44 protein-coding genes and 2 tRNA genes (2 of these 46 only partly in view) are annotated in these 57,671 nt (G+C 66.3%); 19 read left to right on the top strand and 27 right to left on the bottom strand.

The features are described from left to right. From DL240_RS19695 to DL240_RS14245, 3 genes are all read right to left on the bottom strand, one after another. Positions 1-1,690 carry the 5' portion of a DNRLRE domain-containing protein gene (locus DL240_RS19695; protein ID WP_146618312.1) on the bottom strand. Its footprint begins 707 nt before the window's first position, so 1,690 of the gene's 2,397 nt are visible here — the first part of the coding sequence; its start codon is at positions 1,688-1,690; its stop codon lies off the left edge, out of view. A gap of 81 nt (positions 1,691-1,771) precedes the next feature. Continuing rightward, the gene (locus DL240_RS14250) at positions 1,772-4,051 is read right to left on the bottom strand and encodes a DNRLRE domain-containing protein (RefSeq protein ID WP_111730571.1); all 2,280 of its coding nucleotides are present in this window, start codon (positions 4,049-4,051) and stop codon (positions 1,772-1,774) included. A 351-nt stretch (positions 4,052-4,402) separates the two neighbouring features. Continuing rightward, complete coding sequence (locus tag DL240_RS14245) at positions 4,403-6,085, bottom strand: CBM96 family carbohydrate-binding protein (RefSeq protein WP_111730570.1); 1,683 nt, start codon at positions 6,083-6,085, stop codon at positions 4,403-4,405. Between the two features lie 324 nt (positions 6,086-6,409). Here DL240_RS14245 and DL240_RS14240 point away from each other — a divergent pair, with 324 nt between their 5' ends. Continuing rightward, positions 6,410-7,285 (top strand): hypothetical protein, encoded by an 876-nt coding sequence (locus DL240_RS14240; RefSeq protein ID WP_111730569.1) that lies wholly within the window; start codon positions 6,410-6,412, stop codon positions 7,283-7,285. A 186-nt stretch (positions 7,286-7,471) separates the two neighbouring features. Beyond that, positions 7,472-8,446: a hypothetical protein gene (locus DL240_RS20285; protein ID WP_199589820.1), complete on the top strand. Its 975-nt coding sequence runs from the start codon at positions 7,472-7,474 to the stop codon at positions 8,444-8,446. A gap of 2 nt (positions 8,447-8,448) precedes the next feature. Here DL240_RS20285 and DL240_RS14230 read toward each other — a convergent pair whose 3' ends face one another. From DL240_RS14230 to DL240_RS14210, 5 genes are all read right to left on the bottom strand, one after another. After that, complete coding sequence (locus DL240_RS14230) at positions 8,449-8,925, bottom strand: hypothetical protein (RefSeq protein WP_146618310.1); 477 nt, start codon at positions 8,923-8,925, stop codon at positions 8,449-8,451. A 164-nt stretch (positions 8,926-9,089) separates the two neighbouring features. Continuing rightward, positions 9,090-10,904 (bottom strand): ABC transporter ATP-binding protein, encoded by a 1,815-nt coding sequence (locus DL240_RS14225; protein WP_111730567.1) that lies wholly within the window; start codon positions 10,902-10,904, stop codon positions 9,090-9,092. 68 nt (positions 10,905-10,972) lie between these two features. Further along, entirely contained in the window at positions 10,973-11,944 is a 972-nt protein-coding gene (locus DL240_RS14220; protein ID WP_111730566.1) for a homoserine kinase, read from the bottom strand. A 156-nt stretch (positions 11,945-12,100) separates the two neighbouring features. Next, positions 12,101-13,657 (bottom strand): hypothetical protein, encoded by a 1,557-nt coding sequence (locus DL240_RS14215; RefSeq protein ID WP_111730565.1) that lies wholly within the window; start codon positions 13,655-13,657, stop codon positions 12,101-12,103. Between the two features lie 6 nt (positions 13,658-13,663). Further along, a complete protein-coding gene (locus DL240_RS14210) occupies positions 13,664-14,857 on the bottom strand; it encodes a hypothetical protein (protein ID WP_111730564.1) in 1,194 nt (397 codons plus the stop codon). 431 nt (positions 14,858-15,288) lie between these two features. Between DL240_RS14210 and DL240_RS14205 the strand changes: the two genes are divergently transcribed. From DL240_RS14205 to DL240_RS14195, 3 genes are all read left to right on the top strand, one after another. Next, positions 15,289-16,686: a hypothetical protein gene (locus tag DL240_RS14205; protein WP_111730563.1), complete on the top strand. Its 1,398-nt coding sequence runs from the start codon at positions 15,289-15,291 to the stop codon at positions 16,684-16,686. A 91-nt stretch (positions 16,687-16,777) separates the two neighbouring features. Further along, positions 16,778-17,548 carry a peptide-methionine (R)-S-oxide reductase MsrB gene (gene msrB / locus DL240_RS20960; protein ID WP_233497071.1) on the top strand — a complete coding sequence of 257 codons (771 nt, stop codon included), beginning with the start codon at positions 16,778-16,780 and terminating at the stop codon, positions 17,546-17,548. A gap of 221 nt (positions 17,549-17,769) precedes the next feature. Continuing rightward, on the top strand, positions 17,770-19,509 hold the full coding sequence (locus tag DL240_RS14195; protein WP_158542585.1) for an Ig-like domain-containing protein: 1,740 nt from the start codon (positions 17,770-17,772) through the stop codon (positions 19,507-19,509). A 177-nt stretch (positions 19,510-19,686) separates the two neighbouring features. Here the strand turns inward: DL240_RS14195 and DL240_RS14190 are convergent, their stop codons facing one another. The 3 genes from DL240_RS14190 to DL240_RS20040 form a co-directional block, all read right to left on the bottom strand. Further along, positions 19,687-20,655 (bottom strand): NHL repeat-containing protein, encoded by a 969-nt coding sequence (locus DL240_RS14190; protein WP_146618309.1) that lies wholly within the window; start codon positions 20,653-20,655, stop codon positions 19,687-19,689. A 116-nt stretch (positions 20,656-20,771) separates the two neighbouring features. Continuing rightward, positions 20,772-21,710, bottom strand: coding sequence for an EamA family transporter (locus DL240_RS14185; RefSeq protein WP_111730559.1), 939 nt, complete (start codon positions 21,708-21,710; stop codon positions 20,772-20,774). Positions 21,711-21,830: 120 nt separating this feature from the next. Next, complete coding sequence (locus DL240_RS20040; RefSeq protein ID WP_158542584.1) at positions 21,831-22,298, bottom strand: regulatory protein RecX; 468 nt, start codon at positions 22,296-22,298, stop codon at positions 21,831-21,833. Between the two features lie 154 nt (positions 22,299-22,452). Here DL240_RS20040 and DL240_RS20035 point away from each other — a divergent pair, with 154 nt between their 5' ends. Genes DL240_RS20035 through DL240_RS14170 form a run of 3 tightly spaced genes read left to right on the top strand, consistent with a single transcriptional unit; the run spans position 22,453 to position 24,455 of the window. Further along, positions 22,453-22,710 (top strand): hypothetical protein, encoded by a 258-nt coding sequence (locus tag DL240_RS20035; protein WP_158542583.1) that lies wholly within the window; start codon positions 22,453-22,455, stop codon positions 22,708-22,710. 30 nt (positions 22,711-22,740) lie between these two features. Then, positions 22,741-23,484 (top strand): glycosyltransferase family 2 protein, encoded by a 744-nt coding sequence (locus tag DL240_RS14175; RefSeq protein ID WP_111730557.1) that lies wholly within the window; start codon positions 22,741-22,743, stop codon positions 23,482-23,484. Next, entirely contained in the window at positions 23,481-24,455 is a 975-nt protein-coding gene (locus DL240_RS14170; protein ID WP_111730556.1) for a polysaccharide deacetylase family protein, read from the top strand. The genes DL240_RS14175 and DL240_RS14170 overlap by 4 nt, the downstream gene beginning before the upstream one ends. Positions 24,456-24,477: 22 nt before the next feature. On the opposite strand, the gene DL240_RS14165 is transcribed toward DL240_RS14170, so the two are convergent. From DL240_RS14165 to DL240_RS14150, 4 genes are all read right to left on the bottom strand, one after another. Continuing rightward, positions 24,478-24,780 carry a putative signal transducing protein gene (locus tag DL240_RS14165; protein ID WP_111730555.1) on the bottom strand — a complete coding sequence of 101 codons (303 nt, stop codon included), beginning with the start codon at positions 24,778-24,780 and terminating at the stop codon, positions 24,478-24,480. A gap of 122 nt (positions 24,781-24,902) precedes the next feature. Further along, positions 24,903-25,619, bottom strand: coding sequence for a hypothetical protein (locus tag DL240_RS14160; RefSeq protein WP_111730554.1), 717 nt, complete (start codon positions 25,617-25,619; stop codon positions 24,903-24,905). Between the two features lie 250 nt (positions 25,620-25,869). Next, a tRNA-Arg gene (locus DL240_RS14155) sits at positions 25,870-25,943 on the bottom strand. A 55-nt stretch (positions 25,944-25,998) separates the two neighbouring features. Further along, a tRNA-Pro gene (locus DL240_RS14150) sits at positions 25,999-26,072 on the bottom strand. Positions 26,073-26,413: 341 nt separating this feature from the next. Here DL240_RS14150 and DL240_RS20280 point away from each other — a divergent pair. Further along, a complete protein-coding gene (locus DL240_RS20280) occupies positions 26,414-27,004 on the top strand; it encodes a hypothetical protein (RefSeq protein WP_111730553.1) in 591 nt (196 codons plus the stop codon). A 55-nt stretch (positions 27,005-27,059) separates the two neighbouring features. On the opposite strand, the gene DL240_RS14140 is transcribed toward DL240_RS20280, so the two are convergent. After that, positions 27,060-28,148, bottom strand: a complete 1,089-nt coding sequence (locus DL240_RS14140) for a nucleotidyltransferase family protein (RefSeq protein ID WP_111730552.1) — start codon at positions 28,146-28,148, stop codon at positions 27,060-27,062. A gap of 136 nt (positions 28,149-28,284) precedes the next feature. On the opposite strand from DL240_RS14140, the gene DL240_RS14135 reads away from it, so the two are divergent. From DL240_RS14135 to DL240_RS14110, 6 genes are all read left to right on the top strand, one after another. Next, positions 28,285-29,442, top strand: coding sequence for a glycosyltransferase family 4 protein (locus tag DL240_RS14135; RefSeq protein ID WP_111730551.1), 1,158 nt, complete (start codon positions 28,285-28,287; stop codon positions 29,440-29,442). A gap of 2 nt (positions 29,443-29,444) precedes the next feature. Then, on the top strand, positions 29,445-30,752 hold the full coding sequence (locus tag DL240_RS14130) for an oligosaccharide flippase family protein (protein ID WP_158542582.1): 1,308 nt from the start codon (positions 29,445-29,447) through the stop codon (positions 30,750-30,752). A gap of 230 nt (positions 30,753-30,982) precedes the next feature. Next, the gene (locus tag DL240_RS14125; RefSeq protein ID WP_111730549.1) at positions 30,983-32,137 is read left to right on the top strand and encodes a DUF7151 family protein; all 1,155 of its coding nucleotides are present in this window, start codon (positions 30,983-30,985) and stop codon (positions 32,135-32,137) included. Between the two features lie 316 nt (positions 32,138-32,453). Next, the gene (locus tag DL240_RS14120; RefSeq protein WP_111730548.1) at positions 32,454-33,998 is read left to right on the top strand and encodes a vWA domain-containing protein; all 1,545 of its coding nucleotides are present in this window, start codon (positions 32,454-32,456) and stop codon (positions 33,996-33,998) included. 103 nt (positions 33,999-34,101) lie between these two features. Beyond that, the gene (locus DL240_RS14115; protein WP_146618307.1) at positions 34,102-34,788 is read left to right on the top strand and encodes a hypothetical protein; all 687 of its coding nucleotides are present in this window, start codon (positions 34,102-34,104) and stop codon (positions 34,786-34,788) included. Between the two features lie 52 nt (positions 34,789-34,840). Beyond that, entirely contained in the window at positions 34,841-36,517 is a 1,677-nt protein-coding gene (locus DL240_RS14110) for a vWA domain-containing protein (RefSeq protein WP_158542581.1), read from the top strand. Here the strand turns inward: DL240_RS14110 and DL240_RS14105 are convergent. After that, positions 36,511-37,269: an AgmX/PglI C-terminal domain-containing protein gene (locus tag DL240_RS14105; RefSeq protein ID WP_111730545.1), complete on the bottom strand. Its 759-nt coding sequence runs from the start codon at positions 37,267-37,269 to the stop codon at positions 36,511-36,513. The two genes, DL240_RS14110 and DL240_RS14105, sit on opposite strands and share 7 nt — an antisense overlap. Positions 37,270-37,360: 91 nt before the next feature. Here DL240_RS14105 and DL240_RS14100 point away from each other — a divergent pair, with 91 nt between their 5' ends. Then, on the top strand, positions 37,361-39,307 hold the full coding sequence (locus tag DL240_RS14100; protein WP_111730544.1) for a serine/threonine-protein kinase: 1,947 nt from the start codon (positions 37,361-37,363) through the stop codon (positions 39,305-39,307). 32 nt (positions 39,308-39,339) lie between these two features. Here the strand turns inward: DL240_RS14100 and DL240_RS14095 are convergent, their stop codons facing one another. After that, positions 39,340-40,023: a deoxynucleoside kinase gene (locus tag DL240_RS14095; protein ID WP_111730543.1), complete on the bottom strand. Its 684-nt coding sequence runs from the start codon at positions 40,021-40,023 to the stop codon at positions 39,340-39,342. A gap of 79 nt (positions 40,024-40,102) precedes the next feature. Here DL240_RS14095 and DL240_RS14090 point away from each other — a divergent pair, with 79 nt between their 5' ends. Then, positions 40,103-40,756: an MBL fold metallo-hydrolase gene (locus tag DL240_RS14090; protein WP_111730542.1), complete on the top strand. Its 654-nt coding sequence runs from the start codon at positions 40,103-40,105 to the stop codon at positions 40,754-40,756. A gap of 41 nt (positions 40,757-40,797) precedes the next feature. On the opposite strand, the gene DL240_RS14085 is transcribed toward DL240_RS14090, so the two are convergent. The 4 genes from DL240_RS14085 to DL240_RS14070 form a co-directional block, all read right to left on the bottom strand. Further along, positions 40,798-42,567: a dynamin family protein gene (locus tag DL240_RS14085; protein WP_158542580.1), complete on the bottom strand. Its 1,770-nt coding sequence runs from the start codon at positions 42,565-42,567 to the stop codon at positions 40,798-40,800. Positions 42,568-42,975: 408 nt separating this feature from the next. After that, a complete protein-coding gene (locus DL240_RS14080; protein ID WP_111730540.1) occupies positions 42,976-43,869 on the bottom strand; it encodes a M48 family metallopeptidase in 894 nt (297 codons plus the stop codon). A gap of 193 nt (positions 43,870-44,062) precedes the next feature. After that, positions 44,063-45,841, bottom strand: a complete 1,779-nt coding sequence (locus DL240_RS14075) for an FHA domain-containing protein (RefSeq protein ID WP_146618305.1) — start codon at positions 45,839-45,841, stop codon at positions 44,063-44,065. Positions 45,842-45,940: 99 nt separating this feature from the next. Further along, complete coding sequence (locus tag DL240_RS14070; protein ID WP_111730538.1) at positions 45,941-46,786, bottom strand: hypothetical protein; 846 nt, start codon at positions 46,784-46,786, stop codon at positions 45,941-45,943. 184 nt (positions 46,787-46,970) lie between these two features. Here DL240_RS14070 and DL240_RS14065 point away from each other — a divergent pair, with 184 nt between their 5' ends. Next, entirely contained in the window at positions 46,971-47,915 is a 945-nt protein-coding gene (locus tag DL240_RS14065; protein WP_111730537.1) for a hypothetical protein, read from the top strand. A 208-nt stretch (positions 47,916-48,123) separates the two neighbouring features. Then, positions 48,124-52,593 carry a glutamate synthase large subunit gene (gene gltB / locus DL240_RS14060; protein WP_158542579.1) on the top strand — a complete coding sequence of 1,490 codons (4,470 nt, stop codon included), beginning with the start codon at positions 48,124-48,126 and terminating at the stop codon, positions 52,591-52,593. Between the two features lie 127 nt (positions 52,594-52,720). On the opposite strand, the gene DL240_RS14055 is transcribed toward gltB, so the two are convergent. From DL240_RS14055 to DL240_RS14035, 5 genes are all read right to left on the bottom strand, one after another. Beyond that, positions 52,721-54,016, bottom strand: a complete 1,296-nt coding sequence (locus tag DL240_RS14055) for a hypothetical protein (RefSeq protein WP_111730535.1) — start codon at positions 54,014-54,016, stop codon at positions 52,721-52,723. A gap of 789 nt (positions 54,017-54,805) precedes the next feature. Then, positions 54,806-55,357: a hypothetical protein gene (locus DL240_RS14050; RefSeq protein ID WP_111730534.1), complete on the bottom strand. Its 552-nt coding sequence runs from the start codon at positions 55,355-55,357 to the stop codon at positions 54,806-54,808. Between the two features lie 49 nt (positions 55,358-55,406). Then, positions 55,407-56,552 (bottom strand): methyl-accepting chemotaxis protein, encoded by a 1,146-nt coding sequence (locus DL240_RS14045; RefSeq protein ID WP_146618304.1) that lies wholly within the window; start codon positions 56,550-56,552, stop codon positions 55,407-55,409. A 3-nt stretch (positions 56,553-56,555) separates the two neighbouring features. Next, positions 56,556-57,206, bottom strand: a complete 651-nt coding sequence (locus DL240_RS14040; protein ID WP_111730532.1) for a potassium channel family protein — start codon at positions 57,204-57,206, stop codon at positions 56,556-56,558. Positions 57,207-57,236: 30 nt separating this feature from the next. Next, positions 57,237-57,671, bottom strand: partial view of a TrkH family potassium uptake protein gene (locus DL240_RS14035; protein ID WP_146618303.1) — the final stretch only. The gene runs 1,632 nt beyond the window's last position; 435 of the gene's 2,067 nt are visible here — the last part of the coding sequence; its start codon lies off the right edge, out of view; its stop codon occupies positions 57,237-57,239.

Below are 57,671 nucleotides of genomic sequence, written 5' to 3'. Positions count from 1 at the left end.
AAAGGGGGTAATATGACTCCGATCGCGCGTCCAACCAGGTGATCGAGGCCAGGTCCAGTGGCGATTCGGTATAGGGGAGCTGCACGTCCACCACTCCCCCGTCACGTACGTTGTCGAAGGCGTAGAAGTAGAATGCTGCGTCATGAATGGTGGCGTTGCTCGGGAGCGCGCTCAGATCAAATTGCAACAGGCTCCTATGAATGCCGCGCTGCACAAAAGGATAGAGCCCCGAGCTAAAGTCGAAGACATAACCCGACGGGTTGGCCGTGAGGAACTCACGGTTGAAGTTCTGGTCGGGAGCATCGTTGGTGACAAAGACATCGTGTAAGAGCGGTGCCTCGTAATCGTACGTGCACGTTTCGATGGCCAGGCGACACAGGGGCAACTCGCCGGAGCGAAGCACGCACCGATGAAGGGTGGGATCGCCGCAGCCCCCGTTATCGTCGGCGCAGAGGTCGACGTCGGCACATTCGCCCACCCCGACCTCGGTGTTGGTGCAGGTGAAGAACTCCGGGGCACCGCAGCCACCGTTGTCGCTGAGGCAGGGGTTGATCGTGGTGCACTCCGCAACGAGGTGGCCGCCCTCGGCGTCCTCGATGGCGTCGCATTGCACGAGGGCCGGGTCGCCGCAGCCGCCGTTGTCGGTGAGGCAGGGGTTGATCGCGCTGCACTCCGCGACGAGGTGGCCGCCCTCGGCGTCCTCGATGGCGTCGCATTGGAAATACTCGGCGGCGCCGCAGCCCCCGTTGTCGCTGAGGCAGGGGTCGATCGCGCTGCACTCCGCGACGAGGTGGCCGCCCTCGGCATCCTCGATGGCGTCGCACTGGAAATACTCCGGCACACCGCAGCCGCCGTTGTCGCTGAGGCAGGGGTCGATCGCGCTGCACTCCGCCAGCAGACCGCCGCTCTCGACGTCTTCGATGGCGTCACACTGGAAATACTCCGCCTCCCCGCAGCCGCCGTTCTCGCTGAGGCAGGGGTCGATCACGCTGCACTCCGCGATGAGACGGCCGCTCTCAGCATCTTCCATCGCGTCACATTGGAAAAACTCGGCGTCGCCGCAGCCGCCGTTCTCGCTGAGGCAGGGGTCGATCGCGCTGCACTCCGCCTCACCCACGGCGGTGTGGGTGCAGGCAAAGAACGCTGCGTCGCCGCAGCCGCCGTTATCTTCCAGGCAAGGGTTGATCGTCGTGCACTCCGCCACAAGTTCGCCGCCCTCGCCGCCCTCGATGGCGTCGCATTGCACGAGCTCCGGATCGCCGCAGCCGCCGTTGTCGGTGAGGCAGGGGTTCGTCTCGACGATGGTGCAGTCGAGGCCGTCGCCCTCAAAGCCGGGGTTGCAGGCGCAGGAGGGACCGCCTTCGGCTTCCAGGTCGCAGGTGGCGTCGGCGTGGCAGCCGGGCTCACAGGTGGCGGGGGCACAGCCCGGTCCAAAGCCCTCATCGCAGTAATCGTCGGGCAGGCAGTGGCCCTCGGTGCAGACGAGGTCGCCGTCGCAGGTGTCTTCGCAGGTGGCGGCGCAGACCTGCGTGTCGGCCAGACAGAGCCCGGAGTCGCAGTCCTCATCGGAGGTGCAGCTTGTGGGCTCCTGGTGATCGTCGGTAAGGGGACCATCGCCATCGGCGTTGCAGGCAGCAACAAGAACGACCATACAGAATACAAGGCCAACACGGCCCATCCATGAGAACATCGCGGGACTCCTGAAGTCGCGCGCCCCTGCCTGACAGGCAGGGGCGCGCGGGCATTTTTTTGTGGGAAGGTGCGCTACGCCTTACTCGTAGACGATCGTCAGGCGAGGAACCTGCAGGGTGCTCGAAGCCGCCCTGCCGCCAAAGACGGCGGAGCCCTGGAGGGCGCTGACGCGCAGGTCCACGGTCTCACCGGCCTCATAGCGCTCCAGAACGTGGGCAAAGAGCGCATCGCTCTCCCACGTCATCACTTCCTGGGAGCCGTCTGCCAGCGTGGCGCTGAGCAGGGGCACGCCGCTGGTGGCCGGGCGCGTGTTGTAGGTGACGGTGTCGGGGTCCCAGGACTCGGTGATCGCGTCGACCATCACACTGGTTTCACCCTGCACGGAGTCGGTGGCCAGCTTCAGGCGGACATCGACAATGCGCGCGTCATCGGGCACCGCCCAGAAGTCAAAGCGCAGGTAGAGCTCGTCGCCCTCACTGGCATCCACCACGTGATAATCCGGCACGTTCATGACCGTGTCGGGCTGGCTCGCGCTTACCGAGACGTCTCTTCGAGGCATGTTGCTCTGCTCAATACACATCTGGACCTGCAGCTCCAGACGCGGGTGGTAGGCTTCTTCAGGATGCTCGCTGGAGAAAAACATCGTGGTGGCCCCCCTGGAGGTCAACGCCAGTTTCAGCGCTCCCTGCTCGATGGCCCGTTGTGATGCGCCGGCGAGTGCCAGCCTCTCGAAGATGTTTTCTAAGATCACCCCGTCCGTGAACCCGGCCACCGATGTGCGGCCCAGATTCTCGTAGCTTAGATATAACGAGTTCTGCCAGGTAAACGAACCCACATCACGCGTCGATGTGGAGACACCCATCTCCAGAAACCCGGGGTCGCCCACGTTGCCAAAGACGTAGAGGTAGAGCGCTGCGTTATGAATGGTGGCGCCGGGCGAGAGCGAGCTCAGATCAAACTGCAAAAAGCTCCGATGGCTGCTGCTCATGTCATGGGGATAAGGTTCAAAGTCAAGTTGAGCACTCGAGTCCCTGGGGTTGATCGCCAGGAACTCAAGGTCAAAGGTCTCGTCTGGAAGGCTGCTTCTGACAAAGACATCGTGCGTAAGCGGTGGCTGATAATCGAACGTGCACGACGCGAGAGCCAGGCGGCAGAGGGGCAGCTCACCGGCGCGAGGAATGCAGGCATAGAACGCGGGATCGCCGCAGCCCCCGTTGTCGTTGGCGCAGAAATCCATGTCGGCGCATTCGCCCACCCCGACCTCGGTGTTGGTGCAGGTGAAAAAGGCCGGGTCGCCGCAGCCGCCGTTATCTTCGAGGCAGGGGTTGATCGTGGTGCACTCCGCGACAAGGTGGCCGCCCTCGGCGTCCTCGATGGCGTCGCATTGAACGAGGAGCGGGTCGCCGCAGCCGCCGTTGTCGGTGAGGCAGGGGTCGATCGCGCTGCACTCGGCGACGAGGTATCCGCCCTCGGCGTCCTCGATGGCGTCGCACTGGAAATACTCCGGCACACCGCAGCCGCCGTTCTCGCTGAGGCAGGGGTCGATCGCGCTGCACTCCGCCAGCAGACCGCCGCTCTCGATGTCTTCGATGGCGTCACACTGGAAATACTCCGGCACACCGCAGCCGCCGTTGTCGGTGAGGCAGGGGTCAATCACGCTGCACTCCGCGATGAGACGGCCGCTCTCCCCCTCTTCCATCGCGTCGCATTGGAAAAATTCGGCGGCGCCGCAGCCGCCGTTGTCGGTGAGGCAGGGATCGATCGCGCTGCACTCCGCCTCACCCACGGCGGTGTGGGTGCAGGCGAAGAACGCCGCGTCGCCGCAGCCGCCGTTGTCGGTGAGGCAGGGGTTGATCGTCGTGCACTCGGCCGCGAGTTCGCCGCCCTCGCCATCCTCGATGGCGTCGCATTGCACGAGCTCCGGATCGCCGCAGCCGCCGTTATCCTCCAGGCAGGGGTTGTCCTCGACGATGGTGCAGTCGAGGCCGTCGCCCTCAAAGCCGGGGTTGCAGGCGCAGGAGGGGCCGCCCTCGGCTTCCAGGTTGCAGGTGGCGTCGGCGTGGCAGCCGGGCTCACAGGTGGCGGGGGCACAGCCCGGTCCAAAGCCCTCATCGCAGTAGTCTGGAGGCAGGCAGTGGCCCTCGGTGCAGACGAGGTCGTCCTGGCAGGTGTCTTCGCAGGTGGCGGCGCAGACCTGCGTGTCGGCCAGACAGAGACCGGAGTCGCAGTCCTCATCGGAGGTGCAGCTTGTGGGCTCCTGGTGATCGTCGGTGAGGGGAGCATCGCCATCGGCGTTGCAGGCAGCAACAAGACCGACCATACAGAACACAAGGCCAACACGGCCCATCCATGAGAACATCAAGGGACTCCTGAAGTCGTGCGCAACGAGCTGGCGTAGGGGTGGCGGCCACCGCGCGATTGCGCCGTGAGCAGCCCCCATCGACAGCCGCTCACGGCGTCGTAGTGGGGATGTACATGTAGGATAAAGGTTCGCACCTTCGAGGTAGGCAACCAAATGCCTTAGCCCCCTCGCCAGTGCAAGCCCTCTTTTGAATTTATGTTGTTTTTTGTGAAGCGATGCTGCCTGCACGATCCTCGCGGCGACTCGCAACAGGTATTCCCTGCCGTGGCGAGGCCCGCTTGCGCGCACAAAAAAAGCCCGCGGGCCACAGGGGCGCGCGGGCGTTGGTGTGTGAAGGGGCGTTGAGCCTTACTCGTAGATCAAGGTGAGGCGAGGACGCCACGCTTCCTCGAAGAAGTTACGGCCGGCAAAGATCGCCGCGTCGTCGGTGGCCGAGATGCGCAGCGAGACGGAGCGCTCGCTCTCAAAGCGCGCTATTACCGCCTCGAAGAGCTCGGTGGTATCCAGCGTCACCGGCTCCACGGCGCCAGTTCCATCGGAAAAGTCCAGCGTAAAGCTCGCCAGCGGGTCGCCGGTGGCCTCGGGACGGGTGAGATAGGTGACGGTCGACTCCCCCCAGACCTCGGTGTTGAGCAGCTCGACTGTAAAGCGCCCCTCCCCGCCGTAGTCGATCACCTCGAGGGCTACCAGATCGAGCTGGGCCCCGATAATCCGGGCGCCCACCGGCACCTGGCTCATATCAAAGCGCACATAGAACTCACTGCGATCGCGATCGGCCACCAGCCCATCGCCCTCTCCCAGTGCGCTCTCGGGCTCGCGGTTGTTCACCGTGGCGTTGGCGTCGGCCCCGAGCTCCATGTGATTGCACTCGCGCAGGGTCACCAGAAGTTTCGGCGCCTTTTCGCCCCCCTCGTGCTCCATGGCGTAATGGAGAAGGCCGATCCCCGAGGTCTCCAGCATCAGCGACCAAACGCTCTGGCCTTCGAGCAGGCTATCGTACAAGGTCTGAGTCATCCTGTGGCCTTCGAACCCGAGGATGTCCCGTACCGACAGAGGCTCAAAGAGCGAATGCACAGGTTGACGCCGAAGCGACTCCAGGCGCGGGGGCTGGTTTTCGAAGTTCAGCGCCGGGGCGCTCCAGTCGTTGGCCACCAGATGAAGTTCCGCCCTTCCGAGGCCAAAATGCGGCGTCGCGGCCATCACGCGGGTCTCCAGGCGAGCGCGAACGACCGGAAAGGTTGGGAGCTCGGAGAGGTCGAACTTCAGGTAGGTCTGATGAAGGTCCTCCAAAAGATGCGTTGCGAGTTCGGAGATGATTTCGAAGGCCGCTCCCTCCGGATGTGTCACCAGATAGGGCTGATCCGCAAAGGAGCGGGTAGGCTCCCTCATGCTCACATAGGTATCTTCGACGAGGGGCACCTCGTAGACCACATCGCAGGAAGCCATAAGGCGACAGATCGGCGGCTCGCCGCTAAGCGGCACGCAGATGTAGCGCTCCGGGTCGCCGCAGCCCCCGTTATCCTCGGCGCAGAGGTCCACGTCGGCGCACGTCCTCTCCCCGTCCCCGGTGTGGGTGCAGGTGAAGAACTCCGGGTCGCCGCAGCCCCCGTTGTCGGTGAGGCAGGGGTCTTCGACGATCGCCTGGCACTGCTCACCATCGCCCTCAAAGCCCTCTTCACACAGGCATTGGGGCCCGCCGGTGGCTTCCAGGTCGCAGCGCGCGCCCGGGCCGCAGGTCGGATCGCAGCCCGGAGGCTCACAGCCCGGGCCGGCCCCCTCCCGGCAGTAATCGGGCGGCACGCAGCTCCCCTCAAAGCAGACCTGCCCCGGGTCCTGGCAACGCTCTTCGCAACGGGCCGCGCAGACCTGCGTGTCGACCAGACAGTGCCCCGAGGCGCAGCTCGCATCGCGCTCACAGCCCTCCCCGGCCGAGAGCAACACGGCTGCGGGCGCGCTGTCGTTCAAATTGCAGGCCAGAAGCCCGGGTGCCAAAAGCACCAGGAGTCGAACCCATGACGCGACCCTGAACATGCAGAACCTCCCAGGTCGAGGCGCTCCGTTGGCGCCACCTGATTATGAAGTGGAGTAACGGATGTAGCGAATTGAGAACCGACGCACAAGTCAGCCCCTGGCGGCATGGCGCTTGTTCGCTCACCAAGGCGTGCTAGAGTCGTGGCGCCTGATACCAACGCGCGCCCCGCAAAAGACCGGCTGACGACGTGCCAGAAGGACTCACGTCTCTGAGCCACGCGCTTTGTCGGTCTTGCTCTACACCTGACCCACGCACCCAGGACATGGACCTGGCTGCTCGCGAGATTCCCCCTTAAGCCCCTCGCCACGCTGATAGGACGTTGTATGAGACACCTTCCCCTGCTGCTCATCGCTCTGCTGACCTGCGCCGCCTGCGGCGTCGACGACCCCTCGCTGGACTGCGGCGTGGATGATTCTCGTGAGATTTGCCAGGTCGACGCCGGCGATGACCTCGACGCCGGCGATCAACCCGACGCCGACGCCGACGAGCAGCCCGACGCCGATGCCGACGACCAGCCCGATGCCGACGAACAGCCCGACGCCGACGCCGATGAGCAGCCCGACGCCGACGCCGACGAACAGCCCGATGCCGATGCCGACGACCAGCCCGATGCCGACGCCGACGAACAACCCGATGCCGACGCCGACGACCAGCCCGATGCTGATCTGACGCCGGGCACGGTGACCATTGAACTCGACTGGACGGCATCAACTCCGGAGACGCTCGCCTACTCCGATCTCGATCTCTACTACTGCCCGGAAGGCGTCAGCTCGCTTGAAGATGAGCGCTGCGTCTACTGGAACAACGACATCCAGGAGTGGGGCCCGGGCACCGACAACATCGCGACGTGGTGGAACGACGCGATGGATATTGGCGAGGTGGAAGATATTGAGCATGAGGCCCCGGCCAACGGGCGCTATCACCTGGGGGTGCAGGCCTACTGGGATCGTTTGGAGACCAGCGACCCGGTCGGCACCATTGAAGCCCGGGTGCGCATCAAGGTCGATGGCACGCTGGTGTACACCGGCAACCGCACCTTCGATGTGAGCGAGTCGATGTGGTACCTGGGCACCCTCTCCTGGCCGGAGCTGGCCGCCGGCGGAGGTGCAGGCGTTGACGAGGCCGGCCCCTGCGAGGCCTCCGGGGCCAATAGCTGCGTCGGCGATGGCCTCTACGAAGTGATGTACTACCTGAACTAAGCGCCTTGTAGCGCTCCCCAAAAGCTGCGCGGCGGCCTCTCCCCGAGCCCTCGGAGGAGAGGGCCGCCGCGTGCGCTTTAGAAAACATAATTTGACAATCCTCTGCGCTGACAGGAGGCTGGTAGATCTCTAACGATTTACCCACCCTACGCGACGAAGCGTCGCGATGACCTGTGGAGCGACCAGGTGAAAATTCAACCCCATGTGCTGCCTGCTTTCTTGATGCTGACGCTGATGGGCTGCTCAGACAGCGTGATGCAACCCGATCCCTGCGACGACCCCTTTTCGGCGCAGTGCAGCGAGACACCACTGCGTGACACCCGCGGCCCGGGCGACGATGAGCCCGACGCCGGAGAAGAAGGCCATCAGGACACCGAGCTCCCCGATAGCGGCACTGACCCTGACGTCGGCACGGGTCCTGATACCGGCACGGATCCTGATACGGGCACCGACCCCGATACGGGCTCTGAGCCTGACGCGGGCACCGACCCCGATACCGGCACGGATCCCGATACGGGCACGGATCCCGATACGGGCACGGATCCTGATACCGGCACGGATCCCGATACCGGCACCGACCCCGATACCGGCACCGACCCCGATACCGGCACCGACCCCGATACCGGCACCGATCCCGATACGGGCACCGATCCCGATGTGGGGCCGGGCCCGGCGCGGGTCACGATCAAGCTGGTGTGGGATGATGGTGGAGACGTGTGGGCCTACCCGGACCTGGATCTCTACTACTGCCCGACATCTGCGCAGACGATGACCGGGGCGGGCTGCGTGTACTTCAATCACAGTCAGGCCAACTGGGGCGCCGATGGCGAGGTCACGCTTCTCGACGCCTACAACCCTTATGAGGTGGAGCAGCTGGGCCACGACAACCCGGGCGTGGGGCGCTACCACGTGGGGGTGCGCCCCACCGACCTGGACCTGGCCTACAACGTGGGAGCTACGCTGGTGATCGAGGTCAACGGCGTGGAGCGTTTCCGCGACTCACAATACTTCGATTACGAGGATGGCATGTGGTACGCGGCCATCATCGAGTGGCCCCTGGCCTTTGACTCCAGCCTGGGCGTGGTGCCGGGACCTCCCTGCACCTCGGGCTGCGATCCCTTTGGGGTCTATCCCTATCTGGCGGTGCCTCTGGAGCCCTGAGCCTAGCGATGCCGCCGGCGCCCGAGCAGCCCGGCGGCATGCAGGAGCATAAAGCCAATGAGCACCACCGAGATCGCCCAGGGGCTCCCCTGGGCGCCGCCACTCTGGCAGCCGGCCACGCTGGCATCCGAGCTCGGGGTGGCCGCCCCGTTGAGGCCGGAGCCGCGCTCTGCGGGCGATTCCCCGGGGGGGCCGCCTCCTTGAGCGGGAGGGGCGCTCGGGGTGGGTGGCGCTGCGTCGGGCGAGGGGGGGCTGGTGTCGGCGTCCATGCCGCCATCGAGCTCTTCGAGGTCCTCAAGGTCCTCGTCACCAACGTCGCCTTCATCGTCGTCGGTGCGCTGCCCGAAGAGCTTCTCGCTCTCATCCCAGGCGTCGGGATCGTCTTCGGGAGAGATCAGCATCTGAGAGCGGGCCGGAGCGCTGAGCAGCAGCGTCAGCGCGACGATCAGCGCGCGCAACCCCAAGTGTACCGATGTCATCGCAAGCCCCCCATTGAGCGTTGTGGCGTGTGGATGAAGTCGTCGTGTTCCGCCTCCAGGCGCCCCTCTTCATGAGGGGCGTCTCTCTGAAGTTAAACACGCGCGATGCGACGCGGCAGGCGGACGTGCCCAGAGGGGGCCTGGGCCTGAGCCGGCCGCCCGGGCTACTCGGCGGCGGCCAGGGCGCCCCCGGTCTGGATGGCCCAGAGCGAGGCGTATTCGCCGCCCCGCGCCACGAGCTCCTCATGCGTGCCCGACTCGATGATGCGGCCGCGGTCCATGACGATGATGCGGTCGGCCGCCCGGACCGTGGAGAGGCGATGGGCGATGATGATCATCGTGCGGTCCTTTGCCAGACGATCCATCGAGCGCTGAATGGCGGCCTCGGTGGCGTTGTCCACCGCGCTGGTGGCTTCGTCGAGGATGAGCACCCGGGGGTCGCGCAGCACGGCGCGGGCGATGGAGACGCGCTGCTTCTGGCCTCCGGAGAGGGTCTCGCCACGCTCTCCCACCAGGGTGTCGTACGCGCGGGGCAGGGCCTGGATGAAGGGGTGCGCCTCGGCCTGGCGCGCGGCCTCCAGGATCCGGGCGTCGGAGGTCTCAAAGGAGCCGTAGGCGATGTTCTCGCGCACGCTGCCGTGAAAGAGGAAGGACTGCTGGCTGACCAGGCCCACGGCCCGGCGCAGATCCTCGGTGCGCAGTTCGCTCAGCGGTTTCCCATCGAGCAGCACTCGCCCCTGCTGGGGCTCAAAGAAGCGCATCAGCAGGTTGATCAAGGTGCTCTTTCCGGCGCCGGTGGCCCCGACGACTCCCAGGGTGGAGCCAGCGGCAATCCGCAGGTTGAAGTCGTGCAGGATGGGATCGCGATCGGGGTAGGCGAAGCCCACCTTGTCGAAGACGAGCTCTCCGCGCACCTCCTCTTTGCGAAGGGGCGTCTCTCCGCTGACGATCGAGATCGGGGTCGCCAGCAGGTTGAGCACTCGCCGCGTCGAGGCCATCGCCCGTTGGTACAGATCGAAGGTTTTGCCCAGACGCGTCAGGGGCCAGAGCAGGCGCTGGGTAAGAAAGACCAGCACCGAGTAGACGCCGACAGCCAGCGTGCCCTCCAGGGCCATCATCCCGCCGTAGACCAGGGTGGCGGCAAAGCCCAGCACGATGGCCATGCGGATCAGTGGCGAGAAGGCCGCGCTTAAGCGGATTGCGTGGCGGTTGGCCTGGCGGTAGGCCTCGCTCTCCGCGGCGATGCGGGCGCGCTCGTAATCTTCGGTGGCAAAGGCCTTGATGGTGGCGATGCCCGAGAGGTTATTGGCGAGCTGGGTGTTGAGGCTGGAGACCTGCTCGCGTACCCGGGCGTAGCGCGGGGCGAGCATACGCTGGAATTTGAAGCTCCCCCAGATGATCAGGGGCACCGGGAGCATGGCCATCCAGGCCACCTGCGGGGCCAGAATAAAGAAGGTCGTGACGATGACCACCGCGGTGGTGGCGACCTGGAGGATGTCATCGGCGCCGGTGTCTAAGAAGCGCTCCAGCTGGTTGATATCGTCGTTGAGGATGGCCATCAGCCCGCCGGTGGACTGCTCATGAAAGTAGGCCATCTCCAGGTTCTGGATATGGCTGTAGGCGTCCTGGCGGAGCTCATGTTCGATGGTCTGGGCCAGGTTTCGCCACAACCACTCCTGCAGGTATTGAAAGGCGCTCTCCAGCCCCCAGACCACCACCGTGAGCAGCGCCAGCACGATGAGCTGGTGGGTCACATCGACGATGCCCAGCCCGGCCAGCAGGGAGTCTTCCTTTTTGACGACCACGTCGATGGCCGCGCCGATGAGGGCCGGCGGCGCGAGATCGAAGATCTTGTTGAGCACCGAGGCCGACGCCGCCGCCCAGATGCGCTTTTTATGCGGTCCGGCGTAGCGCAGCAGGCGCTTAAAGGGGTGGTCCGAGGGAGGGGTCAGGCGTCGGGTATCAACGTCGATGGGCATAACGTCTTCGGGGCGGAGGCAACAGGAGTCAGGCAAACGTGAGGGGAGCCGCCAGGGGCGGCCACCTCTTAGAGGAGCGGGCCGCGCTCGATCAGGTGAGCGCCCAGGCCGTTGACCGGGGAGCGAAACGCCAGCGCCGGCACGCCGGCGGCCTCAAAGGCCTGGAGCATGGCGTCTTCGATCGTCTTGCCCCGGGTGCGGAAGTCGTGGAGCGCGAAGCAGGCCGGGCCGGCCCCGGAGATCGAGCATCCGAGAGCGCCGGCATCGAACGCGGCCTGCTGCACGGCCTCAAAGCCCTCGACGGAAGGGGCGCGCCAGGGCTCGATGACCAGGTCGCGCAGCGAGCGGGCGATGAGATCGCGGTCGTCGCGGAAGCACCCGGTGATGAATCCGGCCAGGTTGGCCGACTGGGCCACGTGCGCGTCCAGGGGAACGTCTTTGCCCAGGTTGGCCCTGGCGAGGCGCACATCGACCGAGTGCTCGGGCACGACGAGCACGGCGCCAAAGTCGTGGGGCACCGGGATGCGCACCACGTCAAAGGGATCCATGGAGCGCACCAGAATCAGACCGCCGAGCATGGCCGGGGCGACGTTGTCGCCGCGGGGCTCACCGGTGGCCACGGCTTCGCCGAGCAGCGCGTATTTGAAGCGCTCGGGCAACGAGAGCGGGGTGTCGAGCACGGCGCTGGCCGCCACGACTGCGGCCACGGCGCTGGCCGCCGCCCCTCCCAGGCCGCGGGCCTGGGGCACGCCCTTAAACACCGAGACGTGGAGGCCGAAGTCGAGCTCCCGATCCCGGGCCATGGCGACGAGTCCGGCGGTGGCGCAGTTGCGCTCCGGATCATCGGGGAGGGACGGGTCGCCCTCCACAGTGATCAGACGCACGCCGGGCTCTTTGACGCGCTCCACGCGCACGCGGTCGGCCAGGCCTCGCCCGTCGAGGTCGCTTAAGCTGAAGCCCAGAATGTCAAAACCGACGGCGACATTGGCCACCGTGGCCGGAGCGACGGCGGTGGCGTGCTGAAGAGGGAGATCGATCATCGCTTCATCCTTAAAAAGCGCCTCACAGGGGCGCGCATCACAGGTTAATTCAGGTGGTATCGGCCCCGGAGTATCGGGCGCGGTGGCCCTATCATCGGCCGCCGCGTCGCAGAAGCAAAGCGCCGTGGCCCGCGGATTCTTCCCCCCGGGGGAGGCTCAAAAGCGATAGCGGATGCCCAGATCGGTGCTCACCGGCAGGTTGATCGGGCGCTCATCGGGGGAGCCGATGTAATAGCTGAGCGAGCTGTTCAGCGTCAGCCAGAGCGAGCTGTTCAGCCGCCAGGAAATTCGGGGATTGAGGCGCGCCCCCACCGACGCCCCCTTATTCTCAAAGGTGCGGGTACCCAGATCGCCGGGGCAGAGGAGGTCGGGGGCCGGGATGCAGCTCTTATCGGTGAAGACGCGCATCGGCGAGAGGTTGGCGAGCTCAAAGCTGGCAGCGATCCCCAGCTCCAGGGGGCCGATCTCCCAGGCCAGGCGTCCTCCCGCCCAGGCCCGAAAGGTGGTGAAATCCTCGCGCAAGAGCCCGTCGTAGTCGCGCATCGAGTTTAAGATCTGCAGGCCCGCCACCAGCCCGAACTCGCGGGTCAGCGCGTAGTCGGCGCCCAGGCCCATGCCCACATTGCCAAAGGGGGTTTGCAGGGGGGCGTCCACCTTCAAAAAAGAGGCGTAGGCCAGGCCCAGCTCCAGGCTCAAACGGCCCTGCCCCCGGGAGGCCACCAGATCGGCGGGGGCGGGCTCGGCGACCTGCAGGGGCTCCAGCACGCAGGCAGCCAGACGGCTGGCCAGGCGGTTGGCGGCGCTCTGCAGCAGCTCGGGCTGCAGGCTGCGCAGCGAGATCGACTCCGGCGGCAAAAACGCGTCTTCGCGCGCGTCGTAGAGGTAGGCCACCACGGTGATGCCCGCCGCCGGCGCGTCGACCGGCGCCCCGCCCTGAGCAGATGCCGGGAGCGCGGGGAACGCAAAGGTGTAGAGGAGCAGGTCGGCGCCGACGATGCCGGCCTCACGGCGGGCCTGTTCCAGCGAGGGGCCGCGCTGCTCCAGCTCTCGCCAGAGGGTATTGCGGGCGCTCTGGTAATACTGAACGATGAAGTCGGGATAGTAGCCCGGGAGGATGCGGCGCTGCGGATCGAGCAGGATCATCTCCTGCATCAGCTCCAGGGGGCGCACCACGTTGGTGCCGTCCTCCAGGTAGCTCAGCGCCAGAAAGCGCAGCGTCTGGGCGACCTCTTCGGGCTGGATCACATCGTGATGAATCGCGCGATAGTTCTGCAGCGCGCGCTCCAGATGTTTGATGGCGTCGGCGGGCTCCAGGCGCTTAAAGGACTCTTCGCCCATCTCGTGCCACTGCCGCGCCAGGGCCAGCGTGCCCTCGTAGAGGGCCTCGGAGGTGATGGCCTCGGTGAGGTGGTCGGGCGCGATCAGCGCAAACTCATCTCCGGGGGCGAAGTAGCGCCAGGCGCCGCGGGCCAGGCTCTGGTGAAGCTCGGCGGCCTGCTCCGCGCTGAGGTCGTGTTCCAGCGCAAAGGCGCGAGCCTGGGGGGCCAGCGCCAGACGCAAGCGCGGCTCGGTGCTGGCGGGAATCTCCTGGCCCTGGGCCGGGGTACTCCCCACCATCATCAACGCACAGCAAACCACCCACGCGGCCAGGACCGGGGCCACCGCGGGCACTCGCCGCGCCCGGGTTATGTTGGCCGTGGGCGCCGAGGGCATCGCGACTCAGTTGTAATGGAAGAGGCGAGGCAAGAGCACCTCGCGAGCCTCAAGGTGGTCGGTGGTCAGCTGGAGGTCGACGGCGTTGGGCACCAGGCCCGGTCGGGGCCGCGGTGGCAATCGTAGGGCGACGACGTCTTCGTTATAGAAGAAGACCTGCGCGATGTAAAAGTGCTGGTTGGGGCTGGCCTCCTCCAGACCTTCGATGCGCGCGCGCAACCCGGCGTCGAGCTGATTGAGAGAGCCCTCCACAAAGAAGATGGCGCGCCCCCAACCGTTGGTTTCCACACCTTCGGGGGCATCGTCCACCCGGCCCCGCTCCAGGCTCGTGGCGACGATGGGCTCGGCGCTGATGTCCCAGCCAAATCGCCCCTCGTTCTGCGCGTCGTCGATCACCACCAGGTGGGCCAGGCCGTAGCGGGTGGTGCCGCTGCGCGCCAGGATGCGCTCCGGCGGTGAGGGCACGCTCAGGCGCAGGTCGCCCTCCAGCGCGTTGTCGGCGGGGGTGAAGTGGCGGCCCGGCTCCAGGCGCACCGAGGGTTCGGTGCGATTGATGGCCACGTAGACCAGAGCCCCGTTATTATCGACGGCCTCCACGCCCACCCAGAGCAGGCTGAAGACGGGGTTTCGCAGGGTGTAGGTCTGCGGGTCCAGCCCCTGGGGGGAGGCGTTGCCAAAGCGAGCGCGCAGCACCAGGTCGTCGATGGTCTGGCAGGCGGCGTTGGGAGTGCCGCCGGTAGGCTCCATCACAAGCGGGGTTGGCGAGGTGACGTCATCCGGGGCGACCAGGAGCTGGAGGTTGCCGGCGGCGTCGAAGCTGCCCGAGAGGTCGACGCCGGGGTGGCGCGCGGTGGCCTGCAGACGAAGCTCAAAGGTGCCGGCTTTCACATCGAAGGGCGCCGGGGAGGTCCAGGCGCAGCGGGTCTGGTTGTCGGGAGCGTAGGCGTCTTCGCGGGACGAGGCCGAGGCCAGGGTATAAAAACGCACCACCGCGCGGACCTCATCGCCAAAGCGAAAGAGGTCGACGGCCAGGGCCTGATCGTCGAGTTCCCCGATGATGCTCTGGCGGTAATGGCCGCTGAGTTCGTCTTCGAAGCCCGGGCAGCCCGCCAGCGCCCAGGCGCAGAGCAGCACCAGAAGCGCGCCGGGGCGCGCTGTCGGGGGCCGAAAGCGGCCGGGGCTTTGAGACGAGGTAGGCATGGTCTTACGCGCGCTCTCAACAAAGGAAGGTGCCCCCGAACTTCGGGGGGCACCCGACCAGTATAGAGGAAGAAGGCGGTGAGACTCTAGCGTCGACGCCCGGGATCCGAAATCGAGGCCTCGCGGAGCGCGCGGGGCAGAGAAGCTGGCAGGCGCCAGCGCCTCGCACCGTGTTACCCCGGGGGTGGAGCAGCGCTTGACCAGCGGCCCGGAGTGCCCGGCACGCAAAAGGCCGCGGGCCCGGGGCACGCGAGCCTTGAAAGACGGGGCCATGTCGATTAAGTGGCCCCGGCCACCAGAAGGCGGCAAGGAACTTGCAGTACTCCCGGGCGGAGTGCGTTCGTTGTGCGCCACACGCCGGCATTGCCCACAAGATCTTGTGAGCCGCCGCCCGGTGCACTACGCTGAAGTTCGCGTGGAGACGAGTCCCGATGAAAAAACAGACGATGGGTTGGAAAGCCTGGGTGGGAAAAGCGGCGCTGGCGACGGCGTTGGCGCTCGGTTCTGCAAGCTGTGGCGCGGCGCTCGAATCGGACCCCATGTCCGGGCCCGACGACGATTCGGGGGAGCCGAGCGAGCTTCGCAGCCTGAGCGACGCCGAAGAAGCGCTGATGAACCACGACCTGGATCTGGCCCGCGCGATCTATCAGGAGCGCCTGCTCCATAACCCCGCCGAAGGGGAGTCGGCCGCCGGGCGCGCGCTCTGCGACATGCTCCTGATCCCCGGGATGCCCGAGGTGAAACGCCTGCTCATCGAGTCGCTCGGGGCTCAAAGCGGGCTGGATGCCGCCGAGGTGATCTACGGCGAAGAGGGCTTTTTGTACTGGGCCAGCCGCGGCGCGCGCTGGGCCGACGACGGCCAGTTTATGGGCATCCGCAGCCTGCTCGCCGACGATCTCCCCTGGACGCGCCGCGAGCTTGAATCCGCCCAGGTCTTTGTGGAAGGGCTCAATGAGCCGGGTGATACCCTGGCACGCCACCTGGTCAGCGTGGCCAACGCCCTCAACGGACTCGATCAACAACTGCAGGTGGCCATCGACGATCCGAACTTCGTGCGCCTCTATGTGCCCGGGGAGCTCTTCCACGATCCCTCGCTGAGCCTGACGCTGGGGCGCGCGGAGCTGGCCACGATGCAGGCGTTCATCCAGGTGGTGCGCGCCACGTTTTACGCCCTGGGGGCCTACGAGCATAGCTGGACGCTGGAAGACGCTCTGGGGGCCTGGCGTCAGGAAGTCCACCTGGACGACGCCCGCTACGTGGCGGGATTTCTGCCGGTGGATTACAGCGTCGCCTACCTCGACGCGCGCCTCTTCCGCCGCGTGGCTCAGCCCGATCGCCTGCAGGCCGCGCGCACCGCGCTCAAAGACGCGCTCTCCCGCAGCCGCGACGCCCTGCGCCTGGGGCTGACCGCCGAAGTGTCGACCACCCTGGAGTGGCAAGAGCCCTCTGTGGAGAGCATCCAACGCATCGACGCCCTCTTCAACGCCCTGGCCGCCGCGCTGGATGGCCCCACCCTCCTGCCCCACAGCGAGCCGGAGGTGACCCTGGACCTCTCCAGCTTCTTTACGACCGGGCGCACCCTCCCGGTGGAAATTCCCTGGATGCGGCGCACCCTGGTCCCGGAGCCGCTGGACCCCGCCGTGACCTTCTCCTGGGAGCTCAACCCGGAGGCCACCGAGGTGTTCTTCCGCAAAAACGTCGTCCAGGGCATCGCCGCCGAGCAGGAGTTCACCATCGATCTGGGCGACGAAGGCGCCTCGGGCTTCATTGAGGCCCTGGCCGGCACCTACCTCGACGCCATTCAAGACGTCTATCTGGTCACCCGCTGAGCGGGCGCCGGATGGGCGCTTGGCAATAAGGCGGCAGAAGCGCATGTTAAAGCCAGTGCGAGATGTTGTGCTGACTTTGCGCGAGGCTGCTTTGAGCTCTCCATCCCATCCCATCTCTGGTGTGCGTACTCCGATGACCCTCGGGCTTCTGGGGCTTGTGGCCCTGGGGCTGCTCAGCGGCGCGAGCTGCTCGGCCAACAGCGGCCAGAGCACGGGGGTGCGGCAGGCCTACGTGATCGCTCAGGCCCAGCAGGACGCCCACCTCCACGACGAGCCGGGCTTTGAGCGCCCCACCCTCCAGGACATCCCGCTGGCGGAGGCCGAGCCCGAGGTCGTGCTCAGCGAAGAGGAGTGGCGCCACCGCCTGAGCCCCGAAGCCTTCCGGATCCTGCGCCAGCAGGGCACCGAGCGCGCCGGTAGCGGCGAGCTCCTGCATGTGAAAGAGGCGGGCACCTTTGTGTGTGCGGGGTGTGGTCAGGAGCTTTTTAGCAGCGAGACCAAGTACGACTCCCGCACCGGCTGGCCGAGCTTCTGGGCACCGATCTCCGAAGATGCGGTGGGCACGATGATGGACACCAGCCACGGCATGCGCCGGGTCGAGGTGCATTGTGCGCGCTGCGGCGGGCACCTGGGTCATATCTTCACCGACGGGCCGCAGCCCACCGGGCTGCGCTACTGCGTGAACTCCGATGCGATGAGCTTTACGCCCGCCGACACCCCGAAGCTGCAGAGCACCTCTCCCAAAGCGGGCGACTCCCGGGCCCCCGAGTCCGTTGAGACCACCGAGCCGGTGGAGGCGCCGGCGTCCGAAGCGCCCGCCGAGGGTGAGGCGGCGACGAGCTCAGCCAGCGCGGCCGACTGAGCAGGGCGGCGGAAGCCTGTCCCTCTTTAAGCTGCCCTCCCGCGAAGGTCCGGGACGCCTCCGGGGGGCATCTCCCGGGCGTCGGAGGGAGGGCGTTATTCCAATAAATCTTTAGAATTACAGCCAAATTGACAAGGCGTGCGCCTTTCTCCAAGGTGATGAGGTCACCATGGGGGAGTTCTCTCTCCCCGAATATTCTCAGGACCCCGTTGGAGGAAATCATGTTTCATCACGCGCACTTGCGTGCCAGCTCTCTTCTGGCAGGCGCGCTCTCACTGAGCCTTATGGCCTGCGGTTCCGATACCGACGTCGCCGATCCCGACCTTCAGGAGGGGGGCATCGTCGGGCGAGTGACCCTGGTCGACGCGGAGAGCGCGGCCGGCGTGCTGATTGAAGCGGGCGCCCGCTCGGTCACCACCGACGCCGATGGCACCTTTCGCTTTGATGACGTGAGCGCGGGCGCGGTGCTGGTGAGCGCGACTCTGGAAGGCTACCACTCCGACGAGGCTCTGATCACCGTGATCGGCGGGCAGGATAACGCCGTGGACCTCGTGCTGATGCCTCGCCAGGCCGGCCCCGAGATCCTCAGCGTAAGCGCCCAGGTCAGCGAGCTGGCCCCCGGCGCCCAGACCCGGGTGCTCTTGGAGGCCCGAAACCCCGAGGGCGGCGAACTCAGCGTGGTCTGGGAGGTCGATGGCGACTTTGCCGTAGAAGCCGACGCCGACAATCCCTACGCCGCAACGCTGAGCGCCCCCGACACGCTGGAGGCCACCGGCACCCTGCGCGTGATCGTCACCGACGATGAGGAGCGCAGCGCCGAGGCCACCCTGCAGGTGAGCACCCGCGGCAACGAGGCCCCCGAGGTCCTGCAGCTCTTCGCGCAGCCGACGGTGGTCGCCCGCGGTGGCACGGTGGAGCTGAGCGTGAACGCGCTCGATCCCGAGGGTGACGCGCTGAGCTACGCCTGGAGTGGTCCCGAAACCTGGGAGTTGTCCGCCACCGACACCGCCTCCGTCAGCGTCATCGCCCCCGAACTCCCCGACGTCTCGGCGGCGTTTGTGGTCACCGTCACCGACGCCTACGGCGCCCAGACCACCAGCACCGTGCAGGTGAGCACCGCGGCCAACCAGGCCCCGCGCATCCGCGCGGCGACCGCGCTGCCGCAGCTGCTGCTCCCGGGCGCCGAGTTCGACCTCTCGGCCGACGCGGTCGACGCCGACGGCGATGAACTCCTCTACGAATGGCTCGTCCCCCATGGCTGGGAGGTCGACAGCGTGGTCGGTCGTTCGGTGACCGCCACCGCTCCCGACACCTACAGCTCGGCCGGACGCATCACCCTGATCGTGAGCGACATTCACGGCGCCACCGATCAGAGCGAGCTGGTGGTCGGCACCTTGAACAACCAGGGCCCCTCGATCTCCAGCCTCATCACCACGCGTCCGATGGCCGACCCCGGGGAGCTGATCTTCTTGGAAGCCATCGCCTCGCACCCGGTCGAAGCCGAGCTGGAGTACAGCTGGGAGGCCAGCGGCGACTTTACCATCATCACGGAGAACCGCCCGGTGCATCGCCCGGCGCTGCGTGCTCCCAACGTCGAAGGCGCCACCGGCACCATCCGTCTCACCGTGACCGACTCCGCCGGCGCCACCGCCCAGAGCGCGCTGGTCGTCCAGACTCGCCATTACGCCGCGCCGGTGATCGACAATCTCTCGGCCATCTCTCCGGTGGAGCTCGCCGATACGGCGATGGTCTCGGTGTCGGCCCACGATCCGGAAGGGGGCGACCTGAGCTACCAGTGGAGCACCACCAGCCCAAATGTCATACTTCTCTCGGCTGACTCTCCTGCCACCGAAATCCTGGGCGGCGAGCCTGGCGAGGTGGTCGTGTTGACCATCGCGGTCACCAACTCGGTGGGCAAGACCACCCGTGCCGAGACGCGCGTGCGCATGGCAGCGCTCTGAGCCTTGCTCTAAATCCTCTTGAGGCTCCGCGATAAACGCGTGGCCTGGAGGCTGAGCCCGCAGCGCCACCACATGCGCTGCGGGCTTTTTTTATGCGCGCCCTGACGCCGACAAAAAAGCCGCGACGCTCCGTCGGGAGCATCGCGGCGTGTCGAATCTGGGGCGCCCCGGTGAGCGTCAACGCTCCGGGGAGCTGGCCGCCCCGTGAAAGACCACGTCGCCAAAGTCATGCAACACCTCGGCGCGCCCGTTGCCCGGGTTGAGGCGTACCAGCCGGCCATCGCCCGTGGTCCCGAAGAGCTCTCCCCAGGCGGCGGTGAGCCCGTAGATATCGTCGACCCCGCTGCGGCCGATCAGGGCCCCCTCTCCGCTGAGCGCGTCGAGTTGGACAAGCTCATCGTCGCTGTAAAAGCCACGCGGGGCGCTGCTCACAAAGAGGGTGTTGCCCTTGTTCACCACGCAATCCCCGCTGGAGGAGAACCCGCTCCCCATGGTGCCGACCCGTGTCACCTGAGCGCTCTCCAGATCGACCTCGTAGAGTTCGTCATGCGAGGTCAGGTAGCCCTGCCCGAAGTTGTCGATGCAGAGGCCGTTGGGGTTGCTCAACCCCGAGAGCGTGGCGAGTTCGGTCCAGGTCTCGGTGGCCGGCTCAAAGCGGTAGAGCGTCTCTGGCGAGACTCCGAAGAGGCGCCCGTCGGGGTGGGTGTCGATGTCGAAGAGCCCCTCGGGCACGCTGCGCACCTGCTCCAGGCTGCGCCGAAAGGGGTCGAGGCGGTAGAGCATGGAGGGGGAATGCACATAAAAGGTGCACACCGTCGCGGAGCTCAGATCCATGTCCATCCCGCACAGCTCCGGGAGCTCGTCGGCATCGACATCCTCGACTTCAGCGTCGGCCTCACTGGCATCCTCAGCGCCGGCGTCGGCATCGTCGGGAGAGTCGCCATCAGGCAGCTCGTCGGCGTCGACATCGCCGTCGCGCAGCGCCTCCACACACTGACCACTGACCGGATTGAGGCGCTCACCAGGGCCGCAGGACGTCTGCTCCACGTCGTCGCCACCGCACGCGCAGACCACACACAACGCCACGCTCCACAGCCCGAGCCTCACGCCACTTCGGCCCTGGCCACGCAAACGAGGCAGGTGCATCTCCTCTCCCATCGAATCCTGATATGGCATGAGTTTAACGAGCTCCTATCCTACATTTCAATAAACTTTCACACATCGACACGCGTGACTTACGAAAGAATTAAGATGTCAACAGGTTAGCCCGCCAGAAGAATCATCGCCACCCCCACGCACATTACCGCCGCCCCCACCAGCCGGCGTCGGATATTGCGTTCGCCAAAGAAGAAGTATCCGGCCGCGATCGCCGCGCTCACTCCGACCGCGCGTTTGACCGTCTCCACGTAGGCCACGTCGATAAACGCGTACGCCGAGAGCTGAAAGGCCATCGCACCCACCGCAAACAACCCGCCCAGGGCCAGCCAGCGTGGCGTGGACTTAAACTCGCCAATCAGCGGCCCGAAGCTGCCATCGCGCACCCGGCGGCTCAGCGCAAAGATGGTCCCCACGCCTCCGGCCAGCACCATCGTATGGAAGAGGGGGCTGGTCATCTCGGCGGCGCTCTTGTCCAGGATCGGGGTAAAGCTCCAGATCATGGCCACAATCAGCATGAAAAAGCTGCCGCGCTCGGTCCACAGCGCCTTCAAGGGGGCCAGCGGCCCGTCCTCTTTGTTGCCCGGGTTCATAAAGAACGCCCCCAGGCACACGATCACGATGCCCGCCCAGCCGGCCCCCGAGGGCGCCTGGCCCAGAAAGATCAAGCCGGTCACCGCCGTGAACACCGGCGTAAACGCCAGGTAGGGCGTCGTCAGGCTCAGCGGCGAAATCTGCACGGCGCGCAGAAAGAGAAAGTTCGCCACCATGTTGAGCAGCACCGCTCCCGAGGCTGGCAAAGCATACTTCAGGGGCACCGAGGGGTATCCCGCCATCAGCGACTCCCCCAGGGGCCCCTCCACCGTGGTGAGGCTGCCGGCGAGCAACACCGGGTTGGCGTATAGCACCTGCAGGAGCATCAGACCGGCCACCGCGCCGGTCGCGCTCATCGTCCCACCCAACTTCTTGCGGGAGATATCCAACACCGCCCAGCAGCTCGCCGAAGCCAGCGCCAGCACAAACCCGAGAGACAACGTGCTCAACATCTTGAGGTCCTGCGTAGGTCGGAGGTCTCTGGAGAGCCTCCTTAAAAGGAACGAGGCGGCACAGCCGGCGCCGCCTCAACAACACAATGGGTCTGGATGACAGCCCCGGCCCAGGCGCGCTCAGCCGTCAAAGAGCAGCCGGCGCACAAGCCCGGGGGCATAGCCGCGGTAGACCATATGACGAAAGGCCCGCTTCTGCGCACGATCCTCTAACTGCCCGGGCGCCCCGAATTTTCCCTCAAAGTAGTGCGCCGCGCGTCGGGGCCAGGGCTCCTCCTCGGCCAACTCGTCGAGCACCGGCTCGACCACCGCCGCGTCGACGCCGCGCTGGCGCAGCCGATGCGCGATCTGCGCCGGTCCCCAGCCGCGCTGGGCCAGCAGTGCTGCCTGGGTGCGGGCAAAGCGTGCGTCGTCGAGATAGCGCCGCGCTTCGAGCTCGTCGAGCACATCTTCCACCAACGCCGGGTCGAAGTCGTAGCGCTCCAGCTTCTGGCGCAGCTCGCCACGGGCGTGGTCGCGACGCGCCAGAAAGCGATAAGACGCCGCCTCCACGTCTTCCCGGGTGTGCTCTTTAGGGTCTGATTTCAAGGACTTCGGGGGGGTTAAAAGGGCTCGACTTTCAAGCGCACAACCCTTACCACAGGGGGCGTTTCGGGCAAACGCGCGCCACATCCCCCGGTGGCGTTGCGACGGCCTGCCACAATCGTTATCCTGCGCCGCTGCTGGCCCCCAGGAGTTTTCTATGTCCGAATCCACACCCGAACCCATCGACGCCCAGAACCCCGCACCAGGCAAACCTCCCGGGTACGCCTCGTTGGCCGCGGGCCTCTTCGCCATGCTCTTGCCCGCGGGAGTGCCCATCTACCTTGGTCTGAAGCAGCCTCCTGGCGAGGGCTTCTTTTTGTACGTCATCGCGGCGGTGGTCGCCCTCTTCAACATGGGCATGGTCTACACCATCTGGCGCTGGATCCGCGCGCAGAACACCAACTCCACCACCTGATCTTACCCACCCTCTTACGCTGTGTGCCCCATGTCGAACCCAGAAGTCTCTCCGGACGTTGAACTCTCGATTGTCATCCCCGTCTACAACGAGGAGCTCATCCTTGAGTCCTCCGTCGAGGAGTTGACCGCTAACATCGCCGCCGATCCTCGTCTGAACACGCGCAGCTACGAGCTGATTTTGAGCGAGAACGGCTCCTCGGATAACACCGTGGCGCTGGCGAAGTCACTTCAGGAGCGCTTCCCCAGACTGCGTGTGCTCCACAGCGATGAGCCCAACTACGGGCTGGCCATGCGCCGGGGCATCATGGAAGCCCGCGGAGAGATCGTACTCTGCGATGAGATCGACCTCTGCGACACCGACTTCTACGCCCGCGCGCTGGAGAAGATCGAGGGGGAAGGCTTTGACCTGGTGGTCGGCAGCAAGGCGCTGGATCGCTCCCTGGACCACCGCCCGGCCTTCCGCCGGATGGCCACCCGGGTGCTCAACGGCCTCTTCCGCATCTTTTTGGGCTTCCACGGCACCGACACTCACGGGCTCAAAGCGTTTCGGCGCCAGCGCCTGCTCGAGGTGATCGACCGCTGCGTGGTCGACCGCGATCTCTTCGCCAGCGAGTTCGTCATCCGCGCCGAGCGCATGAACTTCCGCATGACCGAGATCCCGGTGCACATCGTCGAGAAGCGCCAGCCCTCGATCCACCTGGTGCGCCGCGTGCCCAACGTGCTCAAGAACCTGGGCCGCCTGGTCTGGGTGATTCGCGTCACCAACCGATGAGCGCCCGCGCCTCGATCTCCGTCGATCTGGATGCGCTCCTCTGCTACCGCCAGATCCACGGGCTGCCCCCGCAGGACGTTGACCCCCGGGGCGACGTGACCTGGCGGGTAGGCGTGCGCCGCCTGCTCGACCTGTTTGCGGAGCATGACCTTCGCGCCACGCTCTTTGTAGTGGGGCGAGATCTGGAGCAGGAGGCGCATCGCACGCTGCTAGCCGAGGCGGTGGAAGCGGGGCATGAGGCGGCGAATCACACCTACGATCATTTCTACGACCTGCGGCGCCGCGACCCGCAGGTGATTTCGGAGCAGCTGCGCCGCTGCGATGATGCGATCGAAGACGCCGGCGCCCCGCGCCCGGTGGGCTTTCGCACGCCGGGGTATAACCTGAGCTCGACCCTGCTGCAGACTTCCCACGCGCTGGGGCATCGCTACGACAGCTCGGTCTTTGGCTGCGGTCCCTACTGGCTGGCCAAAGCGGCGGTGATGGGCTGGCGCACGTTACGCGGCGAGCCCAGCCGCAGCGATCGTACCGACCCGCGCGCGCTTCGCGCGCCGCGGGCCCCCTACGCACCGGACCTGGAGCGCTTCTGGCGCCCGAACCCCACGCCCACCGAGCCCCGCTACTGGGAGGTGCCCGTAGCCGTGTTGCCCGCGGGCAGCTTCCCGCTCATTGGCACCAGTCTGCACCTGCTCGACGCCCCGGGACTGGAGCGCCTCTGGCCGCTGGTGGAGGCGAGCTTCCCGACCTACTTCGATCTGGAGTTCCACGCGCTGGACTTCATCGACGCCCGCGATCTGGATGGCGAGCCCGACGCTGGCGAGCTCATCGCTCGCCAGCCCGATCTCCGGGTGCCCTGGCAGACCAAGCGCGCGCGCTACGCGCGCACCCTCTCGCTGATAACCTCCACCCGCACCCTGGCGCCCATGCGCGAGCTCTTCGCCACCGAACTCGCCGCGCAGCTCTTTGGCTGAGCGCCTCCCCCCCGGGCCGCACTCACTCTTCGTGCTCAATGAAGTGCCCGTCGCCCGGGATCGCCTCATCGACGATGGCCTGTTGAATCAGGCCCCGCGCCTGCTCCACGCGACCGGCCTCCACCGCCAGGCGCACCTCGTCGTGGCCGCCCACGTGCACCGGCATCATCGACATCTCCATCTCCCGGGTTAAGTACCCGATGGATTCCTCGTCGAACATGTCGGTCAGGAACTCCATCTCGGCGAAGTTGGAGGAGGCGTAGATCTCGATCATCTCGACGTTTTCATCGGTGGTCGGCGAAGATTTGGCTTTGGAATGCAGCATCATAACTCCGGGGGAAAGAGGTCTTCATATCGCTTCGGGCCGCTTAACACTAGACACCTGCACAGGTCGAACAAGGGCCGCCCCCTCGCAGTACTGCGCAGGCGCGGCCTGTGGTCACGCCCTCAAAACTCCAGGCGCACCTCATAGGGCGGGTTCGGAAACGCGTTGGCAAGCCACGAGGGGAGCGCTTCCAGAGGAAGAAGCCGGGTCGGCATACTCAGGGCTGAACACTCGCCACCATACCACCTGGAATACGTCTCCACCTCGATCACCTCTCCGGCCGCTCGCATCATGACGCCGTCAACACTTACGATAAAATTATTTTGGGTAGCATTAACATGCGGCTCACCGCTGCAGTCGCTCGATGGGTAAACAACAACGTGCTCCGCGGAAAAGACGCACCCTTCCATCCCCCCGGTCTCCAGATTCAACGGAACCGAACGCACGCGCCCCCCCGGCCCGACGATAAGCGAGGTGATGCAGCTCAAAACCGCGTTATCCGGCTCCCAAATCTCACCCACCTGAAGCGCCCCGAAACTTCCATAAGTAGGCCCCCCCACCACCACCGCCTCCACCGCTTCGCCATCTTCGTCGTAGAGCACCTGACGAGGGTGCAGCCCCGCGATGCCTCCGTTCCCCGGCTCTCCGGCGTCGCCTTCATTCACCTCAACGTCTGCGTCGCCTTCATTCACCTCAGCGTCTGCGCCGCCCTCATTCACCTCGACGTCACCCGAGTTCGCATCGTCCTTTGGCGACACCGGCTCCGCCGCCGGCGGCTCCCCTTTGCAGCCCCCCGCCAGCGCGATCACCAGCAGGACCATCCATCCTCGCCACATCATCACCTGCCTCCTGCACCTTGCTTCACATCCACATCGCCGTTCGGCGCACGCCACAGAAAACGCCCCCACACAAAAAGATGCAGGCTTGTTTCCCCTCGTGCTCACTTCATTCCCGCGCACGTTACCACCGCCCCGGCGAGGGTGTAAATTTGCGTCCCGCCGCAACAGATGGGTGTGCAGAGCTGGCGAGCCCGCACGCGTAGCACGCGCTGGCCAGCTCAAGCCCCCGCAATGATGGTGGTGTTAAAAGCGCGCCCGGCAGGATTCGAACCTGCGACCCACGGCTTAGAAGGCCGTTGCTCTATCCAACTGAGCTACGAGCGCCTGGTACAAAAAAGGACCCGAAGCTCCCCACAGGTGGGGGAGCTTCGGGTCGAGGTCGGGGCGGCAGGATTCGAACCTGCGACATCCTGCTCCCAAAGCAGGCGCGCTACCAGGCTGCGCCACGCCCCGACAGGCCAGGAGTCCGCGCATCACATGACGATCGGCTGCGACGGTTCAGGCGACGATCTTCTTAATCGATCTGCTCGCGTTGCGCAACTCGTGTCACACTCCCAAAAACCTCGTCCCCAATCCCCCCTATTCAAATCGACCAGAGCGTCGTAAATATGCCATGTTGGACCGGCGAGCCTCCGTGATCTCCGGGCTCAACCCTTCTGTGCCTCTTCCCTCTTAAGCGGGGGGGACGGCTCGCTTTTTTCGGTACGCCCTGTCAGCCTACTCCCTCAGGGCACGTGCCCCGGGCCCTGTGCGGCCTATGGAACTTAATGCAGCATCGATGGAGCTCTTACGTTATGGCTTACAAAGCACAACTCGTTGTTCGGGCCAGTGATCGCGACGGCGTCGAAGTCGTCGAAGGCGTCAAAGCGATGGCCGATCGTCTCGGCAAGACCTACTCCGAGATGGCCTTAGAGCTCTTGAGCGCGGCCCTGGGCTCCCCGGTGGCCGACACCGCCTCCACCGATGACGCCCCCGCCGAAGCCGCCGCGTCGCCGGCGCCCCCGCAGCCGGCGCCCGCCGCCGAGACCGCCGAAGCGGCCCCGGCCAAAAAAGCAGAGCCCGCGGCGCCCCGCGCCACCGAAGCCCCGGCCAAAAAAGCGGCCCCGGCCAAGGTGCGCAAGCCCTCCAGCGGCACCACCATCGATCTCAAACGCCCGCTCTCCATCGTCGAAGCCCTGATCGCCGAGCGTGATAACGACGGCGATGAAGCCGCCTCCCGCGTGCTCGTCGACTTCTACGCGATCGCCGGGCCGGCCGACTCCTTCAAGCTCAAGCAGGCGCTCCAGGAGAAGCTCGGCGACGAGGCCTACGAAGCGCTGATGGAACCGGTCAAAGAGACCCCGGAGTACCGCGACTACAAAGATCGCGCGCTCTTCGGTCGCTGATCGTCGGCGTCGGCCTCGCTTTGCGAGGCCGACGTTTCCCCTCTCCGGGGCTACCTCAGCCCGGTCCTACCCATCGCCAGGCCCCGAGCCGATCCAGGCCACGCCCCAGCTCATGAGGCCCCAGCAGCGTGGCATGCACCATCCCGCGCGCCCGGAGTTTTGGCGTATCGAGCGCGGCCATCGTCGCCGCTCGCATCATCAGCGCGGCCGCCGGACCGACCTCCGGCATCACCGCCGCCACCGCTCCGCGCAACCTCCCGGGCGCCTCGCCCACCAGGGCCCCCCGCGCGGCCGCGGCGCTCACCCGGGCCAGCACCTCCACCGCCCCCACCCCGCGAGGCACCGGCGCCAGGCTGTGACGCTCCACCAACAGCTCCAGCGCCCGGATCCCCCAGCACACCACCCCCCAGAGCCCGGCGGTGCGGGCCAGGTTCTCCAGCTCCCCGGCGGCCCACACCTGCGGGTAACGATCCAGATACGCTCCCAGATCGAGCAGCCCCCGGGCAAAGCCCAGGTGCTGCTGAAGATGCATCGCCAGCTGCAACCCCGCCCAGCTCTCCGCGGGCACCGGCACCTCCTGGCCCCAGAGCCGCCGCCGACGCGCCTGCTGAAGGCAGCGCCCCACACTCAGGTGCGGAAGCTCCGGAAACCCCACCGCCCAGTGCACCTCCACCATCACCCCGGTGCGCCGATGGCACCAGGCGTGCTGATTGTACGCCCACTCCCGGGGCGCCTCCTCACGCGCGGGCGCATACCCCCGCTGCCTTAATCGCCGACTCACCTCCTCGCGATCACCGGGCAGGACCAGCACATCCACATCGGCGCTGACCCGGCATCGGGCGTCTTCTCCAAAAAGCAGCGCCGCCAGCGGCGCCCCCTTCAAGATCAAAAAGCTCAGCCCCTTCAGCGCTTCCACCACCTCCAGCGTGGTCTCGCGCACCAGGGCAGCCTGCGCCGCCAGGCGCAGGCGCTCGCGCGACACCGCCCCCACCGCCGGCAACACCGCGCACACCGGCGCCTCCAGCCCGAAGCGTCGCGCCCGCGACAGCACCCCCTCGGCCCCCCGCTCATCGAGCTTCTCCAGCGCCACCCCGCCGGCCATCGCCCGCAACGCCCCCTCGTACCACCCTTGGCCCCTGGTCATCCGCACCTCATACACCACACATCAAAGCTCGCTCTGTTCAGTCGATCCTTTGTACGCATTTTGGTATCACCTCCGCCACCGGCGAGCCTCCCGATGGCCCGTCCTTTTCCCCACTCGCTCTTCGCGCAAGGCTTCCATGACCCGCCTGCTCCACATCACCACCGTCGCCGAGTCGCTGGGCTTTCTTCGCACGCAGCTCCCTGCCATGAAGCAACGAGGCATGCAGATCGAGGCCCTCTGCTCCCCGGGCCCCCATGTCGAACGCATGTCCCGGGAGCTCGACATCCCCATCCACACCGTGGAGATGCCCCGGCGCATCTCGCCAGTCCAAGATCTGCGCGCGCTGAGCGATCTCTTTAAGACCATCCGCCGCCTCAACCCCGACATCGTGCACGCCCACACGCCCAAGGGCGGCCTCCTCGGCACCATCAGCGCCTTTACCGCCGGCACTCCGGTGCGCATCTACCACATGCGCGGGCTCCCCCTGGAGACCGCCACCGGCTGGCGGCGCACCCTGCTCACGGCCACCGAGCGCGTCTCCACCACCCTGGCCACCCGCACCATCGCCGTGGGCTTTGCCCTGCGTCAGACCGCGCTGGAGCTCAACCTCTGCGCCCCCTCGCGCATCTGCGTGTTGGCCGGGGGCAGCGGCCAGGGCGTCGACGCCGAACATCGCTTCAACCCTCAGCGCTTCGACGCCGACCACCGCGCCCGCAGCCGCGCCGAACTCGGCCTCTCCGAAGACGACTTCGTGGTCGGCTTTGTCGGACGCCTGGTCGTCGACAAAGGCATCGCCACCCTGACCCGGGCCTTTGAGAAACTTCATCAGGTGGCCCCCAACGCCCACCTGGTCTTAGTCGGCCCCTTTGAAGAGCGCGACGCCCTGAGCCCGGCCACCCGCGACGCCCTGAAAGCTCATCCCAACGTGCACCTTTTGGGCTTTCAACCCGACACCGCCGCGCTCTATCCCCTCTTCGACCTGCTCACCCTGCCCACTCGACGCGAGGGCTTCCCCAACGTACTCTTAGAGGCCGCGGCCATGGGTCTTCCCGTGGTCGCCAGCGACATCGGCCCCTGCCAGGAAGCCGTGGCCCACGAAGAGACCGGCCTCATCGTGCCGACCGACGATGACCACGCCCTCTTCGCCGCCCTCAACCGCTACCGTCTCCGTCCCCAACTCCTCGCCAGCCACGGAGAAGCTGCTCGTCAGCGCGCACTAACCCGCTACAACCCCTCGGCCATCGCCGACGACCTCTACGAGCTCTACTCCCAACTCCTCGCACAGCGAGCCTGAGCGTGTCTGTAGTCCAACGCCTCCACACTCTGCTCAAGAGCGCCTTCTTCAAAAACATCGCTCTTTTGGCCAGCGGTACGCTGCTCGCCCAGATCATCACCATCTCGACCACCCCGGTGCTCAGCCGCCTCTTCCTGCCGGCAGCCTTCGGCGTGCTCGGCATGCTCAACTCGGTGGTCAACATCCTGGCCGGCGTCTCCGCGCTTCGCTACAACATGGCCATGGTGCTCCCCGACGACGACGATGACGCGGCCAACCTGCTGAGCTTGAGCCTGGGCCTCATCTCCACGCTCACCCTCCTGATCGCGCTGGTGGTTCTGGTGGGCCGCCAGCCCCTGGCCACGCAACTCGGCCAGCCCGACGCCGCCAACTGGCTGTGGTGGCTCCCCCCCATGGTCTTGATCACCGGCCTCTTCCAGACCCTGAGCTTCTGGTGCACGCGCAAGAAAGCCTTCAAGCGCACCTCCATCTCTCAGGTCGCCGGCTCCGCCGTCTCCGCCTCTTCCAAGATTAGCGCCGGCGTCGCCGCCGTGGGCACCCTGGGACTGGTCGCCGGACAAGTCCTGGGCTCACTCATCGGCACCCTGGTCCTCTTAACCCAGGTGCTGCGCGAAGATCTGACCACCCTGCGCCGGGCCTTCAGCCTCTCGCGAATCAAAGCGCTCGCCCGCACCTTCGCCGACTTCCCGCGCTACAACGCTCCGGCCACTCTCATTCACGGGCTGACCAACGGCCTGCCAGTGATCCTCTTCGGGCTGGTATTCGACGCCACCGCCGCCGGCCTCTACTCGGTGGCCTACCTCATCTGCCGCATGCCCGTGCAGCTCCTGGCCAGCGCCGTCTACAACGTCTTCTTCCAGCGGGCCAGCGAGCGCCTCAACGCCAAGAGCCCCCTCTTCGCAGAACACAAACAGACCACCTTCCTCCTGGCCGCCGTGGGCATCCTCCCGGCCATCATCGCCGCCTGGCTTGCCCCCTGGGTCTTCACCCTCGGACTGGGCGAAGAGTGGACCGGCGCCGGCGTCTACGCCCGCTACCTGCTGATCTTCCTCTACTTTGAGTTGATGGCCATCCCCTCCTCGGCCCTGATCCCGGTACTCAACCGGCAGCGCTGGTTTTTGGGCTGGCAGAGCGTTTCGCTGGTGTTCAGCATCTCCGGTATTGCCCTGGGCTTTGCGCTCGGATCGCCCGTCTATGGCGTGTTCGCCTACAGCGTGGCCAAGGCCCTGATGTTCATCTGGCTCACCCTCTCCATGACCCGCAAGGTCCGCGCCGTCGATCAGGGCGAATACCGCGCCTACGCAGGCTAAGCTTGCTCGCTTCGCGAGCGGCTTTCTCCGGGCAATCCTCCCGCTGCCCGGAGCGCGCGGGCCCCTTGAAGCTCCGAGGGGGGGCAGTCCCATCCGAGAAGGCAAGGGCGCCCTCTGCCACAGACAAAAGTTCACAAACCTCTTGAATCTCTCGTGAGCCTCTCTATTTTAGCGCTTCCCCCTCTCCTGACCGACCGGGTGAGTTCCTTTCTCTCTCTGTGGAATCCGCTATGCTTTTGCGCGCTGGCACGCCCCTTCTCTTGCTTCTCACGCTGAGCCTTGCCGCCTGCGGCGGCGAGGCAGACAATACCGCCACCGAAACCCCGGCACTTCCGAGCATCGAGCTCCGTGAACTCCCCCCGGGCGACACCTGTGAGTTTGGTGGCGTAGAGGTCCGCAGCGGCATCGACGCCAATAACGACGCCCTCATCGACGCCTCCGAACTCGAGAGCGCCTACCCCCTCTGCAACGGCGCCGACGGGCAAGACGGCACCAACGGGCAAAACGGACAGGATGGCACCAACGGACAAGACGGCACCAACGGACAAGACGGCACCAACGGACAAGACGGAGAGAGCGGCCGCACGCTGACCTTCGAAAAAATCCCCGTGGCGCCCGGCGAGGTCTGCGCCTCGGGCGGCAACCTCTTTGTCTTTGGCTACGACGAAGATGACGATGGCAGCCTCTCCGAAGACGAGATCGTCGACTCGGTGGAAGTCTGCGACGGCGACGACGGCAACGACGGCAACGACGGCAACGAGCTCCTGGTGCAAACCTCGACACTGCCCACCGGCTCCTCGGACTGTCCCACCGGCGGCGTGCAGGTGATCTTTGGCTACGACACCACCGGCGACAGCGTCATTGACCAGGTCAGCTCCACCGACGCGCTCTGCTACGGCGAAGAGGGCCCCCAGGGGCCGGCCGGCGAAGACGCCGGCGGCGCGATGCTCTACGACGGCAACAACCAACCTCTGGGGCTCATCATCGGCTCTACTGCCGGTCAGATCAGCGTGCTCACCTCCACCGGCTACCGGGTTAGCCTGACGTGGAATGGCAACTTCACCAAACCCGTCAGCACGCTGGAGTACAGCGCTGCGGGCTGCTCCGGCACCCGCTACCTGAGCTTCTTCAACATGCCGAACCTTCAGGTCTGGGGCCGCACCGTCTTCCACGACCCCTTCACAGGCGATCTGCTGATCGCCACCGACATCAGCCCCGACGGCCTGGTATCCCCGAGCACGAACACCATCACCTCGTACCTGGAAAACAACGGCACCTGCACCACCATCCCCGCCGAAGGCTCACCCAACGCCCCCCTCACGGTGGTGTCGCCCGCCACGATCGGCCTGCCCTCCACCATCGTGGGGCCGCTCAGCGTGCAGTAACCCCCCTGTGACTCTCCCGCCCGGACCTCCCGGGCGCCTCCAGCCCCCCGATCCGCCCGGACTCAGGGGGCTTTTTTGCGTCTTCTCTCTACGCTCACCCGGGGGGCCAGACTCGTGCCCGGGGGCCGGACCCGCGCCGCCCTCTCCCCCGCTGGCATAGGCGCGCTCCACCTGTCGCGGCCCGGCTGGATAGCCCCTACCCCACCGGCCACCGACCACCGCTTCCCACAGCCGCCCCCCACACAGCTGGCACACTCCCTGCTTAGCTCCAGCTCACTCCCTCGATTCGACCACCGCTCACCCTGAGGAGCTCCTGATGCGTCCCTCTCGCACCCCACACCTGCTCACCGCAGCCCTCGTCGGTCTCACCCTCTCGGCCTGCGCCGACAACGACTGGGGCTACGACACCCAGGACCGCAACGACTACGCGGAAGAACCCGGCGCCCCTCAATACGACTCCAATAGCGATCCGGCCGCCCCCGACGAAGCCCCGCCCGAACATCAAGACCACCCGGTCTTCGAAGAAAACGACTTCGTCCAGGCCGCCGATGAACCCACCTCCACCTTCTCGGTCGACGTCAACACAGCCAGCTACACCTACGCCCGCGCCCTGCTCCAGGCCGGCCAGCTTCCAGAACCCGCCCATGTGCGCATCGAAGAGTTTTTGAACTTCTTCCGCTTCGACTACCCCGAACCTCAACCGGACGACGCCTTCTCCATCAACATGGAGATCGCCCCCTCCCGCTTCACCCGGGACCAAGCCCGGGCCGACCGCCACATGTTGCGCATTGGCATCCGCGCCGCCGATGTCTCCATCGAAGAGATGAAGCCCACAAACCTGGTCTTTCTCATCGACATCTCCGGCTCCATGAGCTCCCAGAACCGTCTGCCCCTGGCTCGCCGCGCCATGCACACCCTGCTGGAGCACCTGCGCCCCACCGACTCCATCGCCATTCACACCTACGCCAGCGGCAGCGAAACCCGGCTGGAGCCCACCCTGGTCGAGCACCGCCAGGTCATCGCCGAGGCCATCGACTCCCTCCAGTCCGGCGGTGCCACCAATGGCGAGGCCGGACTGGTCGACGCCTACAACCTGGCCGAAGAAGCCTTCATCGAGGGCGGCAACAACCGCGTCATCATCATGTCCGATGGTGACTTCAACGTCGGCCGCACCGGCGAATCCCTGGCCGAGATGGTCCGCGAGTACCGCGATCGCCAGATCACCATCACCACCGTCGGACTGGGCATGGGCTACAACGACGCCACGATGGAAGCGCTGGCCCGCGACGCCAACGGCAACTACTTCTACATCGACACCTTAGAAGAGGCTCATCGCATCTTCGGCTCCGAGCTCCCTTCCACTGTGGAAATCATCGCCGCCGACGTCAAAATTCAGGTCGAGTTCAACCCCGATGCCGTCGCCCGCTACCGTCTGGTCGGCTACGAAAAACGCCTCCTCAACAACGAAGACTTCGAAGACGACACCCGCGACGCCGCCGATGTGGGCCCCGGCCACACCGTCACCGCCTTCTATGAGCTGGAACTCACCGACACCACCGAAGACCTCATCCTCTCCGAGGTGCGCGTGCGCCATAAAGCCCGGCTCCACGAAGAGAGCGTCCTGGAGAGCCAGCTGATCAAGCGCTCCCAGGTCCTCGACGACTTCGACCAGGCCTCACCCGACTTCCGCTTCGCCAGCGCGGTGGTCGAATTCGCCGCCATCCTCAAAGAGAGCCTGTTCAGCCAGGGCGCCCGCTTTGAAGAGGTCCGCACCATCGCCAGCGCCGCGGCCGAAGACGACGATGCCCATCGCCAGGAGTTTTTAGAACTCGTCGCTCAGGCCGCCGCCCTCTGGCCCTAATCCTCCCCCATCGCCGCGCGATAGCCCCGCCCGACCTCCCCGGTTGCGCGGGGCTCTTTTTTGCGCGCTCCGGGATCGTTGCCCGTGGACGAGATGGGTCGCAATGCCCGGAATACGACTGGAAACCTGGTTCTGGGCCGCTAAGATGAGCGGGTTCGCTCCGCACAACGCTCCTGACACCGACGACACCCTCGCCGGCCTCATCTTCTACGGTCGAGCACTGCCCGGGGCCCCCATGTCACTCAAAACCGCTGTGCTCTCCTTCTTCGCTACCTCCCTGAGCCTGGCCGTGCTGCTTGTCTTCGGCATGAAAATCTACGCCGCCACGGTCATCACGCCCGACCCGAAGTGGGAGACTGACACGGTAAGCTTCAGCTTTGATGCCTCCCCCCTTCCTCCCCCCGCTCCCGACACCCCCGAGACGCTGGCCAGGAAAAAAGAAATCCGGAAACGCATCGAGCAAGAGGAAGCGCTGCGCCGCCAAAGGGTCCTGACCTGGAAACAGGAGCTAAAGCGCGAGGCTCTACGCGAGCAGCTTTACCAGCGCGAGCAGTTGCAACGCCTGGGCATCAAGCCCCCGGATGCCGAAGAGACCTTCGGCGACATCTCCGAGGCACGCCTCGCCGCGCAGACACGGGCCGAAGCCCCCGGGGACGCCGAGATCCGAGCCACCCACCATCAGAAACCCGGCGCCCGGGAGCTCGAGAATCAACGACGCCTGGAGCGCAATCAGCAGAGAATCGAACGCTACAAGCAGAGCGCTCAGATCGACCTCCCCTCGGAACGCTGAAACGCCCCCCTGACACTGCTGATAACCTGTTTAACGAATGATTGGGGCTACCATGACCAGAACCAAAAAGATCATCCTGGGCATCTGCGCCCTCATCCTCCTCCTGCTGGTGGGGGGCCACCTGGTCCAAAACAAGCTCGACGTCGTGGAGGTTAACCAGGACGTCTCCACATCCGTCGATTTCGAAAGCCGCCCCGTCGATCGCCCAAACTCCGAGTCGGCCCCCGGCGCGACAGCCCCCGCCTCCCCGGGCACCGAGTCGGCGGCCCGCGCACCAGACTTCTTCGATTCCCGGACCCGGGAAAGCCCCCGCTTCGCGCCTATCCCCCGCCTCTCCCAGCCCACGCGTCTGGCCACCGAAGCGCCAACCCGGCCCGCCGTCCAACACCACTTCACCCCCACCTCCGAGGAGCCCACCTCCACCTTCTCCATCGACGTGAACACCGCCTCGTACACCGCCTCACGCGATGCCCTCTTCAACGGACTCCTGCCCCATCCCTCGTCGGTGCGCCCCGAAGAGTTTTTGAACTTCTTCAGCTATGACTACGACGCCCCCCCCACCGGGCAAGACTTCTCCATCAAGATCGATGCGCTGCCCAGCTACTTCGGCTCGGACCCCGAAACCCCTCGCCACCTGATGCGCGTGGGCATCCGCGGCGCTGACATCGCCGTCGAAGACATGAAACCCTCCAACCTGGTCTTTCTCGTCGATATCTCCGGCTCCATGGGCCTGGACACCCGCCTGCCCGCCGCCCAGATCGCCATGCGCACCCTCGTGGAGAGCCTGCGCCCCGACGACACCGTGGCCATTCAGACCTACGCCAGCGGCACCCATACCGCACTCAACCCCACCCCGGTCGCCTCCAAAAACAAGATCATCGCGGCCATCGACGCCCTCCACGCCCGCGGCACCACCAGGGGCGATGCCGGCATCATCCACGCCTACCAACTGGCCCGCGACGCCTTCATCGAAGAGGGCAACAACCGCGTCATCATCTTCTCCGATGGCGACTTTAACGTCGGCCCCCCGGGCAAAGACCTGGCCCAGCTGATCCGCTCCTACCGCGACGACCACATCACCGTCACCACCGTCGCCATGGGCCTGGGCTCCCAGGATGAGACCATGGAGCTCCTGGCTCGCAACACCAACGGCAACTACGTCTACATCGACACCCTCGAAGAGGCCGACCGCGTCTTCAAAGAGCGCATCGTGGGCACCCTCCAGGTGCTGGCCGCCGATGTTAAGTTTCAGGTCGAGTTCAACCCGGACCACGTCCGACGCTACCGCCTGCTCGGCTACGAAAAACGCCGCCTTCGTAACGAAGACTTTAAAAACGATCAGATTGACGCCGCCGAGCTCGGCCCCGGGCACACGGTCACCGCCTTCTACGAGGTGGAGTTCGCCGACGAGCTCCCCGATGACGCCGAGCTCGCCAGGGTCGACATTCGCTACAAAAAAGACCTCGGCGCCCCCGGCCAACACCTCAGCCAGAGGCTGACCCCCGCCCAGGTCTACGCCACCTTCGAGCAAGCCCCGGCCCAGCTGCGCTTTGCCACCGCGGTCGCCTCCTTTGCCGAAAGCCTCCAGATCCAGCCCGGCAGCGATCCGCCCCCACCCTTCAACGAGATGCTCGCCGTCGTCGCCAGGAGCGCCTACAAGGACGATGCGCGCCAGGTGGAGTTCGCCAATCTCATCACCTTTGCCCAGGAGCTGTGGACCGCCTACTGAACTCCGACCTCCCGGGGCATAAAGGGCCACTCCACCACCACCTCCGCCTCCCCGACGGCCTCAAACTCCAGCCCCCGGAGCGCCTGCGCGACGCACCCCTCAAAGCCCGCATCGCGCAGGCCCACGTTGGCCGTTATCACCGCATCCACCACCTGCCCCACCCCGCCTGCGGCGACCATCGTCCAGCGCAGCGCCACTCGCCCCCCACGCTCGGGTTGCTCCCGGCGCAGCGCCTCGTAACATCCCCGCACCCCGGCCTCCACCGCCTCAATAGAACGCCGACGGTCCTGGCGCATCGCCAGCTCCTGAGCCTGGCGCATCTCCCCCTCATCGAGCTCATCCTCCAACACCGCCAGCGCCTCCGGGCTCAAGGGCTGACGCGCCCAGCGCAAGGGCCCCACCCCCTTCATGCCCCCCTCCTCTCCGGCATCCGGGCTCACCGCCCCGGGCTGCACCGCCTCCCGAGTACGCCGCTCCGAACGCTGCGCCTGCGCCCCACCCTCGCCAGCCTCCACCCTGTCTTCCGCCCCACCCACAGCTCCCTGCTGAGTCTCCGCCCCCCCGCCCGCACTCATCGCCCGCCCGGCGAACGCCCCGCCCTTCGCGGAGGCCACCGGCGCCGACGCGGAACGCCCCGGCGTCTTTTCAGCCTCAACCTCGGCCTCCCCCGACGAGGCCAGCATCCCATAGCCGACGGCCCCCATCAGCCCTCCCACGATCGCGAGGGTCGCCACCCGCGTCTTTGCGCTCATCATCAACTCCCGGTGTAATTTGCGTCGCTCGCATCGTAGGTTACACTGCCCCCGTCGTCGACTTTGGCCCTCCTAGCCCCTGAGCCACCCGATGGGAACATCTGCCAAATCCGAACATCAGGAGCTCCACGCGGGGCAGCTCTTCTTGGAGCGCTACCGCATTGAGCGGCGCATCGCCGACGGCGGCATGGCCTCGATCTACCTGGCCGTCGACGAGCACTCCGGCCTGCCGGTCGCCATCAAAGTGCTCTTCTCTCACTACCTCGACAACTCGACGGTGCGCGCACGCTTCCTCGACGAAGGCCGCATCCAGGCGATGCTCCAGCATCCCAACATCGTGCACGTCTACCGGGTCATCCAGGAGCCGATGCTCTGCTTTGTCATGGAGTACGTCGAGGGCCACACCCTGGAGGAGTACCTGCGGCGCCACGGCCCCCTGGAGGAGAGCAAAATCATCGAGCTGATGCTGCCGGTGATGAGCGCCCTGGGGCTGGCGCATACCCGGGGCATCGTTCACCGCGATCTCAAACCCAGCAATGTCCTCCTCAAACCGATGGCCGGCTTCTTCACCCCCAAAGTCATGGACTTCGGGGTGGCCAAAGTCACCAAGGGGCGAGAGCTCACCGCGGCCGGCACCACCGTGGGCACGCTCCATTACATGAGCCCGGAGCAGATCGTGGGCGCGCGCGCCATCGACGGCCGCGCCGACATCTACAGCCTGGGCTGCACCCTCTACAAACTGGCCACCGGAGAGGTGCCCTTTAATGCGGCCAGCGAGTTCGCCCTGATGATGGCCCAGGTCGAGGCCGCACCCGCGCCGCCTCGCCAGCTCCGCCCCCAGATCAGCGAACGCCTCCAAAAGGTCATCCTCAAAGCTCTGGCCAAAGAACCCGAGCAACGCTTCCAGTCCATCCAGCAGATGACCTCGGCGCTCATCGAGGTCACCTCCCCCGATATCGGCACCTCCACCGACACTCGCCCCATCCCCCGCGAACTTCTGGAGATGGCGATGGCGGCCAACGAAGTCGCCCAGGATCAGACCGCTCAATTTCGCCTGGCCCCGCTGCTGCCCACGCGTCCCTCCACCGAGAGGAGCGACGCCGCCCTGGCCACCCACGAGATGAGCGCGCGGGCCTTTGAGGAGATCTCCCGCGACCGCGAGATCGCCATTCAGCGAAAAAGCCAGTCCCTCCCCTCCCTCAACGCCCGCCCCGACGAAGACGCCGGCGAGCACACGCGACGCGCCCTCATCGACGCCCTCCCCACCGATCCTGAGACCCCCGCGGCGGAGTTCGACGGCGAAGATCAACGCGCCACCTCCTCGATCCCCCGAAAACGCATCGAACGCGCCCTCCAGGATCAGGCCACCGACGAATTCAATCGCCATCGCTCCGGCATCATCGCCGTCGATCACGGCGCCGACTCCCGCGAAGTCACCGCACTGCACCTCTCGGCCAGCGAGCTGCGTGCGGCCGCCGAACAAGCTCGCCGCGCCCAACGTCCGCCCTCGCCAACCCCGCACCGACCGGAGCCTCCCGACGCCCCGGCGACACAGGAGGGCGTTGACACCCTGGAACGCCCCCGCGCCCGGCGCCCCTCCTCCCTCTCACCGGTGCTCAGCGGCCTGGCCGACGAAGACTCCGCTCCCACCCTCGGAGAGCGCCCCGGCGCCAGACACCGCCTCCCCGACCAGAGTGACTCGCCAGCCCCTACCCCGCTCTTTGAACTGGCCGGCGAAGACTCCGACCCCACCGTCGGAGAACGCCCCGGTGCCCTCCACAAGGCCCTCGCCAGCAACATCGCCGGAGCCGAGGTCGACTCCCGCGATACCACCACCCGGCCCGCCGGCGAGCTCCCTCAAAATCCGGCATCCTTCCGGGCCCGGCCTCTCAACCACCACCAGACCCAGCGGCACCGCAGCGACACCGAGCTCCCCGCCGCGCCCTCCTCCCGCTCGGGCACTCTCTGGGTAGCCGGCGGCCTCAGCGCCGTGTTCATCGCGCTCCTGGTTCTGATCTGGGCTCTCTTCCTGAGCTAAAGCCCTTCGCCAGCCCCCCCATTTCCCGGCCCTCAGAGGTACTTCTCGATCGCCGTCAGAATATCGTGGCAGTCGACCAGGTCCGTCACGTAATCGAGCTCATGGCTGGGGATGATTACCACCGGGCTCAGATTGTAGTTGGCGATCCACCCCTCGTAGAGCCGATCGAGCTGCTTGAGATAGGCCGTAGGGATGTTCTTCTCCATCTCCCGTCCCCGCAGCTTGATGCGCTTTTTGACCGCGCGAATCGGGCAGCGCAGGTAGATCATCAGATCCGGCGGCTGGATCTGGGAGCGCACCGCCTCATAGAGCTGACGGTAGGTGCGATAGTCGCGCTCGCTCATCAACTTCTTGCGGTAGAGGTTCTCCGCAAAGATCTCGGCATCTTCCCAGATCGTACGATCCTGGATCACGCTGTGCGTCGTCTGATCCAGATCCAGATGGAGCTTGAACTTCGCCGTCAGAAAGTAGATCTGGCTGGCAAAGCTCCACTGGTTCATATCGGCGTAGAAATCCTCCAGGTAAGGATTCTCTTCGTTGGGCTCGAAGTAGGGCTCAATGTCGTAGCGCTGGCATAAAAACTCCACCAGCGAACTTTTCCCGGCGCCAATATTACCGGCCACCGCAATGTAGCGGCGCTTGCCTGCCACATCCCGGGGCGTCTCCGGGGTGCGGTCAACCTCGATGATCTGGCGAGTGTCGTGTGGCTGTGTCATCGTCTCTCTTCTGGCGCCCCGGCGCCCGGCATAACCTGGCCTAAAAAGACCTTATCCTTCAACAACTTCGGAACTCATCATGAGCAACCCCACCAACACCTTTGAGATCTTGACCTGGGTCGTCGGCCCCCTGCAGACCTCTATCTACGCCATCGCCTGCACGCGCACAAACAAGGCCGTACACATTGATTGCGGTGGACAGGCTCAAAAAGTTCTTAACGACCTGAAAACACAGGGCTTTGAACTCGAAGCCATCTGGCAGACCCACGCGCATATCGATCACATCGCCGGTCTGCCCGAGATCGCCGTGCACAGCGACGCCCCGATCTACATGCACCCGGCCGATCAGCCCCTCTATCAGGCCGCACCGCAGCAGGCGCAACGCTTTGGTCTGAACTTAAGCGGGGGGCTCCCCGAGATCGACCACGAGCTGCACGACAACCAGCAGCTCTCGGTGGGCGATCTCCGCGCGCAGGTCCTCTTCTTGCCCGGGCACAGCCCGGGCTCGGTGGGCTTTTACTTCGAAGAGCTCGATCTGCTCTTTGGCGGCGACGTGATCTTTGCCGGCAGCATCGGGCGCGTCGACCTGCCCGGCTCCAGTGTCGACCAGATGCGCGCCTCCCTGGAGCGCCTCAAATCCCTGCCCGACACCACCCGGGTGCTCCCCGGCCACGGCCCGGCAACCACCCTGGGACAGGAGAAGCGCTTCAACCCCTTTATGCAAGGGTTCTAACGCCTGAGGAGCCCGGGCCCGCATCCGCAGGCCGCCCGGGCTTACACCATCAGGCGCTCGCGCGTGAGCTGGATCATGCGCGCCAGCCGATGCACCGCCTCCAGGCGCTCATCCACCTGGGCGATGAGTACTTCGCGGTCGCCTTCTTCGGCCCGCTCGCGCTGCACCTGCTCCAACGCCTCCTCAATCTGGCCGTAGAGACGATCGCCGGCGTGCTCAATAAACGCTTTGAGCTTGTCGGCGTAGTTGTGAATCATCCGCAGCAGCTCGGCCTCAATGGCCTCGGTGGCCTCCCGAATCGCCGCCACGCCCTCCTCTTTGGCCCGATCCTTGAGGCGCTCATCGCCGCGCCCCTTGAGAATCACCGCCAGAATCGGCGTGGCCAGCGTGAGCAGTCCGCCCACCAGCGCGTTGGCAAAGAGCCACACCGATACCCCGAGCGTACCCAGCGCAAACACGCTCACGTCGTAGCCCAGGGTGTCGATCTCCAGATCCAGCCCCGGCCCCAACCCCAGCTCCTCGCGCAGCGCCCCGACCACCTCGCGCATCGACTGATTGGTGACCTCGATCACCTCCTCGGCCAGCTCCTCGAGCCCCCGGGCGATCTCCTGGCCCTCGCCCTCCAACCACCCCTGGAAGGTGTCCTGAATCCAGCGCGAGAGGTAGCGCTTGACGTCCTTGGCCTCGGCCCGCTCCACCTGAACCGGCAGCGCCTCGGCAAAGCCCTGCGAGAATACCCGCAGGTTATGCCGCGCGGTCGCCGCAATCCCCCCGGCCCGCTCATCGACCCGCTCCACGTTTTCGCTGATCACCCGCTGGCTCTCCCGCAGCCGGGCGTGCACCGCCTTGATGCGCTCCTCCAACTCGGCCTGCTCCAGGCGGTAGCCCTGGCGCTTGATCGCCAGGTTCTGCTCCATCATCGCCGCAATGCGCAGCGCGCCTCCCAGCGCGCTGTCGAGCACGATGGCCTCTTTGCGCTCCCGCACAAACTCCCGGACATGCCCCCGAAACGCCGCGAAATCTCCCCCGGGCTCCTCCCCCTTCTTCTGCGCCTCCAACGCCTGACGCGCCGAAAACGCAAACAACTCCACCGGCCCGATCAACGTCTCCAGGCGCTGACGCGCGTAGGCCTCGACCTCCCGGGCCTCCTCCTCGCTCAAGGCATCGATCTTACCCAGCACAAAGATGATGCGATCGCGATTGGCCTTCAGCAGCCGATCGCGAATAAAGACCACCTCGCTCTTCTTGAGCACCTGCGTGGCGTCGAGCACATACAAAATCACATCGGCGCGGGGAAGATACCCGTAGGTGATCTCCACCTTCTGACGGGAGATATCGTTGACCCCGGGCGTATCCACCAGGATCAGACCCTCTTCCAAAAAGTCGTTGGGATAGCCGATCTCCACATACTCCGGCTCCTCCTCCTGCTCCTCGGCATGACGGATCAACTCCCCCAGACGCTCATAGGCCACCTCGTGGAGCGCGCCCCCGCGCCGCTCCTTGAACGCGGCCCGCGGCTCGGTGGCATGCACCAGGTGGGTGATCACCGCCGTGGTCGGCGTGATCCCCATCGGCAACACCTCCTGGCCCAGCAGCGCGTTGACCACCGTGGATTTCCCGTGGTTGAACTCCCCGAGCACCACCAGCGAGACCTGCCCCCGCTCCAGCGCCGGGATCCGCTCCTCCACCACCTCGTCGGCCAGCGAACGCAGCCCGCTGGTGCGAGCCATCTCGGCAAGATCTTCCAGAAATCCCGTGACATGCCCCCGGTTGATCGTCACCGGTTCCTGGCTCTCGGCTTGCGTGCTCATCGATCCCTCCTCGGCATCCACCTGTGCATCATCAGTCCGGCCGAAGCCGGAAAAAAAATAGCCCGCGCGACGCCTGGGCAAGAACGATCCTTCGCCGTGAACTCGGAGCTCCCGAAAAGCTGCGGCTCTGTTCACCCAGGTGTCGGGCCTCCTCAGACCGGCTCCCCTTAAGGCCGTCGTCACCCTCGGGACCATCGAGACCTGAACACCGCGCGCCCATGGCGGACGATGCCCTTCCTCGACCTCCGAAGGTCGATTCCTTGAGGTTTCCAGTGCTAAAGACCCGAACGACATCAGGGTGAGACACCCAACCTTCGGGGCTCACGAACGACGAATACTGGCTCCTTGCCGCGCGTCACGCGGGCTCATAAGCCTTTGAAAGAACTATCTTTTCCTACCCTCAAAGGCTTACATCACTTGTATGACTTTCTCGACTTCTCTGTCAACCTCATCCAGCGCCTCGCCGCCACGCTCACCGATCAACTCGCGGTAATACGCGCTCTTTGCAAAGAGCTGCATCGCCTGCACCCGCTTGGGCAGATAGGGATGCGAGGCCAGGTATTCCTGAAAGCGTCCCACGCCCTCTTTGATGCCATCCACCTGACTTAAATATTCGTCCAGATCGATCTGCTCAAAGAGCTTCTCACTGCCCAGGGCGAGTTTCATCATAACTTTGAGGGCAACCTCTTCGTCGCGGCAGCAGATCAGCCCGGCCCGATCGCAGGTGATCTCCCCGCGACGACTCCAGCCGTTGAGCGCCAGCCGCGCCGGCACCACCGCCCACTTCACAAAGGTCACCACGCCCTGTGTCAGGAAGTTGGCCGCGGTGTGGTAGACGACGTGGTTGTTCTGAATGTGACCGCACTCATGGCCGATCACAAACTTGAGCTCCTCCTCGGTGAGCCGGTCGACCAGCGCGGAGTTGAGCACGATAAACGCCTCATCATCGGTGCCGTAGGTTCCCGCGTTGAGGCTCGCCAGGTTCTGGGCCACGTAGACCGTGGGCACGGCGATATCCAGCGTCTCGGCGCATTCCACCACCAGACGATGCAGCTCGGGAAACTGCCGCCGGTTGACCTTGACGCTGCTCCCCAGAAGCGCGTTCTTCTGCACGGCCTTCCAGAAACGCACCGTGGCCTCCACGACCACCCGCACCGGGCGTAAGCGGTCGAGCCGACGCAACACGCGCAGGTCGCCGGCAAAGGCGTACTCCCCAAACCCCGTCTTCTCATCACGGCCGCTGCGTCCCTGATTCTGACGGTTGATGTATTTGAGAAAGTCAAACTCGTACGCTGCGCTCATCGTTTCGCCACCTGCGCTCGCCAGGAGCCCCTTTTACAGGAGTTCCCGGCACATCCATCCTCACCATCACTCGGCCCGGGTATCGTGCCCGCGCACCTCTTCCAACGCCCCACCGCCGAAGTTTCTTCGCGTCCCGATCCTACGCCCGGGCTTTTCCGTCAAAAAAGCGCGGCCACGCCGGGGGACTCAGCCTTTATTCGGCGCCAAACGCATCCATCAGCTCTTTGAGCGTGCGGCGCGGCGCGGTGTCTCGAATCGCTGACTGTAAACGCACCCGGTCGACCGTCGAGAGAGGCTGCAGATCGGTGCGCTCAATGGCGTCGACAATGCGATCCAAACTCTCCAGCTTCGCCCGCAACGCGCCCAGATCCGGCAGCGACGTCTCGGTGGCGCCCCGGGACCGCTCGCGCTCCAGCTTCAGCCGCTGCTTAAGCCCCTCGATCTCACCGCGCAGATCGCGCTCCTGCTCCTGAAGCGCGGCGCCGGCCTGACGGGCCTCTTCCAACGCCTGCTCGGCGGCCTCGGCCCGACGGCGCTCGGCGTGCAACGTTTCGACCTGCGCCTCAAGCTCGGCCTGGCGCGCCTGCGCCCCCTCCAGCTTCCCGTGAAGATCGCCGCGTACCTGGCGCAGGCTGGCGAGTTCGGCCTGAAGATCCTGCTGCTCGGCCTGAAGATCGCGGTTACGACGCTCAAACTCCCCGAGCAACCGCTCCTGACGCGCCACCTCGCCACGCGTCTGCTCCAGCTCCTCCCGCGCGCTCCCACCGCCGCGCAGCCCCCGCAGCTCGTCGCGGACCTGCTCCAGCTCACGCTGCAGCGATGCCACATCGCTGCGATGGGTCTGAGCGTCCGACTCGGCGCTCTCGGCCCGCTCGCGCAGCTCATCAATGCGCCCGGTGGCCTCCTCCAGGCGGCGCTCCGCCTCGTGGGCCCGCTCGCGCTCCTTGCCAACCTCCTGCGAGGCCTGGCGGGCCCGGGCCAGTTCGGCATCCAGCCCCTGGCGCTCCTCCTGGGCCCGGCGCAGCTCCCCGGCCAGACGCTCAATCTCGTCGTCGCTCCCCGGGCGCGTCTGGCGTTGCAGCGCCTCGACCTGATGGCGAAGCCCCTCCAGCTCATCGGCCTGACGAGCGGCCAGCTCCTCAAGCGCCAGCTTCTCCTCGCGCAGGCGCTCCGCCTGAACATCCCCGGCGCCTCCACCGTAGGGGCCGCTCCCCGCCTGAAAATCAGGTACTTCACTGACCTCCCCGGCCAACTCCCGCGGGTCGATCGCCAGCACGTCATCGTAGCTCGCCGAGGCCTCATTGAGCCCCGCAAACTGCCCACTGGAGACCGCCTCACCGCCGAAGCCGACCCCAAACGCGTCTTCCTCGCCGAAGTCCCCACCGAACCCCTGGCCCGGACCCATGCTACCCTGTCCCGGACCCATGCCACCCTGCCCGGGCCCCATGCCACCCTGGCCCGGACCCATGCCACCCTGCCCCGGACCCATACCGCCCTGGCCCGGACCCATGCCGCCGGTGGGCGCGTACGCAGCCATATCCTCCTGGCCAAAATCGTGCGTGACCCGGTTGGCGTCGTACCCCTCATGGACCTGCAACCCACCCTGCTGAGCGAATCCCCCGGAGCCAGCACCCATGCCGATGCCGCCCGGCTGAACGCCGCCGGCCTCTTCATAAAAACGCAGAATGAAGTCCCCGCACCACACCTCATCCAGATCCTGGAGAACCTCCGATGGCGAAACCGGAGTTCGCTCCTCATTGATCATCAGGTAGGTGCCGTTGGAGCTGTTGAGATCCACGATCTCGTAGCGCCCACCGGAGTAACGAAACTCCGCGTGGCGCCGCGAAACGCTCTTACGGTTGGAGCGGATGGTGCAATCTGTCGCGCGCCCGATCGAGACCACCGGAGCCTGCGGGCCCAGCTCCACGCTCATCTCTCTTCCAGACGCGTCCGTGTACACAAGCTTCGCCACCGCTACTACTCCTCGGCTCGTCGGCCTTAATCAGCACTCATCGGGCTGCCTCATTCAATCGGCGCCGCATCATACGGCCCCCCCGCTGGCAGCGTCAATCTAGCCTTGCACCCAGCCCCGGGCCCAGCGCACCACTCGGTAGGCATTATACGCCCCGAAGAGCCCCATCAACGCCGCCATCACCACGTACCACCAGTGATCGACGGGACGAGTCCCGCTCTGCACGAAGTAGGCGTTGACGCAGAGGGGTTGGCTCTCAAAGACCTCCTGCACCTCAGCGGCCGTGGGATACTCGGTCCAGCCCTTCGCCTCGCGCTCTTCGGCGCTGGCCTGACGGTAGCGCTCGGTCCAGTTGCGCGTGATCACTTCCCGACGACGCTCCGCCAGCTCATCGAGACCGGCCTGGTCATAGTCCTCACAGAAGTGCTCACCGTAGCGCTCCCCGTAAAAGCGCTTCAGCCCGGCCAGGCGCTCCCCGCTGGAGGCAAAAGAAAGCAGACGCCCCTGCCCCTCATAATAGGTACGGTCATTATCGCCAGCCTCATCGGTGGCGACCTCTTTCTCCAGCGCGCTCAATCCGGCCAGGCGTCCTTCGCGCTGCACGTAGATATCGCCCCCGACCAGCTTAAAGAACTCCCAGTCCCCGCCCTCACTGCGGCGGCTGGGCACGCCCTCCAGGCTCACAAAGCTATTATGCTCGACCGGCGGGGCCCACTCCGGGTTCTCACGGTGTTTCGAGGGCCAGGCAGTCACCTCGCCAAGGGCCACCGGCTCGCTGCTCTCAAAGAAGTAGGCGATCTCGCTGCGCCAGTCGTTGACCACCGAGAAAAGCACCGCGATCACCAGCAGGTTTAAGATCGGCTGCAACACCGACCCCTGCTGGCGACGACGCGCCAGGCTCATCAGGTCCTCGTCCACCCCTTGTTCGTCTTGGGTCTCATGCATCGGCCGTCTTACTCCCTAAAAAGGCTCTCTCGGCTGCCTCTTGAACACCGCGGACTTATACGGTGTTCCGGGCCCCCTCACAACCGCCGGGGCCCTTGCCAGCGCCGCCGGCATTGTTACCTTCGTGGGGCTGCGCTCGTCGAGCGCCTGAGAATCCCCCCTTCTTTTACCCCCTAAGCCTCCTATGTCTCAGAGCTTCTGCCGCCCGATCTTCCTGATGAGCCCGCCCACCCGTGCCTGGCAGCTACGCGGACGCGCCAACTTCCGCTCCCGCCAGGCCGGCACCGCCGATGCCACCCGCGCCCGCGCCGAATGGTCGCGCCTGGCCGACGCCATCGTCGAGGCCGGCGGCGAGGTCGTGGTGATGCCGCCTGAATCCGACGCGTTGACCGGGCTGATCTACACCGCCGAAAGCGGGGAGCTCTTTCGCGACGACCAGAGCCAGCTGCGCTTTCTCCTGCCCCACATGGCCTCGCCACACCGCCAGCCCGAGGCCGCGCTCATCAAGCGCTTCATCGAAGCGACCCTGCAGCTGCCCACCCATCAGGTCCAGCACACCTGGGAGGCCCAGGGCGACGCCATCCGCGCGGCCCACGGCGATCAGATCATTCACACCTACGGCGTGGGCCCCGATCAGCGCACCAGCCAGGCGGCCTACCTGGAGGTTGCTCCCCGGCTCAGCCCCCAGCACCTTCAGCTGGGCTTTAAGGCCGATCCCTGGTTCCACGGCAACACCTTTCTGCAATTCTTCCGTCGGCGCTCCGATGCCATCGGCCTGGTCTGTCCCGAGGCCCTGCTCGATGGCGAGCTGGAGAGGCTGCTGGCCTTTGTCGGCCCGGATCTCCCCCTGGTGGAAATCTCGGTCGAAGAGAGCCTGGGCTACGACACCAACGCCCTGCAGGTCTGCAACACGATCCTGGCCCCCTCCACCTTCAGCGACACCGCTCGCCAGGTGGCCGCGCGCCTGGATCTCACCGTCCAGACCCTGGCCCTCGACGAGCTCTTTACCAAAGGGGGCGGCGCACCGGTCTGTCTGACCAACCGCCTCTGGGGGCTCGACCTGGCGGAGCTCCCCGAGCGGGTCCGCTGGTCGCTCAACCCCTCGATCGAGGCCCACACCCCGCTCTGAGGCCTCGTCTCGTGGAAGCGCATACGCCCCGGACAGCTTTGCTGCCCGGGGCGTTTTGCGTTTGGGGGCTTTTGCCCCCCGGACCCGCGTGCTTGGCGCTTGCCGCGCTGCGTCAACAATTTGGGATTGGACCTGCGTGACGCCATCCGGCGCCACGCTCGCCAGCGTTATCCCGGCGCTCCGGCGCATGCCGTACCCAGGACGTGACGTGACCCATCGCACCGATGCCGACCCTCGCTTCCCGCTCTACCATCCGCGCTATGAGCACGACGGCTGCGGAGTGGGCTTTGTCGCCGACCTGCGCGGGCACCCGCGCATCGATCTGCTGCGCCGCGCCACCGACGCGCTGGCCAACCTCTCGCACCGCGGCGCGGTCGACGCCGACATGCGCACCGGCGACGGCGCCGGCGTGCTCTTCGGGCTGCCCCGGGTCTTCTTTACCAACATCGCCCGCGAGCTGGGCCTGCCCACCCCGGGCGGCCCCATCGGCGTGGGGGTGTTTTTTCTGCCCCGCCATGCCCCCGACGACATCCACCAGATCCGCGCGCTGGTGGCCCGCTGCCTCCAGGAGCGGGGCTTCCGACACCACGCCTGGCGCCGGGTACCGGTGCGCCCCGACGTCCTGGGGCTCAAGGCCGCGGCCACCATGCCGCGCATCGATCAGCTCGTCCTTCCCCTGGAGCCGGGCACCTCGGAGGAGGACGCCGAGATTCGCCACTACGCCCTGCGCCGCACCATCGAGGCCGCCCTGCACGCCGCGCGCCAGACCGCGTATGTGGCCTCCCTCTCCTCCCGCACCATCGTCTACAAGGGCCTGATGATGGGCCACGCCCTGGCCGATTTCTACCCCGATCTGCGCCGGGATCTGCCCACCAGCTTTGCGCTCTTTCATCAGCGCTTCTCCACCAACACCTTCCCCTCCTGGTCGCTGGCCCAGCCCTTTCGCATGCTGGCGCACAATGGCGAGATCAACACCATCCTGGGCAACGCCCGGGGCACGCACCAGCGCCAGGCCGAGCTGCACGCCCCCCGCTGGGGCGATGACCTGGAGTACCTGCTCCCGGTGCTTCAACCCGGCTTCAGCGACTCGGCGCACCTGGACAACGTCGCCGAACTCCTGACCCGCTCGGGCCGCTCCCCGCTGCACACCCTGGCCATGCTGGTGCCCCCGGCCTGGGAGCACGACCGCACCCTGGACCCGGCGCTGCGCGCCTTCTTCGACTATCACGCCTGCCTGGGAGAGCCCTGGGACGGCCCGGCGGCCATCGTCTACGCCGATGGCCGCTTTGTCGGCGCGCACCTCGATCGCAACGGCCTGCGACCGCTGCGGGTGATACGCACCCACAGCCACCTGATCTATGCCTGCAGCGAGGTCGGCGTCCTGGGGCTTAAGAGCGACGCCATCGCCCAACGCCTGCGCCTGGACCCGGGCCAGATGCTCGCCATCGACCTGCACGAAGGCCGCCTGCTCACCGACGCCCCCATCAAATCCGCGCTCGCCAGCCAGAAACCCTACCAGCGCTGGCTCCACGACCACCTGATCCGCATCTCTCCGGCGCCTCCCGAAGCAATCGCGCCGACGTTGGCGGCGCGCGCGCGCCTCCAACGCCAGATCTGCTTCGCCTACAGCCGTGAAGAACTCAATTTCGTGCTCGCCCCCATGGCCCGGCACGCCCACGAGGCGCTGACCTCCATGGGCGACGACACCCCGATCGCCGCGCTCTCCCGAGGGCCACGGCCGCTGCCCCACTTCTTTAAGCAGCGCTTCGCCCAGGTCACCAACCCCCCGATCGATCCGATCCGCGAGCGCCACGCCATGTCGCTGAGCGTGCACCTGGGCCGCCGGCGCAACTGGCTCGACGCCACCCCGGAGCACGCGCGCCAGGTCGCACTCCAGGCTCCGGTGATCACTCCCGCCGACCTCGCCGAGATTCGCCGCCGCCTGCCCCCCGGGCGCCTCGCCACGCTGGAGGCCACCTTCCCCCGCACAGCAGGCCCCGGCGGCCTCTCCCCGGCCCTGGATCGCCTCTCGCAGACAGCGATCGACGCGGTGGAGCAGGGCGCCGAGATCCTCCTGCTCAGCGATCGCGGCGTCGACGCCGACCTCGCCCCCATCCCCATGCTGCTGGCGCTGGGGGCGCTGAGCACCGACCTCCTGGAGCGCGGCCTGCGCCTGCGCACTTCCATCATCGTGGAGAGCGCCGAGCCCCGCGATCCCCACCACATCGCCACCCTGATCGGCTACGGCGCCGGAGCCGTCTGCCCCTACCTGGCGCTGGACACCCTGGTGGCCGATCTGGAGCTGGAGGAACCCCCGGCCGAGCGCGTCGACAACTTTTTGGCCGCACTGCATCAGGGGCTCCTAAAGATCATGAGCAAGATGGGGATCAGCGTGCTCGGCAGCTACCGCGGCGCTCAGATCTTTGAGGCCCTGGGCCTGGGCCCCGACGTCATGGCGCGCGCCTTCCCGCAGACCCCCTCCCCGGTGGGTGGGCTCACGCTCGAAGACCTGGCCGAAGACGCCCTGGCCCGCCACGCCCGGGCCTTCGCCGACGAGCTCCCGAGTACCCTCCCCGACCTGGGGTGGCTCCGCTTTCGTCGCAGCGGCGAAACCCACGCCTGGAGCCCGCAACTGCTGGGCGCGATGAACCAGCTGCGCCGCCACAAACCCGACGCCTACCGCAAGTTCTCCGCCGCCGCCGACGCCCTGGCCCCCCTGCACCTCCGCGACCTGCTGGAGCCCACCGCGCTTCGCCCGGCCCTCTCCCTGGATCAGGTCGAGCCCATCGAGGCCATCCGCCGCCGCTTCACCACCGCGGCCATGTCCCTGGGCTCGCTCTCTCCGGAGGCTCACCGCGCGCTGGCCGTGGCCATGAACCGCATCGGCGGCAAGAGCAACACCGGCGAGGGCGGCGAAGACCCCGCGCGCTACCAGCTCGATGCGCAGGGCGATGATGCCAACGCCCGCATCAAGCAGATCGCCTCCGGCCGCTTTGGCGTCACGCCGCGCTACCTGGCCAAAGCCGCCGAGCTCGAGATCAAGATGGCCCAGGGCGCCAAACCCGGCGAAGGCGGCCAGCTCCCCGGCCACAAGGTCAGCCCCTACATCGCCTACCTGCGCCACGCCACCCCCGGCGTCCCCCTGATCTCACCGCCGCCGCACCACGACATCTACTCCATCGAGGACCTGGCCCAGCTGATCGACGACCTCAAAGCGATCAACCCCGACGCCCGCATCTCGGTCAAACTGGTGGCCACCTGCGGCGTGGGCACCATCGCCGCCGGCGTGGCCAAGGCCCACGCCGACACCATTCTCATCAGCGGTCACGACGGCGGCACCGGGGCCTCCCCCATCACCTCGGTCAAACACGCCGGCATCCCCTGGGAAATCGGCCTGGCCGAGACCCAGCAGACCCTGCGCCTCAACGGCCTGCGCGAGCGCGTGCGACTGCGCGTCGACGGCGGACTCAAAACCGGCCGCGACATCATCATCGCCGCCATGCTCGGCGCCGAGGAGTTCAACTTTGGCACCGCCGCCCTCGTCGCCCTGGGCTGCCGCTACGTGCGCCAGTGCCACCTGGACACCTGCCCGGTGGGCATCGCCACCCAGCGCGACGATCTCCGAGAGAAGTTCCAGGGCGACCCGGACCGGATCGTGGCCTACTTCAACCACGTGGCCGGCGAGGTCCGCGAACTCCTCGCGCAGCTGGGCGCCCCGAACCTCAACGCCATCATCGGGCGCAGCGACCTCCTCCACCACCAGCCGCGCCCGGAGCATCCCCGCGCCCACCGCCTGGACCTCGCCGGGCTGCGGGTCGCGCCGGCCCCCGAGCACGGCGCGACCTTCAACACCTGGCCGGGCCCCTCTCAGCGCCCCTCCCCGCTCAACGAACGCCTGGTGGCCGACTGCGCCGACGCCCTCTCCAGCCTGCGCCCGATCCGCCGCACCTACCCCATCACCAACCTCGACCGCACCACCGGCGCTCGCCTCAGCGGGCTCATCGCCCTGACCCATCCCGACACCCCACCGCCGGAGGCCACCTTCGACCTCCACTTCCGCGGCACCGCCGGGCAATCCTTTGGCGCCTTTCTGACCCACGGCGTCGCCCTGACTCTCCACGGCCACGCCAACGACTACGTGGGCAAAGGCCTGGGCGGCGGCCGCATCGTCATCCGCCTCCCCGCCCCCGAGGGCGCCTCCTCGCCACAGGACCACACCCTGGCCGGCAACACCCTGCTCTACGGCGCCACCGCCGGCCTACTCTTCATCGCCGGGGGCACTGGCGAGCGCTTTGCGGTGAGAAACAGTGGGGCGTTGAGCGTCACCCAGGGCGCCGGCGCCTACGCCTGCGAGTACATGACCGGCGGCATCTGCGTCTTCTTAGGCCCGGTCGGCCCCCACTTTGCCGCCGGCATGACCGGCGGCCTGGCGTTCGTCTACGACCCCGGCGATCACCTCCCCGACCGCATCAACCCCGACGATGTGGCCCTCACGCGCCCCGGTAGTGAGGACCACGACACCACCGAGCTGCACCGCCTGATCTCACGCCACTTCGAACTCACAGGGAGCCCGATCGCCGAGGCCATTCTCGACGACTGGGAGGCAAGTCTCGGGGAGTTTTACAAGGTGACGCCGCGCACGATCCTGGCGCTCAAGAAGGCGGAGGGGGAGGCATGACTCCCCCGCACACCAAAAAACCCGAGCGCATCCAGGGCGGCGACTGGCAAGGAGCAAGGAGGAGCGAGTAGCAGCGCTACCGCGACGACGCAGCGACGCAGCCAGCGTCGTCCTGGGGCGCTTGGCGTCAGAAGAACAGAGTAAATCGAGTCGCCTCCCGAATCTCCCCCCCCTGACTCCCGGCCACGTTCCCAAAGGTGCCTTCGACACTGTGGATGCGGCCCTCCTCCACGTTGAACATCGTGGTCGCATCCACCTCGGAGGTCAGCGTCGGGGAGGCCGCGCCGACCATGGCCATGTCGGCGTCGAACTCGGCGTCGAAAAAGTCGTCATCGCCAAAATCGTCGCCGAAGCCATTGTCGCTCTCGTCGAGGGCCCGGCCGGCGGCGACGGTGCCGTCGATCATCTGCTGGCTGTCGACATCGAGTTCGATACGAAGGGTGCCGCAGGAGCTCGCCACACATGACCGCTTCGGACCGGCGGTGGTTTTGACCTTGCCGACGGGGAAATCCGCCTCGAAGACGTCGCCGGCGGCGACGGTGCCCTCGGGAAGCTCCAGCAGGCTGAGCACCTGCACGGGCAGCACGTCGAGGTGCTGCACCGGGCGCTCCTGCTCCTCGGTGCGGGTCTGGCGAGTGCGCTCGACCTGGCGGGTCCCCGCGTGAAGGGTTACGCGGCCGGTGTTGGGGTCGATGCGGGCCGAAGAACTCACCTCCACGCCGTCGACGGTCGAGCTCATCGAGATGCCGTCTTCGCCCACCTCGTAGCGCAGCACCGCGACGGGCCCCTCCTCGGTGATCTCGACGACCACGCGCTCAAAGAACTCCAGGCGCCCGCTGCGATCCATATACGCCCGCAGGGTGCGCACCTCTTCGGGCAGATCGTCAACGCTAGTCGCACCGCCCCACTGGCCGCGCATCTCCATCGCGTCGACGTGGAACGCAAGCTCGTAGCGCCCGTCGGCGGCCATGCCCACCACCTCCATGCGCATGGTGGTGCTCATCTCGACGCGATCTTTAAAGAGCGGCGAGTCACCACCGCCCATCATCGCCCCCATCATGGCCCCCATCTGCCCGCCCATCTTCATCTCAATATCGCTGGTGGCTTCGTAACGAAGCTCCAGCTCCTCGCCCACCTCGAGCTTCCACTCCCAGATCTCGGCCTGCGCCCCTGCCTCGACCGCCTCGCTCTCATCGGGAGTGTCATGGGCCACCGGAGCTTCGCTCTCCACCGGAGCCTCCTGCTCCACCGGGGCCTCCTGCTCCACGGGCTCTGCCTCGGCCGAAGCCTGCTCGCCATCGCTCGTCACTGCCTGCTGCGCCTGCGCCGGCGCCGGCGGCGCCTCCGTCACATAAACGTAGGTGGGCGTGCAGCCGGTCATTCCCAAAAGAGCCGCGATCACCAGAGCCTTTGACCTTGTCATGCAATTCACTCCTGAGTCGTTTCAGCGTCACCACGACGCCTCATCCAAAAAATAAAAAACCCATCTCGTTGGGGTGGCCTTTGTACGGTCCCCCCCTCTACCACATTCAAAAGAAGTGGCACTCCCCCCCCGAACGCCTCCCGGGGCGTGGTATTCGCGTTTTTTCCGCCCGCACATACCCCTTTCGGGGGTTTAACCCCCACCTCGTCCGCCCCGGAGCGCAAGCCCGGGGGTCTTACCCCCTACCCCTCCGCTCTCGAGCACGGTCACTTCATACCCCTTCGCCAAAAGTGCCGCCCCCGTGCGCCCACACTCCGGGTCCTACCCCCTCCCCCGCCGCTCTCGAGCACGGTCACTTCATACCCCTTCGCCAAAAGTGCCGCCCCCGTGCGCCCACACTCCGGGTCCTACCCCCTCCCCCGCCGCTCTCGAGCACGGTCACTTCATACCCCTTCGCCAAAAGTGCCGCCCCCGTGCGCCCACACTCCGGGTCCTACCCCCTACTCGCCCCACACCACTGCCGATGCTCCACCCCCGGATGCGCTTCACCCGCATAAACACTGGCCCATGCTCCACCCCCGGATGCGCTTCACCACGGGCCCATGCTCCTCCCCCGGATGTGCTTCGGCCGCATAAACACGGGCCCATGCTCCACCCCCGGATGCGCTTCACCACGGGCCCATGCTCCTCCCCCGGATGTGCATCGGCCGCATAAACACGGGCCCATGCTCCTCCCCCGGACGCGCATCGGCCGGACGCGCATCGGCCCCCCCCAGAGCCCCAACGCGCTCAATGAGGCAGAAGCGGGATGTGCAGACGCAGACCCACGTTATGGGTGCTCATCCAGTCCGGCCGATAGCTCTGCAGCGCGAACTGATAAAAGTAGCCGATCTCAAACTGCTTGCCGGCGTAATACGCCCCCAGGGTCGCCCCCGGCACCACCCCGCGCCGCTCCACGCCGGCGCCCAGCCCGGCCTCCAGCGTCAGCCCCCCCGAGGGACCAACCCCCGAGAGGCGCCCGCGCCCGTACACCGTCACCGCCTCCAGCCCGCCCCAGTCCGAGGGCACCACCACGCTCAGATCCGCGCCGGCCCCGGCCCGAAAGAGCGTCTCCACCCCGGCAAAACCAAAGATCGCCTCGGTGGCGTACATATAGCCCACCCCCAGCCCGATCACCTCCGAGAAGCCATAATCCAGGCGCAGCCCCGGCATATGCACCCGCTGACGGGACTGCTTCAGCTCAAAATCCTCTTCCTGCACCACCTGCGCGCTGGCCCCCGAACTCATAGCGAGCACCGCCAGCACGACCATCCCCGCACCGATCCCTTTCACTGCCTTCATCAACCTTCCCTCCACAAAGTCAATCACAGCTCATCCAGCCCTACAGACATCAATCCACCGAACTGCGCGGCGCAGACGGCCCCTCGGCCGGGGGAGAGGGGGCCTGCTCCTCGTCCTCGCCAGGGTCCTGCTCGCGCAGGCGTCGTACCAACCAGCCCACCGGGCGACCGTCCTGGGTGGCCAGCAGTCGGATCTGCACGTCGATCCCCTCAAAGCGGGCGTCGATCACCGCGGCCTTCTGCTCCTGCCGAAACTCCTCCAGCACCTCCCGACGCCGCTCCCGCAGCCAGGCCAGGGTGGCCTCAATCGCCTCCCCCTCCTCGCCAGTCCAGGTCGAGGCGATCAGGTGACTGTCCAGCCCCACCAGCAGGCGCTCCCCGGGAATCCCCCAGATCAGCCCCAGCACCAGCTGCTTCTGCTGGTTGATCCGCCCGCGCATCTCCGACTGCAACTCATCGCGGGCATCCAGCGCCGCGTTGAGCTGACGGGCCACCATCCCCAGCTCGTCATTCTCCGACATGTCAAAGCGCCGCCAGTGCTCGCCAATCAGCATCGCCTCGGCCACGTCGTTGAGCTCGTCCAGGCGCACCAGAATCTTCTGCTGCAGCGCCCGCGCCAGAAACACCATCGAGAAGAGCGCCACCGTCACCAGCAGCCCCAGCCACCCGGCGGTCTGCAACGCCGTCATGCGCGCGGCCCGGTCGGCCTCGATGATCGCCTGATGATTGCGGTCCAAAAGCTCAAAGGTCTGCTGGCGCGCCCGGATGTACGCCGGGAAAATCTCCTCCGAGAAGATCTCCATCGGCTCGGCATGCGAGCGCCCCAGCATCCGGTCGCGCACCTCGATGTACCCCAGGTAATTCGCGCGCAGCTCCGCGATCAGCTCCGCCTCCCCCTCGATCGTGGCGTTGGCCTCGGCCCGCTCCAGCGCCGCATAAAACGCCCGATCGCTGGTCGCCAGCGCATCATCGGTGCTCTCCCGGGTCAGCAGCGCGCTCATCGTCATCGTATTCTGATGCTCCAGCGCCTCCATCATCTCCACCGACGCGGTCACGCTGCGGAAATTTTCGCTCAGAATCCGGTCGATGGCCTCGCTGATACTAAAAAACCCAAAGGCCGCCCCGCCGGCGGTCAAGAGCACGAGCACGGCCATGTAGCCGTACCCCAGCAAGAGCCGAGTACGTAGTTTAAGCATCGATTACGCCAGCGCTGCGAGGTTACGAATCGAGTTCACCGAACCCACCACCACCAGCACATCGCCGCTCTTGAGCGATTCGCCGCCCATCGGGTTGGCGATCACGTGATCGCCTCGCTGAATGGCCATGATCGAGACGGCGTAACGGTTGCGAATGTCGAGCTCGGCCAGGGTCTTGCCCACAAATACCTCCGGCGCCTCGACCTCGGCCAGGTTGCTATCCCCCAGCTCCACCTGCTCCAGAATGCTGGGCTGGGAGAGTCGCGCGGCCAGCCGCCGACCCATCTCCTCCTCGGGATTGACGACCTCATCGGCCCCGATCGCCCGGAGCACCCGGGCGTGCAGATCGCTCATCGCCCGGGCCACAATCCGCGGCACCCCCACCTGCTTTAAGAGCGCCGTGGTCAACACCGAGGCCTCGATCGAGTGCGCCCCGATCGCCACCACCACACAGCTCATCGTATCGAGCTGCAACTCCTGCAAGGTGCGCTCATCGGTGGCGTCGGCCCGAATGGCCACGTCCACATCCTGAGAGGCGTTCTCCACAAGCTCCGGGTCCAGATCGATGGCCATCACCGACTCGCCCTGGTGCGCCAGGTTGCGCGCCACGCTCATGCCAAACTGCCCCAGTCCTACCACTGCAAACTGACTCATAACTGCTCGCTACCGCGCCCTAAGCGCGTCTTAACCCACCATGATCCGGGCCTCCGGATACGAGAGCCGACTCGGCTGCCCCCGTCCCAGCACCAGCGCCAACGCCAGCGGCCCCACACGTCCAATAAAGATCACCAGCACAATCAGAAGCTTGCCCACGTCGTTGAGCTGACTGGTGGCGCCCACCGAGAGCCCCACCGTCCCCAGCGCGCTGACCGCCTCAAACGCCAACATTTCAAAGGGGATCGACTGGGTCAACAGCAGCAAAAAGAGCAGCAAAAAGCCCAGCAAGATGCTGATCACCGTAATGCCCGCGGAGCGATACACGATGGCCTGCGGAATCTCACGTCGAAAAAACACCACCCGCGGCGTTCCGCTGGCAATGCCCCGCACCGCAAACAAAAGCACCAGCAGGGTCGTCAACTTGATGCCCCCGGCCGTGGATCCCGGCGCCCCGCCGATGAA

The sequence above is a fragment of the Lujinxingia litoralis genome, assembly GCF_003260125.1.
Classification (GTDB): domain Bacteria; phylum Myxococcota_A; class Bradymonadia; order Bradymonadales; family Bradymonadaceae; genus Lujinxingia; species Lujinxingia litoralis.
This window is presented reverse-complemented; position numbering and strand designations above follow the sequence as displayed.

Bases quoted from the DNA above. Each gene is read 5' to 3' on its own strand.
- DL240_RS14195 (WP_158542585.1), top strand. From the start codon at position 17,770: ATGTTTCATCACGCGCACTTGCGTGCCAGCTCTCTTCTGGCAGGCGCG.
- DL240_RS14040 (WP_111730532.1), bottom strand. From the start codon at position 57,206: ATGAGTCAGTTTGCAGTGGTAGGACTGGGGCAGTTTGGCATGAGCGTG.
- DL240_RS14100 (WP_111730544.1), top strand. From the start codon at position 37,361: ATGGGAACATCTGCCAAATCCGAACATCAGGAGCTCCACGCGGGGCAG.
- DL240_RS14125 (WP_111730549.1), top strand. From the start codon at position 30,983: ATGCTTTTGCGCGCTGGCACGCCCCTTCTCTTGCTTCTCACGCTGAGC.
- DL240_RS14185 (WP_111730559.1), bottom strand. From the start codon at position 21,710: ATGTTGAGCACGTTGTCTCTCGGGTTTGTGCTGGCGCTGGCTTCGGCG.
- DL240_RS14045 (WP_146618304.1), bottom strand. From the start codon at position 56,552: ATGCTTAAACTACGTACTCGGCTCTTGCTGGGGTACGGCTACATGGCC.
- DL240_RS14190 (WP_146618309.1), bottom strand. From the start codon at position 20,655: ATGCACCTGCCTCGTTTGCGTGGCCAGGGCCGAAGTGGCGTGAGGCTC.
- DL240_RS14070 (WP_111730538.1), bottom strand. From the start codon at position 46,786: ATGCATGAGACCCAAGACGAACAAGGGGTGGACGAGGACCTGATGAGC.
- DL240_RS14220 (WP_111730566.1), bottom strand. From the start codon at position 11,944: ATGATCGATCTCCCTCTTCAGCACGCCACCGCCGTCGCTCCGGCCACG.
- DL240_RS14065 (WP_111730537.1), top strand. From the start codon at position 46,971: ATGTCTCAGAGCTTCTGCCGCCCGATCTTCCTGATGAGCCCGCCCACC.
- DL240_RS14095 (WP_111730543.1), bottom strand. From the start codon at position 40,023: ATGACACAGCCACACGACACTCGCCAGATCATCGAGGTTGACCGCACC.
- DL240_RS14140 (WP_111730552.1), bottom strand. From the start codon at position 28,148: ATGACCAGGGGCCAAGGGTGGTACGAGGGGGCGTTGCGGGCGATGGCC.
- DL240_RS20035 (WP_158542583.1), top strand. From the start codon at position 22,453: ATGTCCGAATCCACACCCGAACCCATCGACGCCCAGAACCCCGCACCA.
- DL240_RS14120 (WP_111730548.1), top strand. From the start codon at position 32,454: ATGCGTCCCTCTCGCACCCCACACCTGCTCACCGCAGCCCTCGTCGGT.
- DL240_RS14210 (WP_111730564.1), bottom strand. From the start codon at position 14,857: ATGCCTACCTCGTCTCAAAGCCCCGGCCGCTTTCGGCCCCCGACAGCG.
- DL240_RS14225 (WP_111730567.1), bottom strand. From the start codon at position 10,904: ATGCCCATCGACGTTGATACCCGACGCCTGACCCCTCCCTCGGACCAC.
- DL240_RS14090 (WP_111730542.1), top strand. From the start codon at position 40,103: ATGAGCAACCCCACCAACACCTTTGAGATCTTGACCTGGGTCGTCGGC.
- DL240_RS14110 (WP_158542581.1), top strand. From the start codon at position 34,841: ATGACCAGAACCAAAAAGATCATCCTGGGCATCTGCGCCCTCATCCTC.
- DL240_RS14115 (WP_146618307.1), top strand. From the start codon at position 34,102: ATGCCCGGAATACGACTGGAAACCTGGTTCTGGGCCGCTAAGATGAGC.
- DL240_RS14205 (WP_111730563.1), top strand. From the start codon at position 15,289: ATGAAAAAACAGACGATGGGTTGGAAAGCCTGGGTGGGAAAAGCGGCG.
- DL240_RS14230 (WP_146618310.1), bottom strand. From the start codon at position 8,925: ATGACATCGGTACACTTGGGGTTGCGCGCGCTGATCGTCGCGCTGACG.
- DL240_RS14245 (WP_111730570.1), bottom strand. From the start codon at position 6,085: ATGTTCAGGGTCGCGTCATGGGTTCGACTCCTGGTGCTTTTGGCACCC.
- DL240_RS14175 (WP_111730557.1), top strand. From the start codon at position 22,741: ATGTCGAACCCAGAAGTCTCTCCGGACGTTGAACTCTCGATTGTCATC.
- DL240_RS14050 (WP_111730534.1), bottom strand. From the start codon at position 55,357: ATGAAGGCAGTGAAAGGGATCGGTGCGGGGATGGTCGTGCTGGCGGTG.
- DL240_RS20280 (WP_111730553.1), top strand. From the start codon at position 26,414: ATGGCTTACAAAGCACAACTCGTTGTTCGGGCCAGTGATCGCGACGGC.
- DL240_RS14240 (WP_111730569.1), top strand. From the start codon at position 6,410: ATGAGACACCTTCCCCTGCTGCTCATCGCTCTGCTGACCTGCGCCGCC.
- DL240_RS14135 (WP_111730551.1), top strand. From the start codon at position 28,285: ATGACCCGCCTGCTCCACATCACCACCGTCGCCGAGTCGCTGGGCTTT.
- DL240_RS14105 (WP_111730545.1), bottom strand. From the start codon at position 37,269: ATGAGCGCAAAGACGCGGGTGGCGACCCTCGCGATCGTGGGAGGGCTG.
- DL240_RS14170 (WP_111730556.1), top strand. From the start codon at position 23,481: ATGAGCGCCCGCGCCTCGATCTCCGTCGATCTGGATGCGCTCCTCTGC.
- DL240_RS14160 (WP_111730554.1), bottom strand. From the start codon at position 25,619: ATGATGTGGCGAGGATGGATGGTCCTGCTGGTGATCGCGCTGGCGGGG.
- DL240_RS14080 (WP_111730540.1), bottom strand. From the start codon at position 43,869: ATGAGCGCAGCGTACGAGTTTGACTTTCTCAAATACATCAACCGTCAG.
- DL240_RS14165 (WP_111730555.1), bottom strand. From the start codon at position 24,780: ATGCTGCATTCCAAAGCCAAATCTTCGCCGACCACCGATGAAAACGTC.
- DL240_RS14215 (WP_111730565.1), bottom strand. From the start codon at position 13,657: ATGCCCTCGGCGCCCACGGCCAACATAACCCGGGCGCGGCGAGTGCCC.
- DL240_RS14085 (WP_158542580.1), bottom strand. From the start codon at position 42,567: ATGAGCACGCAAGCCGAGAGCCAGGAACCGGTGACGATCAACCGGGGG.
- DL240_RS14055 (WP_111730535.1), bottom strand. From the start codon at position 54,016: ATGACAAGGTCAAAGGCTCTGGTGATCGCGGCTCTTTTGGGAATGACC.
- DL240_RS14250 (WP_111730571.1), bottom strand. From the start codon at position 4,051: ATGTTCTCATGGATGGGCCGTGTTGGCCTTGTGTTCTGTATGGTCGGT.